This is a genomic window from Jiella mangrovi, assembly GCF_017815135.1.
Lineage (GTDB): Bacteria > Pseudomonadota > Alphaproteobacteria > Rhizobiales > Rhizobiaceae > Jiella > Jiella mangrovi.
In genome coordinates this window covers 1-55816 of record NZ_JAGJCF010000003.1, presented here as the reverse complement: position 1 = coordinate 55816, position 55816 = coordinate 1, and the positions used below count along the sequence as shown (strand labels likewise).

Here is a 55816-nt window from a genome sequence, read left to right as displayed (position 1 = left end):
TCGCAAGGCTGTCACCGGCCCTTGCGGTCCAGCGTTGAAATCAACGAAACTACCCGAAACGGAGGATCCAGACGGATCCGGCCCATCCCCCAAAGGAGTGAAGACATGACCCGCAAGCCTTCCCTCGTCCTCAATCGCCGCCAGGCGCTTCTCGCCGCCGGCGCCGGCGCCGCCACCCTCGCCATGCCCACCGTTCTCAGGGCCCAGGACAAGTCGCTGAAGGTCGGCGTCTATGGCGGTTACTTCAAGGACTCCTTCGACACCAACATCTTCCCGGAATTCACCAAGGCGACCGGCATAGCCGTCGAGAGCGTCGCCGAACCGACGGGCGAAGCCTGGCTCGTCCAGCTCGAACAGGCCGGCCGCGCCGGTGTCGCCCCGGCCGACGTCTCGATGATGAGCCAGGTCGCCATGCGCAAAGGGCTGCAGACCGAGCTCTGGCAGCCGCTCGATCCCGCAAAGATCGGAAATTTCGACGCCATCCTGCCGCCCTTCACGGTGAAATACGACGATGGCCGCGTCGCCGGCGTCGGCGCCGTCGCCTGGTACATCACCCTCGTCTCCAACACCGATGCCTTCCCTGAGGCGCCGGACAGCTGGGCGACGTTCTGGGACGCCGACAAGAAGGACAAGCTCGGCCTCCTTGCTCTGGTCTCCAACTCGTTCCTTTTGGAAGTGACGGCGAAGACCTTCTTCGGCGGGACCGACATCCTCTCCACCGATGACGGTATCCTGAAGGTGATGGACAAGCTCGCCGAGCTGAAGCCGAACGTCCAGCTCTGGTATCGCGACGAGGCGCAATTCGAACAGGCGCTGAAATCGGGCGAGATTCCGATGGGCCAGTATTACCACGACGTCACCGGACTGGCCGCCGCCGACGGTTTCCCGGTGCGCTCGACCTTCCCCAAGGAGGGTGGAATTTCCGATTCGGGCTGCTGGGCGGTGACGAAGGCTTCGCAGAAGCTCAATCTCGCGACGACCTTCATCGATTACATGACGCAGCCGGAGATCGCCGGGCTCCTCGCCCGCAAGGTCGGCACAGCGCCGGTGCTCAAACGCGACGTCCTCGACCTGACCGACAAGGAGTTCGCAGCGGTCTCCTCGGAAATCGAGCCGATCGTCCCGCGCTACGATCTCTATGTCGAGAAGTCCGACTGGCTGAACCAGAAATGGACCGAGCTGATCGTCGGCTGACGATGAAGGCTTCGCGGCGCCATTCCGCCCTCCCCGGGCTCGATGAGCCCTCACGGGGCGGCGCAGCCGAGACCCGCGATCGTTGAAGCCGCGGCGCCCGGCTGCATGAGCGCCCCTCACCTTGCTTCGTCCCGGGCCTGCCCGGGATGAGAACCATCCCGCTGCCCGAGGAACACTTTGCCCATGAGCACGCTCGACCTCGTCGCCGTGACCAAGCGCTATGGCGACATCGTCGCCGTCGACGACGCCACCCTGTCCGTGCCGCCAGGCAGCTTCGTCTGCCTGCTCGGACCCTCCGGCTGCGGCAAGACCACTTTGTTGCGGATCATCGCCGGGCTTGAATCGGCGAGCTCGGGCGAGGTGAAGTTCGAAGGCGAGCGGATCGACGCGACGCCCGTCCATCGCCGGGATTTCGGGATGGTTTTCCAGTCGCTCGCCCTGTTTCCGCATCTGAGCGTCCGCGAGAACATCGCCTATCCCTTGAAAATCCGCGGCAGGGGAAAGGCCGAGCGCGAGAAACGGGTCGCCGAGCTTCTCGATCTCGTGCGCCTGCCGGGCGTCGCGGATCGGCCGATCACCCAGCTTTCGGGTGGCCAGCGCCAGCGCGTGGCGATTGCAAGAGCCCTGTCCGTCTCGCCGAAGCTCTTCCTGCTCGACGAGCCGCTCTCGGCCCTCGACGCCAAACTGCGCGAGGCGATGCAGGTCGAGCTCAGGCAACTCCAGGAGCGGCTCGGCATCACCACGATCGTCGTCACCCATGATCAGCGCGAGGCGATGACCATGGCCGATGCGATCGTCGTCATGGAGGGCGGCCGGATCCTCCAGATGGACCGGCCGATCGATGTCTATCGCAAGCCGGCTTCGCCCTTCGTCGCCGATTTCCTCGGGCAGACGAACTGTCTCGTCGCAAAGCCGGGAAAAGGCGGCGCCGAGATCGCCGGCGGCACCATCCCCGGACTTCAACTGGGCGCCGGCCGGCGGGAAGCCGAAATCTCCGTGCGGCCGGAAGACGTCGTCATTCGCCCGGCCGGCGATGCCCCGATCCCGGCGACCGTCGAGTTCGTGCGGGACATGGGCTCCGCCGTCGAGATATACCTTTCGACAGAGGCCGGCCGGATGATTGCCCAGCGCGCGAGCGGCCACGACGCCCTTGCCGTCGGTGACGAGGTTTCGCTCTCGATCGCTCCGGACGCCGTCGTCGTCTTTTCCGAAGGTGTGGCGCGATGAGCGCTCCGGCGAGAACCAACGCCAGCGGTCAGGCGGCACTCGCCTTTCCGGCGGTGATGCTCGCGGCGTTCTTCGTCGTTCCCTTCGGCCTGATGATCGCGGTCTCGTTCTTTTCGCGCGAACAGGGCGGGTTCTACACGCCGGTCCTGACCACGGCGAACTACCAGCGCTTCCTGTCCTGGTTCTTCGCCGACATCCTTCTGTTTTCCGTCGGGCTTTCGGCGCTTGTCTCGGCCGTATGCCTGACGATCGGCGCGCCCTTCACCTATCTCCTGTCGCGGCTGCCCCGGCGCTCTCAGGTGCCCTGGCTGGTGGCGATGATGGCGGTGCTGTCGCTTTCCGAAGTCATCATCGGCTTTGCCTGGTCGACGCTCCTGTCGCGCACCGCCGGCCTTTCCAACCTCTTCGTCGCGATCGGCCTCATGGACGGGCCCGAGGCCTGGAGCCCGAGCTTCACCGCCGTCCTTTGCGGCATGGTCTACCAGGCCTTTCCCTATTCGATCCTCGTCCTTTATCCGGCTTTTTCCCGGCTCGACCCCTCGCTTTCGGAGGCCGCCCGCACGCTCGGCGCCTCGCCGGTCCGCGCGTTCTTCAACGTCATCGTGCCGAGCCTCAGAAACGCACTGGTCGCGACCTTCATCATCGTCTTCGTTTTCGCCCTCGGCGCCTATCTCTTGCCGCAGCTTCTCGGCCGGCCACAGCACTGGACGCTGTCGGTGCTGATCACCGATCAGGCGGTCTACCAGTCCAACATGCCGTTTGCTGCCGCGATGGCGGTGTTTTTGGTCGCCTCCAGCCTGATCCTCGTCCTCCTCTCCACGATGTTCGGTGGACGCAGGGAGGCGAAATGATGGAAAAGCTGTTCACCCGGCTGTTCTTCGGCCTCGTCGCCCTGTTTCTCGCGACCCCTCTCGTCGTCATCGCCGGCGTCTCGATCAACGAGAAGCAGAGCCTGACCTTTCCTCCCGAAGGATTTTCGCTCGGCTGGTATGCCCAGATCTTTACCGACGAGGGCTGGCGGAGCGCGCTGTTCACCTCGGTGCTGATCGCGCTCGGTGCGGCGAGCCTTGCCGTCCTCATCGCCCTGCCGATCGGCTATGCGCTGTGGCGAAAGACGACCGTCTTCGGCCGGATCGTCCAGCTTCTCGGTGTCTCGCCTTTCGTGCTGCCGCCGGTGATCACCGCGCTCGGAGCACTGAGCTTCTGGGCGACGATCGGCTCTTACGGCGCGTGGTATACGGTGGTGATCTCCCATGCGGTCTTCTTCACCAGCCTTCCCTTGGTGACGATCTCGCTGGGCTTTTCCACCATCGACCGCGAGGTGACGGAAGCTGCGAGCACCATGGGCGCCGACAACCGGCAGATCCTGACGACCATCGTTCTGCCGATGATCGCCCCCTACATCATCTCGGGCTTCGCCTTTGCCTTCGTCCTGTCGCTGAACGAATACATCGTCGCCTACATGACCGTCGGCTTCACCCAGGTGACCGTCCCGATCAAGATCTTCAATGCGCTGCGATACGGCTACACGCCGACCATGGCGTCGATCTCGGTTCTCTTCGTTGCGGTCGCCGTCGTCGTCTTCGGCCTCGTCGCACGGTTCGGCGACCTGCCCCGGCTGCTCGGCGCCTGGTCGGATGGAGGCCAGAAGTGAAAGTCGCCGCCATTCAGCTGGACGCCGCAATCGGCGACCTTGCGCAGCGCCGCGCAACCATTCTCGGCGAGATCGAGGCCGCGGCGGGCGCGGGCGCAGAGCTCGTCGTCCTGCCGGAGCTCGCCGTCACCGGCTACGGCGCCGAAGCGGCGATCCGCGACACTGCCGCCGAAGCACAGCCGGCGCTCGAAAAATGGCAGAAGACCGCGAACGACGTCGGCATCGCCGTCTGCCTTGGTCTGGCAGTGCGGACACCCACCGGCCTCGGCAATGCCGCAGCGTTCCTCGCGCCGGGCCTTGCGCCGGTCGTCTATGAAAAGCGCATGCTCTACGGCGACTACGAGAAGCAGCTATTCGTCCCCGGATCAGTGCCCTCGCCCATCGTCGAGATCGGCGGGCTGCGCTGCGGTCTGCTGATCTGTTTCGACGTCGAGTTTCCCGAACTCTGCCGCGACCTCGCCCGTCGGGGGGGCCAGGCGATCCTCGTGCCGACGGCCCTGCCGAAAAGCCAGGGGGCCCGCTTCATCGCCGAACAGCTGGTGCCGGTCCGCGCCTTCGAAAATCAGCTCTTCATCGTCTATGCCGATCACTGCGGCGCCGACGCAAGATTTGCCTATCAGGGACAGTCGGTGATCGCAGCTCCGGATGGAAGCGCCCTTGCGCGGGCCGGCGAAAGCGACCCCACCCTCATCTGCGCAACGCTCGATCCGGCGAACTACGCCGCGAGCCGGAACCAGAATCCCTATCTCGCCGAAGCAGCCGCCGCGGGACTGACCTTCTGATGACACCCTGCCCTGCGCCGACCGCGACGGGGTTCGCCCGACGCGAGACCGAGCGGAAGATCAAGGCGAGCCGGGCTTGACGCCGATAGCCGGAACCCCCTATGGCACAGGCAGGGGCGGTTAGCTCAGCTGGTAGAGCGCCTCGTTTACACCGAGGATGTCGGGAGTTCGAGCCTCTCACCGCCCACCATTCTTGCCTCACACCGAACATTGGCTAAGCCGCAGCCGTTCCGGCTCCGGGATCACGCGCGCGCCTTCGATGCCCGCTCTGGCCAATGCGAGGTGAAAGCAGCCTGTCCTCTTAGGGCGCCTTGCCGGACATGGCGCTGCGCATCGGGACGGTGTCGACGATCGTTTGGATGAAGAACGGTCCGTTGCGTCTCGCAATCGCGGGTCGGGTCGATATGTTCATGGCCAGGACGCGGGCGCGAACCCGCGTTGCCAATCTCAGTTTTTCGAACCAAAAGGCCGTTTTCCATGAGTGACGAGACCAAGTTCCCTCCCGAGAACAATCTGCCCGCCGGCTATGTGCCGCCCAAGGTCTGGACCTGGGAGCCCGGCAATGGCGGCGCTTTCGCCGCGATAAACCGGCCGACCGCAGGTGCGCGCGAGGACAAGGAGCTGCCGGTCGGCAAGCATCCGCTGCAGCTCTATTCGCTGGGCACGCCCAACGGCGTCAAGGTGACGATCATGCTGGAGGAGCTGCTCGCGGCGGGGCATTCGGAGGCCGAATACGACGCCTGGCTGATTCGCATCAACGAGGGCGCCCAGTTCGGCTCGGGCTTCGTTTCGGTTAATCCGAACTCGAAGATCCCGGCGATGATGGATCACAAGCCGAAGGACGGCGGCGCGCCGATCCGGCTGTTCGAATCCGGCTCGATCATGGTCTATCTCGCCGACAAGTTCGGGGCGTTTCTGCCGACAGATGCTCGTGCGCGGGCCGAGGCGATGAACTGGCTGTTCTGGCAGATGGGCTCGGCGCCCTTCCTCGGCGGCGGCTTCGGGCATTTCTATGCCTATGCGCCGATCAAGATCCAGTACGCGATCGACCGCTACGCCATGGAAGTGAAGCGCCAGCTCGACGTGCTCGACAAGCAGCTGAAGGACAACGAATATATCGCGGGCAGTGAATACACCCTCGCCGACATGGCGATCTGGCCCTGGTACGGCCGCATCGCGGCGGGCGAGGCCTATGGCGACGCCGGCACGTTCCTCGCCGTCGAGGAATACGAGAACGTCCAGCGCTGGCGCAAGATGATCGGCGAGCGCCCGGGCGCAAAGCGCGGCTCGATGGTCAACTCGGTGAGCGGCGATCCCTCGACGCAGCTGCGCGAGCGCCACGATGCGAGCGACTTCGAGACGAAGACCGAAGACAAGATCGAGGGCGGCAGCTGAGCCGTACCAGCCTCGGCTGCCAGCCGGTTCGAAGCCTCGGCGGTTCGGCGTCCTCGGGAGTCATCCCGGGGACGCAGAACCGCACGACGTCCGCCCGTTGCCAAAGGTTTGCAGATTGGATCAACGATGCGATCATAGGATCATCAAGACAAATACGTCGAATTCCCTGCAGATCGGCTGTTCGGCGAACGGGACGACATGAGGTCGATGAAGTGCCCACGGTGCTCCATTGGAAAGGCCACCGCTTTCTGTTCTATTCGAAGGAAATCGGAGAACCGCCGCATATCCATATCCTTAAGGATGGAAAGCAGCTGAAGGTGTGGTTGAAGGATATGCGTCTTGCTCGAAACGCGGGTTTCTCTGCTCGCGAAGTCAATGCGATCATGAAGATCGTCGCGAAAAATAATGACAGCTTCCTGGAGGCCTGGAATGACCATTTTGGAAATTGACGATCGCCACCTGGCGGTCGCAGACGTCGCTGTCACCGCTGATAGCATCGTCTTTACGATGGTCGATGGTCGGAAGATAGAAGCCCCGCTGTGGTGGTACCCGCGGCTCGATGCAGCGAGCATCGAGCAGCGGCAGGATTGGAAGATCCTGCCATTCGGTGATGCAGTTGGCTGGGAGGCCATTGACGAATATATCAGCGCTAAAGCTCTGATCGCCGGAGGCGCAGTTCCCGGAGCGACGCCCCCCAAGGAGGCCGCGGCCTGATGGCAAACCTGCCCGACATAACCAAGCATCGCGGGATACCGTCCGGCCTTCCGGGAACCGGATTCCAGTTCACCGTGCGGCGCGCCAATCCCAAGGGCGCGACGAAGATCATCGAGCGCAAGCGCTTCTCCGATCGCACCCCGACGGAAAAGCTCGCCGACGCGGCCTTTCTCCACGCGCTGTGGCATCGTTTCGGCGCCGAGCCCTTCGAGCGCGGGAATCTCGACGCGGGGCGCCTCTCCTGGCTGTTCAACCGGGAGATCGTGCCGGCCGAAAAGCCGTTCGACCCGGCCTCCTACGAGGCGATGCTGATGATCGACGAGGAGGTGGCCCGCAAGAGCTATCCGCAGGCCTTCGAGGATGTGCTGGAGGTCTGACGTTTAGGGGGCGTAAGAGGTGTACGGCGTTTTGGAGCGAGCACCGCGCAAGACCGTCGACGGCTTTGCTCCATGATCGATGCGAGCGCAGGAGCCGAACGGCTGAGGCGCGGATCGTCGACACGTCGTCATTCTCGGGCCCCGTCCCGAGAATCCACGGGCGGCTGATCTGACGCCGGCCGTCAGGGGTCTTCCAAATAGAAACTGAATGTACCCCACGATCTCTGGATTCTCGGGACGCGGCCGAGAATGACGAACGTCGCGAATCAATGGCGTCTCGAGCGAAGTCTCGGATCCCCAGCGTCTTGAAAACCTGCGCAGCACAATGCGAGGCTTTCAGTCACGGACAGAGCAATTTCCGGGCGCTCTGCCCGCCGCAATGCGGACGCCACGACGCCCGCATTGCCTGGTCTCTTGCACGGAAACCGCCTGGCCAGCCTCAGGCCGCGGCATCCGTGACTTCGCGCTTGCGCTTCAGATCCGGCGGCACCGCTTCGCTGGCGAGCGCCGCAACCGTCGCGTCGAGCGCTCCCGACGTCTGGTCGCGCGAGCCCAGCCGGCGGATGTTGACCGTCTTCTCTTCCGCCTCGCGTTTCCCACAGACGAGCATGACCGGCACCTTGGCCAGCGAATGCTCGCGGACCTTGTAGTTGATCTTTTCGTTCCTGAGATCGACGCTCGCCCTCAGTCCCGCCGCCTTCAGCGCCGCGACGACCTCCATGGCGTAGTCGTCCGCCTCCGAGGTGATGGTCGCGACGACCACCTGTTCGGGCGCGAACCACAGCGGCATGTGGCCGGCGAAGTTCTCGATCAGGATACCGAGGAAACGCTCCATCGAGCCGCAGATCGCCCGGTGGATCATCACCGGCTGCTTCTTCTCGGAGTTCTGATCGATATAGAAGGCGCCGAAGCGCTCCGGCAGGTTGAAGTCGACCTGCGTCGTGCCGCACTGCCATTCGCGGCCGATGGCATCGCGCAAGGTGTATTCGAACTTCGGCCCGTAGAAGGCGCCCTCGCCCGGCAGGATGCCCGTCTTGATCTTGCCGCCGGATTTTTCCGCGATCTCTTCCAGAACCCTGGTCATGATCGCCTCGGCGCGGTCCCAGCTTTCGTCCGAGCCGACGCGCTTTTCGGGCCGGGTGGAGAGCTTCACCACCACCTCGTCGAAGCCGAAATCCTCATAGACCGAGAGGATCAGATCGTTGATCCGGAGACACTCGGCCGCCATCTGCTCCTCGGTGCAGAAGACGTGGGCGTCGTCCTGGGTGAAGCCGCGCACGCGCAGCAGCCCATGCAGCGCGCCCGACGGCTCGTAGCGATGGACGTTGCCGAATTCGGCAAGCCGGATCGGCAGTTCGCGGTAGGACTTCAGGCCATGCTTGAAGATCTGCACGTGGCCCGGGCAGTTCATCGGCTTGATCGCGAAGACCCGGTGATCGGCCTCCTCGTCGTCGGGATGGGTGAAGGCGTGGGCCGACTTCACCGCGAACATGTTCTCCTGATACCAGCCCCAGTGGCCGGAGGTCTCCCAGAGCGACTTGTCGAGGATCTGCGGCGCGTTGACCTCGTCATAGACGCCGTCGAGCCGGCGGCGCATGTAGGCGACGAGGGTCTGGAACATCTTCCAGCCCTTGCCGTGCCAGAAGACGACGCCCGGCCCCTCCTCCTGAAAATGGAAGAGATCCATCTCGCGGCCGAGGCGGCGATGGTCACGCTTTTCGGCCTCCTCCAGCATGTGGAGGTAGTTGGCCAGCTGTTCCTTGGTCGCCCAGGCGGTGCCGTAGATGCGGCTCAGCATCGCGTTGTTGCTGTCCCCCCGCCAATAGGCGCCGGCAACCTTCATCAGCTTGAAGTTCTCGCCGATCTGGCCGGTCGAGGCCATGTGCGGCCCGCGGCACAGATCGAACCACTCACCCTGGGAGTAGATCTTCAGATCCTGCCCCTCGGGGATCGCGTCGACCAGCTCGACCTTGTAGCTCTCGCCCTTGTCGGCAAAGACCTGCCTGGCCTTTTCGCGCGACCAGACGTCCTTTTTGAAAGGCGCATTGCGGCGGATGATCTCGGCCATCTTCTTCTCGATGACCGGCAGGTCCTCGGGCGTGAAGGGCTCGTTCTTGGCAAAGTCGTAATAGAAGCCGTTCTCGATCACCGGGCCGATGGTCACCTGGGTGCCGGGCCAAAGCTCCTGCACCGCTTCCGCCATGACATGGGCCGCGTCGTGACGGATGAGTTCGAGCGCGCGCGGATCGTCGCGGGTGAGGATCTCCAGCTTGCCGGAGTTGGCAACGGGGTCGGCGAGATCGCGCACTTCGCCGTCGACGGCGTAGGCGATCGCCTTCTTGGCGAGCGACTTCGAAATGCCGGCAGCGATCTCCGCGCCGCTCACCGCAGCATCGAAAGAGCGTTCAGATCCGTCGGGAAAAATCAGGGAAACGGCATTGGCCATGGGAATCTCCTGTTCCAGTCCCGCCTACGAGCGCGGGTGGGTGTGACATCGGGTGACAGGAGCCGGCATATATTCGGGAATGCGCGGGCCGACAAGCGCCGACCGGCCGTCAATCCGGCACGTTGTCGATGCCCGACGTTCCGAACGGCCCGCATTTGGCGACGCGCTTCGCCGACAGCCAGCCGCCGCGCAGGAGCCCATGCCGGGCGATCGCCTCATAGGCATATTCGGAACATGTCGGCAGATGCCGGCAATGGCTGCCGACGAGCGGTGAGAATGTCAGCTGATAGAGCCGCACGACGCCGACGCCGATCAGTCTCCCGGGTGTCTTCGGCCAGGGGCCGGTGTAGTTACGCGAGATCTTCGCCGGCATCTGAAAGGATCTTCTCAACGGCGGCGCGAAGTTTCGGCACGTCATGCCTGGCGGCATTCAAGACGATTTCTACGATGGCATCTTCATAGCCGTGAGCCACTCGATTTCTCATCCCGTTGGCGGCCTCGAGCTCGAGCTCTGCGAGTGCGCGCGCGAAGCCAGGAGCCTGATCATGATCCTCCGGCTCACCTCGCCAACCTGTTCCATTGCCTTGGAAAGAGCGAGTTCGTAGACGCGATTCGCCAAGAATAGCGCATCCGGATTGCCCTCGACGAGAACCTCCGCCTCGCGACACCAGCGGCGAAGGGACAACAGATCATCGATCAGGCGCTCCGTCATCATAGCGCGACTGCGCGATTTCCAACACGTTTCAGGAACGACGACGAAAGACCATCCTGGAGGCTGACATGGACGGGAACACCGGCGGCCTCCCGGAGGGCTATCTCGAGGCGAGACAGATCCATCAGGGTCAGGCTGACGGCACCAAGCGCCCCACGCTCGACATCGACCAAAATATCGAGATCGCTCTCCTCGGTATCCTCGCCGCGGGCGACAGAGCCGAAGATGCGCGGGTTGCTCACCGGATAGCGCGACAGGATCTCCCGGATCGTCTCGCGGTGTTTCTCGAGGGCTTCGCTCGGCTTCATGGCTTGAGATCCCCTTTTCCGGCCGACCCCGGTTTATCGCCTGCCTCTTCCATCGCATGGCGAGGCCGCGATGCCCGACGTCGCTTGTTCAGGCCGCCTCGCCGCGCCTCTCAGCCTCGATCTTGTCGAGTGCCTCGACCACCGCGTCGAAAGTCAGCATCGTCGAGGCGTGCCGCGCCTTGTGATCGCGCACAGGTTCCAGATATTTCAGGTCCTCGAAGCGGCCCGCAGGTGGCTCACCGTTTTCCTTCAGCATCGCCCGCATCGTCTCGCGTATGGCGCGCAGCTCCTCCGTCGTCGAGCCCACGATGTGGCTGGCCATCACCGAGGACGAGGCCTGGCCGAGCGCACAGGCCTTCACCTCGTGGGCAAAGTCGGCGACCTTTCCGTCCTCCACCTTCAGGTCGACGGTCACGGTCGAACCGCAAAGCCGGGAATGCGCGGTCGCCGAGGCGTCCGGTTCGGCCAGTCGCCCGATTCGCGGGATGTTGCCGGCAAATCCCAGGATCTTTTCATTATAGACGTCGTCTATCACGGTATCGTTCCTCATACCGACTTTTCATCTCTCGGCCTGTCAATGGGCCGCCTTGCCAATTATATAGGTGCCCGGTCGCCGCTTCGATAGGCTGCCTGTAACCCGTTTGCCGAGCCGACACTCCCGATCGCTTCGGCCCGCCTTCATTCCGCAAGGAACGAGACGACGTGAAGAAGCCAGAGACAGCCGCAGGAGAGGGACGGTCGGGCCATGCCCCGGATCTCCATTCCCTCTGGGTGGCGGCTCGAATTCCGACATTTTCGGAGCGTGAGACTATGGAAGCAGTGGTCAAGAAATTTCCCGAGAAGCCGGAAGGCTCAGACGTTGTCCGCCCGAGCCGCGCGGAGGCCGAGGCGGCCGTCGAGACGCTTCTGCGCTGGATCGGCGAAGATCCTGATCGCGAGGGTCTGAAGGAGACACCCAAGCGCGTTGTCAAGGCCTACGAGGAGCTGTTCGGCGGCTATCGCAGCGAACCGGCCGAAGTGCTCGGCCGGGTGTTCGAGGAGGTCGCCGGCTATAACGACGTGGTGCTCGTCAAGGACATCAAATTCCACAGCCATTGCGAACATCACATGGTGCCGGTGATCGGCAAGGCGCATGTCGCCTATCTTCCCGACGGGCGTGTGCTCGGCCTGTCGAAGATCGCCCGGCTGGTCGATATCTTCGGCAGGCGCCTGCAGACCCAGGAAGCGATGACCGCACAGATCGCCGATGCGCTGATGAAGACGGTGAAACCCCGGGGGATCGCGGTGATCCTCGAGGCGGAGCATCTGTGCATGTCGATGCGCGGGATCCGCAGCCAGGGCTCGTCGACCTTCACCGGAACCTATCGTGGTGTCTTTGCCGACGATGCCGCGCAGCAGGATCGCATCCTGCGGCTTCTCGGGCTCTGAGGCGCAGCAAAACCAATGACCGACGACCCGTTCGATCCGCCCTCCTCCAGCGCGCCGGAGCAGGAAGAAGGGCAGACATTGCGTCCTCGTTTCGATGCGAACGGCCTTGTCACGGCCGTTGCGACCGATCATGCGAGCGGCGATTTGCTGATGGTCGCCCACATGAACGCCGAGGCGCTCGATCGCACGCTGGCGAGTGGCTACGCCCACTACTGGTCGCGGTCGCGCAAAGCGCTGTGGAAGAAGGGCGAATCTTCGGGCGCGTTGCAGCTCGTCAAGGAAATCCGGGTCGATTGCGATCAGGACGCCGTGTGGTTGAAGGTGGAATGCCAGAAGCGCGAGGACACCTGCCATACGGGCCGCACGACCTGCTTTTATCGAACGGTTCGCTCTGACGACCGATCGCTGGAAACGGTCGTTCCACGGCATCAAGCGTCTTGAGACGACCAAAGCCGGTTGCAATCGTAAGGCCTTCGATCTTTAACAGGATGGTCAAGAGTTCGGGCTAGGCTCATTGAACTGAACGACCGGAACCGGAGGGCAGCCATGCTCGAGCGTGTCTTCGGTTGGCGCGAAGAACCGAGCGGCCAACCGCAGCTGTCGCAGAGCCCCGCTCTGACGCAGCCGAAACCTTCGGCCGGCATCGCCTTGGCCCTCGGCGGCGGTGCAGCGCGGGGCTGGGCCCATATCGGCGTCCTCAGGGCGCTGGATGAAGGCCAGGTCCCGATTTCGATGATTGCCGGCACGTCCATCGGCGCGCTGGTCGGGGGCTGCTATCTGGCCGGCAAGCTTTCCGAGCTCGAGGATTTTGCGCGCTCGCTGACCCGGCGCGGCCTGATCCGCTATCTCGACTTCAGGATCGGCGGCTCCGGCCTGATCGGCGGGTTGAGGCTCTCCCGGCGACTGACGGAGGCCCTGTCGGATACGAAGATCGAAGATCTCAGTCGGCCGCTCATCTGCGTTGCGACGGATGCCCAGACCGGCCACGAAGTCTGGCTCGATTCCGGCTCGCTCGTCCTTGCCATGCGGGCATCCTATGCGCTGCCCGGCGTCTTCGAGCCGGTGATATGCGGCGGCCGCCGCCTGATGGACGGCGCGCTGGTCAATCCCGTACCGGCCAATGTCTGCCGCGTCTTCGAACAGCAGAACGTCATGGCCGTCAACCTGCACTACGACCTCTTCGGCCGCGCCGCCGTCCTCAGAATGCGGGCGAGCGACGACCAGGCGGATGGCGCCCAGGCCTTTCAGGGAGTCTCGCCGCCCGACGACGAGCGCGATTTCGCGGCCCAGCGGCGCAAGAAGCTCGGCCTGACCCGCACGATGGTCGACGCGTTCAACATCATCCAGGATCGCATCTCGCGGGCACGCCTTGCCGGAGATCCGCCGGATCTTTCGCTGCAGCCGCGCGTGCGCGACATCGGCCTATGGGAGTTCTTCCGCGCAGCCGAGGCGATCGAGATCGGCTACAGCGCCACCAAGAGCCGCATGTCGGAAATCCAGCGCATGGCGGAGAACCACCAGGCCGAGACGCTGCGAGCATAAACGCGGGCTATCGTGCCGGGCTGCGGGCGGCTGTCACGGCCGCCCTGAAGTTCGGCGACAGATCTCGTCTCGCCTGCAAGACATCTCAGCCGGCGGCAATATATTCACGCATCTGTTCGGCTTCGCGTTCGGCTTCCTCGATCTTGGCCTTCACGACGTCGCCGATCGAGATGATACCCGCGAGCCGATCATCCTCGTAGACGGGCAAATGGCGGAAGCGTCCGCGGGTCATCACCCCAAGCACATCCTCGATCGGGGTGGAGCTCGTGCAGGTCTGCACCTTGGCCGTCATCGCCTCGCCGATCGGCTTGTCCAGAATCTCCGCACCGGATTTCGCCAGCACCCGAACGACGTCGCGCTCGGAGACGATGCCGGCGACACGCCCGTCCTCGTCGAGGAGGACGATCGCGCCGATGCGCCGCTCGGCGAGCAGCCTGACCACCTCCGCCAGCGACACGTCCGGTCGCAGGGTAAAGACGTCCGAACCCTTGGCCTTCAGAATATGTCCGACATTCATGCTTGCCTCCCGTTTCTCCCAAATAAGGAAAGGTGAGACAATGCGAGCAAGACGGCAAGTCCCCGTCTGGCTCACGCGCAATTCTGCCGCGTCTTGCAGCGTGTCAACGGCGAGTTCGCAAGCCGTCGAACAGCGGCAGGCAGAAGAATCCGAAGACGAAGCCGCCGAGATGAGCTTCCCATGCGACCTCGCCGCCTCCGCCCAGGGCGCCACCGACACCGGAGCCGACGAAGAAGTTGGTGACGAAGAAGGCGATGACGAAGACGAGGACCGTCCGGTCTGCCAGCGCCTCGCGGACGGACATCACCGGGTGCCAGCGATTTGCGGAAAAGCCCCGGAAGGAGGAGGTCCTGACGAAGGCGAAGCGGCAGGCGCCGCCCATCAGCGCGGAGACCGTCCCCGAGGCACCGATGACCGGGGCGTCGAGACCGGCATTGACGAGATAGAAGGCGGCCGCGCCGGCGACCGTTCCAACGGCACAGAACGCCAGAAACCGCGATGTGCCGAGACGTCGCGCCACCGGCGTTCCGAACGCCAGAAGCCAGACCGTGTTGACGCCGAAATGGGTCCAGCTGCCATGCAGGAAACCGTAGGTCAGCGGTGACCAGAGATCGGCGCCCAGGGGCCGGACGAGACAAAGGTCGTCGGCGGAGCCGTAGCAGCTCGGAATGAAGGCGAAGTCGAACACGAAACGTGCCGAAGCGACATCCCCGAGGATCAGCGTGCGATAGGCGTGGACCGCGCCCATGATCGCGACGAGGACCAGGATGACACCGGGAACGTTGAAAGCGGGCGGGGGACGAACCGACGCTTCGGGTCGCGGTTCGTTCGGAACGTGCTGCTCGGACACGAAATCTCCATCACCGTTTGGGATGCCCGGTCGCCCGACACGGAAAGACGCCGCCAGCATCCGGTGCCTCGGCAGGGAGGCGGCCTTCAATTGGCATATCCGCCGGCGCGATGGAACGGCGCCGTCGATCATGGGCGAGATTGATCGGTGCAGGGATAGCCCGATCCGGCGATTTTCAGCCCGACCATTTACGTTAAAATATTCGCAAGGAGGGGCCGATCCCGGCAATCGGCCTAGCCGCAACGGCTGATATTGCGTCAAGAAAAAACCGCCTGTCCGGGGGACAGGCGGTTGAAAAGTTTGCCCGCTCCCGCCAGGAGCGAGAAAAAAGCTGCGCTACGAAGACCGGAAATGTCCTCGAAACGGTGGTAACGTCGCCGTGTTGGCCCCGCAATCAATTCTCTGAAATTTCGTTAACGTTTCAAAGTCTCGCTATTTTGCCGCACCCGTGGCCGTGGTCCGCCCCCCAACCCTGGCGTGTTTCCACGATTTCTTAACCCTCGCTGAGTAATGTTTTTGCGACTCACACCGGTGGCAGTTGGTCGCAGTTGATAGGGGCGAGCGGATCGCGATGAACATGATGGCTCAACCTTCTCGCCCCGAACCGACCGACCGTCGCCGCTTCAGCCGCGTGAAACTCGATCTGCTTGGCCGGTTCATGCTGGAAAGCTTCGACGAGTTCCCCTGCCGGGTGGAAAACATGTCGCCGGGCGGCATCTCCGTCGCAACGCCTGTCGAGCCACGCGCGGGCGAGCGCATTATTTTCTACATCGACCACATCGGACGGCTCGAAGGAAAGGTTGCCCGCCTTTATCCCGGCGGATTTGCCGTCGACCTCGTCAATACCGAGCGCAAACGCGAAAAACTGGCATCGCGGCTGACATGGTTCGCCAATCGCGGCGAACTCGACCTGCCCGAAGACCGTCGTCATCAGCGCCTGACGCCGACCGAACGTCGGGTCGAGATCGTTCTCGACGATGGCCGGCGCTACGAGGTCAAGATCATCGATCTGTCGCTGTCCGGCGCGGCGGTGAGCTGCCAGGTGCGCCCGGCCCTGAGTTCGAGGATCACCCTCGGCATGATGCAGGGCCGCGTCGTGCGTCATCTCGAAGACGGCTTCGCCATCGAGTTTTCCTCGGTCCAGACCGAGCAGTCGCTGGAAAAACTCCTGGTCTGATCGCTCACTTCATCAAAATGAATTGGCGCCGGCGCGCCTGATCATGGCACCGTCCCGGCAGACTGTCGCTGAGGACCAGCTCATGATCACCATCTACGGGATGCCTAGTTCCGGCAACTGCTACAAGCCGCGCCTGCTTGCCGCGCTGATTGGCCGCTCATTCAGACACATCGGGGTTTCGACTGAAGACGGCGGCACGGCACGGCCGGAGTATCTGACGAAAAACCCCGTCGGCAAGGTTCCGCTGCTCGAGACCGACGATGGGCGCTACCTGCCGGAATCGAACGCCATTCTATACTACCTCGGCGAAGGAACGGCGTTTGTTCCGACTGACCCGTTCGAGCGGGCCGAGATGCTGTCTTGGATGTTCTTCGAACAATACAGCCACGAGCCGTTCGTGGCCGTCCGTCGATCCCTGATCATCTATCCACGCTTGAGTGCCTTCGCGACAGACGACCGCCTTGCGGAAACCCTCGCAGGCGGGATCAAGGCGCTCGGCGTCATGGAGCGGCGGCTCGCAGAGCATGACTGGCTCGCCGGGCGATCAGCCAGCCTCGCCGACATCACGCTCTATGCCTATACCCATGTCGCGGACGAAGGCGGCTTCGATCTCAACGCCTTTCCCGCCATCTCCGCATGGCTGCGCCGCATCGAGGCACTGCCTGGCTACCAGCCGATTACCTGGCTGCCCTGACATCAGGTGCCCGTCCGAAGGCAGCGTCCGGTCGCGTTGAAAGAAGCCTTTGGGCGCGCTGGGGCGGTCAATTTTTCGCTCGCTCACCGTCTCCAGTATCGCTGCGGACAAGCCGCGCAGGTCGCGGCGGTTCGCCGGATGCCGGCTTCGGCCAGCCCTCGCGCTGCTTTCCGCGCCGTCCGTCGGTCTCCTCGCTCTGGTCATGGAAAAGCAGGACCTGCGTCTCGAACGGCATGTCGACACCGGCTGCTTCGAGCGCGGCCTTGATCCGTTCGAGCGCCTCCGCCTGGGTATGGACGACGTCTGTGCGCACGGAATTGGTCCACCAGCGGACCCTGAGCGTCACCCAGGATGCGGCGAGATCCCAGACGAGAACCTCGTAGTTCGGCTCCTTCTCCACGCCCGGCGTCTCGGCCAGCGCGGCGAGGATCGCATCGCGCGCGACATCGATCCGGTCGCCATAGCCGATGCCGACGTCATATTGCGAGCGGCGCAGCTCGTGGGCCGTGTTGACCGTCACGGCACTCGAATAGACGTCGGAATTGGGAATGATCACCCGGCGCTTGTCATAGGTGGTGATGATCGTCGCCCGGGTCTCGATCCATTCGACCGTCCCCTCATAGCCATTGACGATGATCTGATCGCCGACATGGAAGGGCTGGCGCAGGAGCAGAAGCAATCCGGCCAGCCAATTCTGCAGAATGTCCTTGAAGGCAAAACCGATCGCAACGGAACCGACGCCGAGGCCGGCGAGAAGATCGGCCGGATTGAGCGAGGGGATGACGATCGTCAGCGCGATCAGGACGCCGAAGACGATGATCGCCCATTTCAGGAAGGAGCCGAGCACCTCGCCGAGATTGTCGCGGCTGCGCCGTTTGGCCCAGCGCACGAATAGGCGCCCGACCAGCCAGCCGAAGAAACAGAAGATCGCAAAGACGACGAGCGCGACGACGATGTTGGGCAGGAGCTTCTGGAAACCGATGACCCAGCTCTCGACCTTGCCGAGCGCGAAGGCGGGATCGAGCTTCATTGCCGCATCGACGCTCTCGGGCGGATTTCCGCCCTGCCCCGACGGCGCGGCCGTCTGTGCGAATGCTATTCCCATCGTGTGATCTTACCGCCCGTCCTGTGCCCGTTCCGTCATGCGAGGACGGCGGCCCGGACCGGTTGCCGCTCCCTCGATGGCAAAGTAGGGACGATCACCTGGCCGGGAATATCACCCCACAGGCGATGCGGCTTCCCGCATCCCCGGAAGGCTGCGAGGCATAGTCGTCGGCGCCGGAGTGGATCAACAGGGCAGAGCCGTCCTCATCGTCGAGCGGCGCCTCGCCCCCGGTCAAGCTGACGCCCCCATTGAAGACGGTGACCTTCACGGCCCCGTCGATGGCGGTCACGTTGGGCATGTCGCCGGCATGCGGCCCCGCCTCCATGAGATAGCCGTGATCGGCGCCGGACGGATTGTAATGGCCGCCGGCCGAGGTGAAGTCGCCGTCGCAGGCGCCGGTCTCGTGAATATGGAAGCCGTGGACGCCATCGGGCAGATTCTGAAGATCGGTCTCGATGATGACGCCGTGGGCCGTCGGCACGACCGAGGCCGTGCCCATGGATGTCCCGTCAGTGCCCTTGAGCTCGACTTTCTTGGCGTCGCCCATGTCGGGCGTCGTCTGCGCCAGAGCGGGACCTGCCGCGAGCAGCATGGGGATCACGGCGGCGGCCAAAAATTTCTGCATGGACGGTCTTCCTTACGAGATCGGTGAACAGTGATTCAGACTGATCGGCTCAGTGAGGAAGTAGCTTCGGGTTCGGCCGCACCAACCGGCAGGCATCTGTCACAAAGCCGTGACCGCTCTCAGTCGCCCTTCGGCTTCAGACTGGCGACAAGATCGGCGAAGCGCTCTCCCTGAACGGTGATGTGAGCCTTCAGCTCGGCCTCCGCCCGCTCCCCGTCGCTCGCTTCGATGGCCGCGACGATCCGGCGGTGCTCCGCCAGCGATTGCCGCATACGCTGAGGGACGCGCAATTGGAGGCGCCGGAACGCCTTCAGCCGCTGATGCAGGCGCCTCGCCTCGCCGGCAAGAAACCTGTTGCCGCAAGCGTCGTAGATCGCCTCGTGAAACCGCTCGTTCTCGTAATAATAGGCGTCCGACGCGTCGTCCGCGTCACGCGCCGCGGCGCTTTCACAGGCGAGGAGCGCCACCTGAAGCTTTGCCCGCCCGGCCGCGTCGATGCGACGCGCGGCGAGCCGGCCGGCCATGGCTTCCATTTCGGCCATCACCTCGAACATCTCGACGAGGTCGGCAAGGCCGGTTTCGCGCACGAAGGCGCCGCGATTGGGAATCAGCTCGACCAGACCGGCGGAAGCGAGCTGGTTGATCGCCTCCCGCACGGGCGTTCGCGACACGCCGAAACGGCCGGCGACGGCCTGCTCGTCGAGCCGCTCCCCTGCCGATCGCTCCCCGGTGACGATCTCCTGCTCGAGGATCTCGCGTATCTCGCCGGATTTGACGCGACCGGCCTTTGATTGCCGGCGGCCGGCACGACGGGCGTCGAGCTTTTCAACCAGCATATCGGCGGGGATGGCGTATCTGGCGGTATCGTTCATGACCGTGCCGAGGACGTTTTCGGCTCAATCGTATACAATTACCTTGACACCGTGTGCAACCCGATGTTGGTTTCACACAAGGCTTGGAGGAGCCTCGCGGACGCAGACTTTGCGCGACCCTTTGTTTTCACTCGGGAGGAATGACCATGAAGAAATTGCTTTTATCCGCCGTCTGCGGCCTCGCCCTTTGCGGCTCGGCCGTCGCTGCCGACATGACCCTGCGGGCTTCCCATCAGTGGCCCGGCGGCAAGGGCGATGTGCGCGACGAGATGGTGCAACTGATCGGCAAGGAGCTGCAGAAGGCCGATGTCGGGCTGACGCTGCAGGTGTTCCCCGGGGAATCGCTTTTCAAGGCGAAAGACCAGTGGGGCGCCGTCACCAAGGGCCAGATCGACATCACCGCCTTTCCGCTCGACTATGCGTCCGGCCGCCATCCGTCCTTTTCGGCGACCCTGATGCCCGGCCTCGTCGGCAGCCACGAGCGCGCCGCGCGGCTGAACGATTCGCCCTTCATGAAGGACATCAAGGCCGAGATCGAGAAGGCCGGCGCCATCGTCCTGTCGGACGCCTGGCTCGCCGGCGGCTTCGTTTCTTCGAAGGAGTGCATCACCTCGCCCGAGACCGCCAAGGGCCAGGTGCTGCGGGCCGCCGGCCCGGCATTCGAGGAAATGCTGGTCGGCGCCGGCGCGTCGATCTCCTCGATGCCTTCGTCGGAAATCTACACCGGCATGCAGCAGAACGTTCTGACCGGCGCCAACACCTCTTCGGGATCGCTGGTCTCCTACCGCATCTATGAAGTGGCCAAGTGCCTGACCGCCCCGGGCGAAAACGCCCTGTGGTTCATGTATGAGCCGATCCTGATGTCGAAGCGCTCCTTCGAGCGCCTGGACGACAAGCAGAAAGAGGCCGTGATGGCCGCGGGCAAGGTCGCGCAGGACTATTTCGCCGGCGAGGCCAAGGACCTCGATCAGAAACTCGTCGACGTCTACAAGGAGAACGGCGTCGAGGTCACGACGATGTCCAAGGAAAACTATGACGCCTGGCTGAAGATCGCCAAGGAGACCTCCTACAAGGAGTTCGCCAAGAAGGTGCCGAACGGCCAGAAGCTGATCGACGAGGCGCTTGCCGTCGAATAGGCGCCATCTGCGAAGCACCAGGAGCCGCGGCGCACCGACGCCGCGCTCCGCTCTCGGGGTGATGTGACGGCGGGTTTCAGGCCTCGCCGCCTCGATCACCCGCCTTTATTCAGGGACCTTCAATGCGCCTCTACATTTCGGCGGTTTCGGCGATCTCGCGCGGTCTCGGCGTTCTCGCCGCAGTCCTGCTTCTGTCCGCCGTCCTGTCCGTCAGCCACATGGTCTTCGTGCGCTATGCGCTCGGATGGTCGACGGTCTGGCAGACCGAATACACCGCCTATGCCATCGTCGCGGCGACCTTCATCGGGGCGCCCTGGGTGCTGATCGTGCGCGGCCACGTCAATGTGGACATCCTGCAGATCGCGGCGCCCTTGCGTGTGCGGCTCGTGATGCAGCTGCTCGCGGCTGTGTTCTCCCTCCTCTTCGTCGCGATGTTGGCCTATGCCGGCTGGATCCACTTCGAGGAGGCGTGGAGCGGCGGCTGGACCAGCGACACCGTCTGGGCCGTGCCCTTGTGGATGCCGCTCCTGCCGATGCCGGTCGGCACGCTGATGCTGGCTCTGCAATATGTCGCGGAGATCATGCGGCTCGTCCTCGATGGTCCCTACCAGGTCACCCATCAGACCGAGCTCTTCGACGAGACCACCAAAGAGGCCCGCTCGTGACGCCGCTTGTCTCCGGCCTGGTGATGCTGGGCGCCCTGCTCGGCCTTCTCGCCATCGGCACACCCATCGCCTTCTCCCTCGGCCTCGTCGCCATGGGCGCGCTCTACACCGTCTATGGCGGCTTCTTCCTGGAGACCATCGGCGAGCAGTTCTTCGGCTATCTCTCGCCCTTCAGCCTCGTCGCCGTGCCGATGTTCATCCTGATGGGCGCGGCCGTCGCCTCCTCGCCGGCCGGCAGGGATCTCTATGAGGCGCTCGACCGCTGGCTGAACCGCGTTCCAGGCGGCCTCGTCCTGTCCAATCTCGGCGCCTGTTCGATCTTCGCGGCCCTGTCCGGCTCCTCGCCCGCCACCTGTGCGGCGATCGGCAAGATGGGCATTCCGGAGATGCGCCAGCGCGGCTATCCGGCCGAGATCGCCGCAGGCTCCATCGCCGCCGGCGGCACGCTCGGCATCCTGATCCCGCCCTCGGTGACGATGATCGTCTACGGCATCGCGACGGAGACCTCGATCGGCCGGCTGTTCCTCGCCGGCCTGCTGCCTGGCCTGATGCTGACGATCTTCTTCATGGCCTGGACGATCATCGCCTGCAAACGCCGGGGCCTCGGCCTGTCGGAGCTGACCCAGAACTTCTCCATGCGCGAGCGCTTTTCCGCGCTGCCGCGGGTTCTGCCGTTCCTCGCGATCATCGTTGGCGTTCTCTGGGTGCTCTATGGCGGCGTCGCCACGCCGTCGGAAGCGGCCGGCGTCGGCGCGCTGTTCTGTCTGATCCTCGTCGCGGTGGTCTACGGTATCTTCTCGAAGGCCTGGAAGTTCTCCTCGATGAACGTGATCTTCCGCGACACGCTCAAGGAGAGCGTGATGATCATGCTGATCATCGGTGCGGCCGATCTCTTCGCCTTCGCCCTCTCCTCGATGTTCATCACCCAGTCGATCGCCCAGGCCATCGCCGACATGGAGGTGAACCGCTGGGTGCTGATGGCGGTGATCAACGTCTTCCTCCTCGTCGCCGGCTTCTTCCTGCCGCCGGTGGGCGTCATCCTGATGACCGCGCCGATCCTTCTGCCGATCATCACCAATGCCGGCTTCGACCCCTACTGGTTCGCCGTCATCCTGACGATCAACATGGAGATCGGCCTGATCACCCCGCCGGTCGGCCTCAACCTTTACGTCATCAACGGGATTGCGCCGGACATCTCGCTCGGCCAAATTCTGCGCGGATCCCTGCCCTATGTCCTGTGCATGGTGCTGGGAATCGTCACGCTCTGCGTCTTTCCGCAGATCGCGCTGTTCTTGCCAGACTACGTGATGGGAGCTGCCAGATGAGCCGCGTTTCCCTTCTGTCCGACCTTTTGAGTTCGATCGGCGCGAGGTCCTGGTTCTCCGGGGACGAGGCGCCGCCGAGCGTCGAGGTGCCGGAGATCGCCGCGCTCTGTCATCGCCTCGTCTCCTCGCGCGGCGAGGCGACGGGCGTTCGCATGGCCGCCGACATCATCAACGGCGTGCGGGCGCTCAGCGACAAGGGCATCAAGCGTTTCTGCCACATGCTGGCAGAAGAGTTCTCGCCGGACCCGGCCGACCTCGCCGAAGCCGCAAGCGCCTATGCCGCAGATCCGAGCCTGATAAATCTGAGCCGTCTGCAGGAGATTGCCGAGCCGCCCCGCCAGGAGCTGTTTCGGCGGTTGAACCTTGCCCCCGGCGGCACCGCCGAACTCGTCAAACTGCGCGAGCGTTTCCTGCCGGTCGTGCGCGCCGATCCCGAAAGGCTCGGCCCCGTCGACAGCGATCTGAAACACCTCTTCCAGTCCTGGTTCAATCGCGGCTTCCTGATGCTGAGGCCGATCGACTGGAACACGCCGGCCTCGATCCTGGAAAAGATCATCCAGTACGAAGCGGTCCACGCCATCGGCAACTGGGACGAATTGCGCCAGCGTCTCGCCCCTACGGACCGGCGCTGCTTCGCCTTCTTCCACCCCTCGATCCCCGACGACCCGCTGATCTTCGTCGAGGTCGCGCTGACCGACGAGATTCCGACGTCGATCGCCTCGGTGCTCGACCCGGAGCGGCCGACCATCACCGCCGAAGCGGCACAGACGGCCGTGTTCTATTCGATCTCCAACTGCCACAAGGGCCTTGCCAGCGTCTCCTTCGGCTCGTTCCTGATCAAGCAGGTGGCCGAGGATCTGAAGGAACACTTTCCGAACCTGAAGACCTTCGTCACGCTGTCGCCCGTGCCGGGCTTCGCGGCGTGGGTCGAGGCGCTGCCGAAAGACTTCCGTGAGCGGCTGGCGCCGGCCGAAAAGCGGGCGATCGAGATCGTCGGGGTCAGGGACTGGCAGGCTGACCCGTCGGCCGTCGATGAAATCCGGGCCGGGATTCTGTCGCTCGCCGCGCGCTATTTCCTGAGGGCCAAGCGCGGCGATGGCCAGCCGCAGGACCCGGTGGCGCGGTTTCATCTCGGCAACGGCGCGATGCTGAACCGTATCATGCATCTCGGCGATCCGTCAGCGCGCGGCCTGAAGCAGGCCCATGGCCTGATGGTCAACTATCTCTACGATCTGCCGAGGGTCGAGCAGCGGCACGAGGCCTATGCCGCGGACGGTGAAGTCGCCGCCAGCCGCGCGGTGACGAGCCTCCTGCCCGGCCGCAGCGGACACACATTGAAGGACGTCGCATGACCAACACGCTTTTCGACGCGCTCCTGAAGAAGGGCCGCGAAAATCCCGGCCGCCGTTTCGCGCTCCTGCCGGACGGCCGAAAGTTTTCCTACGGCGATGTCGAGACGGTTTCGGCGCGCTTCGCCAACGTCCTGACGGATCTGGGGCTTCGTCCAGGCGACCGGGTGGCCGTGCAGGTCGAAAAGTCGATCGAAGCCTTGATGCTCTATCTCGCAACGGTCCGGGCCGGCGGCGTCTTCCTGCCGCTCAACACCGCCTACACGCCGGCCGAGATCGAATACTTCCTCACCGATGCCGGGCCCAGAATCTTCGTCTGCGATCCGAAGAAGCGCGAGCAGCTGGCGCCGATCGCCGAAAAGGCCGGGGCAGCGATCGAGACGCTCGGCTTCCGGAGTTCGACGGACGGGAGCGCCAGCTCCCTGAGCGAAAAGGTTCTGTCGGCCGACGAGACCTTCGCCACCGTTGCCCGCGACCCGGAAGACCTCGCCGCGATCCTTTACACCTCCGGCACGACCGGCCGCTCCAAGGGCGCGATGCTGAGCCATGCGAATCTTCTGTCCAACGCGAAGGTGCTGCAGGAGACATGGGGCTTCACGGAGAAGGACGAGCTTCTCCACGCCCTGCCGATCTTCCACACCCACGGCCTCTTCGTCGCCTCGAACACGGTGACGATCGCCGGTGGCGGCCTGATCTTCCTGCCGAAATTCGACCCTGACGCGGTGTTCGAATATCTCCCGCAGGCGACCTCGATGATGGGCGTTCCGACCTTCTATACCCGGCTCCTCGCCGACGAGCGCCTGAACCGGGAATTGACCGCCCATATGCGGCTGTTCACCTCGGGCTCGGCGCCGCTTCTGGCCGAAACCCACCGGGCCTTCGAGACCGCGACCGGCCAGCGCATTCTCGAGCGCTACGGCATGACCGAAACCAACATGAATACCTCGAACCCCTATGAGGGCGAGCGCCGCGCCGGCACCGTCGGCTTCCCGCTCGAGGGCACGGAGCTGCGCATCGCCGACCCCGAGAGCGGCAAGATCCTGCCCCGAGGCGAAATCGGCGTCATCGAGGTGAAGGGACCGAACGTCTTCGCCGGCTACTGGCAGATGCCGGAAAAGACCGCCTCGGAGTTTCGTGACGACGGCTTCTTCATCACCGGCGATCTCGGCTTCGTCGACGCGGACGGCTACGTCACCATCGTCGGGCGCGGCAAGGACCTGGTCATCACCGGCGGCTACAACGTCTATCCGAAGGAAGTCGAACTCGTCATCGACGAGCTTCCCGGCGTCGTCGAAAGCGCGGTGATCGGCGTACCCCACAAGGATTTCGGCGAGGGCGTCGTCGGCTGCGTCGTGGCGAAGGAGCCGCTGGAGGAAGAGGCGGTGATCGCCGCCCTCAAGGACAAGCTCGCCCGCTTCAAGCAGCCCAAGCGCATCGTCTTCGTCGACGAGCTTCCCCGCAACACCATGGGCAAGGTGCAGAAGAACGTCCTGCGCGAGGAATACAAGGACCTACTCGGCGGGGCGTGAGGGGCAGGGCGGCGCGCTGCATTGGAGCCCCTCTCCCGGCCTGTCCACCTGACGGTCGCGATTTTGCGCCATTGGGATGCCAAGTGACGAATTCCACGGCGAAGCTCTGGTCGCCGGAAGTCGCCGAAGACTTGAGAGACGCGCCTGCCACAGCGTTCGCAGGACGGGTGCCATCCCCTCAACCTCGTCATCCCGGGCTTGACCCGGGATCCACTCCAAGCCGTTGACGCTGCCGCTCCGGTCGAGCATTGGCATTCTGCATCGTCGATGCCGCTTCGGCGCGGAGGAATGGATCCCGGGTCAAGCCCGGGATGACGGAGCGTCGGGAGCCTAGGCCCAACTCCCGTCGACGGTCACGCCCCTCGCCAGCCCCCCATCACCCCCCGTCCTTCGTCAGCGACCGCAACGCCTCGGGCTTGACGAACCACAGTACCAGCGCCCCGATCGCCGCCAGCACCCCGGTCATCAGCGCCGCAAGGCCCATGGTCGCGAGGCGTTCGAAGGCCAGCGTGTCGATGGGCGTCGCGATGTTGAGGAAGGCGAGGACCGTGATCGTCAGGCAGGTGATGAAGCCGGTGTAGCTCTGCGGCAGGATGCGGAAGCCGAGCGGCAGGGCGACGACGCCGAGCGGCGCGATCCACCAGGGATCGGTGGTGACGAGACCGGCGAGAAACACGACCAGCGTTCCGACGATCGTGCCGATCGCACGCTGCCAGGTCCGCGAGAAGAGCTGGCCATGGGGCGGCAGGCAGAGCGCCACGAAGGTCAGCGGGAACCAGAAACCGTGGGCGCCCAGATGCCGCTGGCCGACATAGACCGAGATCGCCAGCCCGACCGCCAGAACGGCGGCGAATATCGCCGAATACTGGCTCGACGCCGGCTCCTCGGGTGCAATGGTCGCGGCAAGTCCGGCGAGATGCGTCACCCGCAGGCTCCACAGCATCGACAGGCAGTAGACGAGGAACATCGCCTCGGGCTGATCGGTGGGAATGAGCTGGCTGGTGAAGATCGTCCAGAAGATCAGCCCGCGGATCACCGGCTTGGCAAAGCCGTAATGGCCGGCCGTCGCCGCCGCGATGCCGACCATCGGCGCGACGAGCAGCGTCATCTCCGGCCGGCCGAGACAGACGAAGCCGGCCAGCCCGGTCGAGAACACGATCAGCCCGGCGCTGCCCGTGCGCACGTCCTTGGCGGCGAGATGCGCCGACATCGAGGCGATCAGCGCGGCGATGGCGAGCTTGCCGAAGAAGACGCCGCAGATGACCGGGGGCAATGCGGCGGCGAGCAGCGTCGCACCGACGGCCTTCCACGGCATCGGATCGCCGGAGACGCGCACGAGGTCTTTGACATACCGCTCGGCTTTGGCCGCGAATGACAGGTCACGCCCTCCCATTCGCGCCGAAAGACGCGGCAAGGCCGCGAGCTCGTCTCAAGATCGGCAATCCGTTCAAGCCGGATAGATCCACTGCTCCGGAACATGCGCCTCGAAGCGCTCGCCGGCCGCGATCGTTCCCGGTTTCTCGACCCAGGCGACGAGCCCGCGCCGTTTTTTGGCGGCAGGAACGAAGCCGAGCTCGACATCCGTTCCCCCGCCGACCTTCTCGGCGACGGCGCGACCGGCGAAACGGCAGGGACCGTTGTCCCCGTCGACCTTCAGCGTGACGCCGCCCTCGAAGAACAGAAGCGTGCGCGGCGGCAGCCATGTCAGCTGCTGAATTCCTTCGACGAGGAGATTGCCGCCGATCCATTCGGGCCGCAGCTCCGCGATCCCCATCGTCTCGGCAATCAGGGCAAGCTCGTCGGGCGACAGGATCGAGATCTGCCGTTCGTTTCGCATCTCGGTGCCGCGCTCGTACCACGGCTCGCGTCCGCCGCTCTTGCGCGTGATGCCGCCGTGGCGGTCACCGGCGATCCCCTCATAGCCAAGCTCCAGCCGCTCTACCGGGCTCGTCACGAACCCCTCGCTCTTCGTGCGAAAGAGGCCAGCGACGCGGCCGGAAAGACGCCTCGCCCGAGTGACGTCAGGAAGCTGGAAGACGGGTAACGCAGTCTGGCTCATGGGTCTCACCTTTGATGCGGCGGCATGTCTTGTCGCCCATCGCGGTGATTGGAACAAGTCGAGACTTTAAGAGTGCGTCAGCCACCGCGCTCTTCATTCGCCGGCCCGGTGTCGCGCTGCGGCCCCGGATCGAAGGTGATCACCCTGTAAATGTAGAAGACGACGATCGCGACGATGATGACGTTCGAAACCGGGCCGACATAACCTTCGACAAGCGCATATTGCTGGCCGAGCAGAAAGCCGAGCAGCGCCAGAAACGCCGTCCACACGGCTCCGCCGATGGCCGAATAGACGACGAAGGTCGGCATGGGCATGTGGGCGATGCCTGCCGGCACCGATATCAGCGTCCGCACGGTCGGCACGAGCCGCCCGAAGAGCACGGCGCGGGCGCCTTTTTCGCGGAACCATTGATTGGCGTTGTCGACATCCTGGGGCGACAGCGTCAGCCAGCGGCCATGGCGCGCCGCAAGCCGCTTCATCCGCCGCTCGCCCATATAATGGCCGGCATAGTACCAGGGGATGACCCCGAGCAGCGATCCGATCGTGCCCGAGGCGATGACCGCAAGGAGCGACATCTCCCCCTTGGCCGACTGGTAGCCTGCAAGCGGCATGATCAGCTCGGACGGGATCGGCGGAAAGACGTTTTCGAGGAACATCAAAAGGCCGATGCCGAAGACCCCGAGGGTCTCCATGATGGAGCGGACAAATTCGTCCATGCGGTCGCTTTCCTGTCTGTCAGTCGCGATGGGTCGTTGCGTCAAGAAAACGGAAGGCCGCGCATCGGCGAAACGTTCCCTCGGCCGAGGCCATCGGCCCCCCGTCGCCGGATGTGAGATTTGCAGACGTTGCGGCGGCGATCCCCCCCTCTGCCTGCCGGCATCTCCCCCACAAGGGGGGAGATCGAATCGTCACCTGCGCCACGCCACTCTTCGATAGGTAAGGCCGCTCAAACATTGACGAAAAGGCGCCGAACCCCAATACCGCCGATCTCCCCCCTTGTGGGGGAGATGTCCGGCAGGACAGAGGGGGGTGCCTCGCCGCGACGTTCCCCGAAGGGCCCTCACGCCGCCATGCGCGGGCGCCTCACCCCGCCACGAACCGTCCCCCTGCAGCCGCCAGCGCCTTGGGCGTATCGACGTCTACACTCGCGGCCTCGCCGATCTCGACCTCGACCAGCGCTTCGGAATGGCGCGCGATCAACCGGGCCGCGCCGACGTCGCCGGCGAGCGCCTCGATCTCTTCCGCAAAGCCGCGAGCCAATATCACCGGGTTGCGCCGCGTGCCGCGATCGCTGGCCGCAACGATGGCGCCCCGCCCCCGCCCGGTGAAGGCGGCGATCAGCCGGTCGAGATCGGTCGCCGTCAACAGCGGCTGGTCGGCCAGCATGACGAGAACGCCGTCCGCCTCCCGCGACGCTGCGAAACCGGCCTTGAGCGAGGTGGAAAGCCCGTCGGCAAAGTCTGGATTTTCGACGATCTCGACATCGAGCCCGTCAAGCGCCGCGACGATCTCGCTCTGCATGTGGCCCGTCACGACGCGCACGGTTTCGGCGTTCCTCGCGCCCAGCGCCGTCTCGACGCTGCGGCGGATCAAGCTCTTGCCGCCGAAGTCCGCGAGGAGCTTGTTCGGCCCGCCCATGCGGCTCGAGCGGCCGGCGGCGAGCACCACGATGTCGACGGCGGGATCGCTGTCCTCCTGTGCGGTGTCGGCATCGTCCCGCTCGCCCTCGCGCGGCCTGGGCCGGGAGGCGATCTCCATCAACAATCCGCCGACACCCATCTTGCGGATGTCTTCACCCGTCACCGGAAGATCGGCCAGCAAGCGATTGATCACCCAGTCGAAACCATTCTCCTTCGGGCTCCGCGCACAACCCGGCGCGCCGAGTACGGGCCGGCCGCCGAGTTCGCCGAGCAGCAGGAGGTTGCCCGGATCGACCGGCATGCCGAGGTACTCGACCGTCCCGCCGGCCGAGCGGATCGCGGCCGGAATGACGTCGTCGGCGTCGATCACGGCCGAGGCGCCGAAGACGAGGACGAGATCGGCGTCGCCGGCCCGCCGCAGGCTTTCGGCCAGGGGCTCGGCCTGGTGAGGACAGCGCCATTCGGCGATGACGCTCGAGCCGGAGGGCGCCAGCCGCGCCTCCGTCACCCGCCGCGTCTTGTCGAGCATCTTCGGCCTCGTGCCGGCAAGTTCGGTCTGGATCAGCGCGATCCTCTTCGGCTCGTAGGGCGAGAGGCGAAAGGCCGGCTTTTCGGCAAGGATCGCCAGCACCCGCTCGACCGACGCGCCCGAGACCGCAAGGGGAATGATCTTCACCGTGGCGACCATCCGGCCGTCGGCGACCGGCTCGAACTCATCGAGCGTTGCGAGCGTGATCGAAGGATCGACGGCGTTGACCCTGTCGACGCTCTCCCGATCGGGGACGAACAGCCCCGAGGCCGCGGCATGGACGTTGACCCGGCCGGTCGCAGCGTCCGCCACCGCCAGATGCGAGCCGCCCAGCCCAGCCCCGATACGGGCCGCGGCCTCGTCCTCGGTGAGATCGCCGGCGTCGAGGCGGGCGACGACGACGCTCTCGATCCCGGCGCCCAAAAGCGTCGCGACATCGTCCGCCGTCAGCCGGGTGCCCTTGGCGATCCTGCCCGCCTCGACGCTGCGCGAATGGGCAAGCAGCGCGCCCTCGGCCTGTGCGACGGGAACCGGCCCGAACCTCATGCCGCCTCGGTCTCGCCGCGCCTGTCGGCGAACATCTTGCGTTTGCGGAAAGCCTCGATCACCGAGGCGAGGATCGCGACCGCGATCTCGCCGGGGTTGGCCGCGCCGATATCGGCGCCGATCGGCGCCTCGATGCGATCGATGGAGGATTGCGGGATGCCGGCCGCGATCAGCCGCTCCACGCGCTTGGCATGGGTCTTCCGGCTGCCGAGCGCGCCGATGTAGAAGCAGCCCGTCTTTAAGGCAGAGATCAGCGGAAAATCGTCGATCTTCGGATCGTGGGTGATGACGCAGACCGCCGTATAGGCATCGAAGGGCCGCTGTTTCAAAACGTCCTCCGGCCATTCGGCGTGGAGCGTCACGCCGGGAAAGCGATCGGCGCTGGCAAATGCCGTGCGTGGATCGACGATCTCAATGTCGAAGCCGGCGATCTTGGCCATCGGCGCCAGCGCCTGGCTGATATGGACCGCGCCGATGGCGACGATGCGGGCCGGCGGCAGATGGGCGTTGAGAAACACCTCGCCGTCGGGCGTCTCGGCGATGCCCGACTTGCCCGACCGGATCGTCTTCTCGATCTCGGCGGACAGCGGATCGGAAGTGACCTCCGCCTCGCGCACCAGCCGCTGACGACCGCTCGCAAGCTCGGTCACCACCACCGCGGCACGGCGCGCTGCGCGCTCTTCGTTGAGGGCGGAAAGAAGGGCGCGGTCCATCAGGCCACCTTCTCGACATAGACCCGGATGCGCCCGCCGCAGGAAAGCCCCACCCGCCACGCGGTCTCGTCGGCAACGCCGAATTCCAAGATGCGCGGCTCGCCCGCCCCGATGACGTCGAGCGCTTCCGAGACGACCGCGCCCTCGACGCAGCCGCCGGAGACCGAGCCCTCGAAATTACCCTCCTCGTCGATGACGAGATGGCTGCCCGTCGGGCGCGGCGCCGAGCCCCAGGTCTCGACGACGGTGGCCAGCGCCAGCTTGCGGCCCTCGCCGGCCCAGCGCTCGGTGGTCTTCAGGACGTCGAGTTCGGTTGGTGTTTCGGACATGGTGATCCTCGCAATCGCGTGGTGGCGTCGTTTTCGGCGGGGACAGTGCCGAGTTTGCCCCCCTCTGTCCTGCCGGACATCTCCCCCACCAGGGGGGAGATTGGCACTCGTTCGACCTGTTCGCCCGTTCGTCTGAATACCGGCCGACAAAGCTGGCGCAAACCGCCGCGACGATCGATCTCCCCCCTTGTGGGGGAGATGCCGGCAGGCAGAGGGGGGTGGCAGCGTCACCGCCATTTCCATTGTATGTCGACCCTCAAGCCCGACTCGGCAAGGGTCAGGCGGCGTCGACGATGCGTTCGTCGCGTAGCCACAGTCGCGGATCGGTCTCGGCCGCCGGGCGCGCGCTCGACAGCGCCTCGCAGAGCGCCCGCATGGCATCGAGTGAGTGCACGGAGCGGAACTCGTCGACATGCGGCAGCATCGCGCGGACGCCTCGCGCCTTGGCCGAAAAACCATCGTAGCGCAGAAGCGGATTGAGCCAGACGAGGCGCCGGCAGGATTTGTGCAGCCGCTCCATCTGCTTTTCAAGGTCCTCGACGCTGTCCCGCTCGAGCCCGTCAGTGATCAGGATGCAGATCGCCCCCTGCCCCAGCACCCGGCGCGACCAGTCGCGGTTGAAGGCGCCCAGCGCCTCGCCGATCCGGGTGCCGCCGGACCAGTCCTTGACTGCGCCGGCGCATTCCTCCAGCGCCTCGTCCGGATCCTTGCGGCGCATCTGGCGGGTGACGTTGGTCAGCCTTGTGCCGAACAGAAAGGTATGCACCCGCCGCCGCTCGTCGGTGAGAGCATGGAGAAAGTGCAGGAAGACGCGCGTATACTGGCTCATGGAGCCGGAAATGTCGGCGATCACCACGACGGGCGGATGCCGGGTGCGCTCGGAGGAAAATTTCGGCAACAGGAGATCGCCGCCCGTCTTCATCGAGGCGCGCATGGTCGCCCTTGCGTCGATCCTGCGCCCCTTGGCGTCCGGCCGGAAACGCCGCGTCTTCATCTCGTCGTCGGGCAATCGGAGGGCTGCGATGGCGCGCTTGGCCTCGGCGAGTTCTGCGACGGTCATCTGGGCGAAGTCCTTCTTGCGCAAGACCTCGCTGCCGGAAACGGTGAGGCTCGCATCGATCTCGACGATCGGCCGGTCCTGCTTGGTCACGCGTTTTTCGGCGCCTTCGAACAGGCCTTCGGCCGCCCTGTCCTCGCCGGCGCGCTTCTTCTCGGGCGCCGTCTCGCGCGGCGGCGCGGTCGGCGAGAACATGGCGATCATCTTCTCGATCAGCTCGCGAGAGCGCCAGAACAGCCGGAACGCCTCGGCGAACACCGCCTCGTCCTCGCGCCGCGAGACGAGGGTGGCGTGGAGCGTCCAGTAGAAGTCGTCGCGCGAGGAGAGCCCCGCCGTCCTGACGGCTTCGATCGCGTCAAGCGTCGCGGCCGGCCCGAGCTTCAGTCCGGCCCGGCGGAGGGCCCTCGCAAAATAGGCGATGTTGTCGGCCAGCCGGCCGTTCGGATCGGCCTCTGCCACGATCTCGTCGTCGCCGGCCATCAAGTCAGGACGCCGCCTGAAGGTCGCGCTTGACCTCGTCGAGGATCTTTTTGCTCTCGCCGGTCTCCAGCCGCTGGATGTCGTCCTGATATTTCAGGAGGACGCCGAGGGTGTCTGAGATGTGGGCGGGGTCGAGCGCGACGGCGTTGAGCTCGGTCAGGGCATTCGCCCAGTCGATGGTCTCGGCGACGCCCGGTGCCTTGAAGAGATCGATGGAGCGGAGCTTCTGCACGAAAGCCACGAGTTCGCCGGCAAGAGCGGCGTTGGCGCCGGGCGCCTTGCGGCGAACGATCTGGAGTTCGCGCTCGGCCTTCGGATAGTCGACCCAGTGATAGAGGCAGCGCCGTTTCAGGGCGTCGTGGATCTCGCGGGTGCGATTGGTGGTGATGATGACGATCGGCGGTTCCTCTGCCCTGATCGTGCCGAGTTCGGGGATCGTCACCTGATTGTCCGAGAGGATTTCAAGCAGGAAGGCCTCGAAGGCTTCGTCGGTCCGGTCGAGTTCGTCGATGAGGAGCACCGGCGCACGGCCGGGCGCGGCTTCGAGGGCCTGGAGGATCGGTCGGCGGATCAGGAAGCGTTCGGAAAAGATCTCCGAGCGCATTGCATCCCGCGCCGTATCGCCGCTCGCCTCGGCAAGGCGGATCTCGATCATCTGGGCGGCATAGTTCCACTCGTAGAGCGCCGAGGAGACGTCGAGCCCCTCGTAACACTGCAGACGGATCAGCGGCCGGTCGAGCGCCGACGCCAGAACCTTGGCGATCTCGGTCTTGCCGACGCCGGCCTCGCCTTCGAGAAACAGCGGCCGGCCCATCTTCAGCGCCAGGAACAGCACCGTCGCCAGGGGACGGTCGGCCAGATAGTCGGCCTTGTCGAGCAGCGCGGCCGTCTCGTCGATCGAGGCAGGAAGGTTCGTCACGGTCGTCCTTTCGATGCTGCCAGGGGTGCTTCGTTCTGCCTCAGCGGCCAATGTCGAGGGTATGGAAGCCTCGCTCGAGATAGACCAGCGAAGGGGCCGCCGCGCCGGTGCGAAGCCCCACGACCTCGCCGATCAGCACCGTGTGGGTGGCGATCACCTTGGCGTCGATCAGCCGGCAGTCGAAACTCGCCAGGGCCGTGTCGAGCATCGGCGCGCCGGTCGCGCCGGTCGACCAGCTGCCCCGTGAAAACCGCTCCGGCTGGGGCAGCTTGCCCTCGCCGGCAAAGCCCCGCGCGATCGCCTCGTCGCGGGCCGACATGACGTTGACGGCAAAGACGCCGTTTTCCTCGAACCAGGCGTTGTCGGCGCTCGAAAGATTGAGGCAGACGAGCAGCGTCGCTGGATCGTCGGAGACCGAACAGGCCGAGGAAACCGTCACGCCCCGGCGTCCGGACGCGCCATCGGTCGTCACCACGCTGACCGCCGCGGCGAACCGCGTCATCGCTTCGCGAAATTCCAACGGATCGGCTCGCATCGACTTCAGCAACCGTTCTTCCTCGTTCATCAGATCGGCAGATATGGAATCCATCTTCGTGACATAGGGTGACGATCGATGGAGCGCACCCTTTCGACCGGCCGACATGCGGATCGCATCCACCGGAAACTCGCACGGCCGCCGGGCGATTTCCAAGCGGCGACGAAAGCGCTATGACGCTTTCATGCGCGCTCTCGCAACCCTGACCGCATTTTTTCTCGTCGCCTCGCCTGCGCTCGCGCAGGAGAGCGGCCCTATCGTGATCGGCGTCGCGGCGCCCTTGTCGGATGCCCAGGATATTCTCGGGCGTCAGGTGACGGACGGCGTGGCCGCCGCACTTGCCGCCGACAAAGGCAAGACCGAGACCGTCATCGCCGATACTTCCTGTTCGGCGAAGGGCGGCGAAGACGCGGCGAAAACATTCGTGGAAAAAAAGGCCGCGATCGTCGTCGGCTTTCTCTGCGTCGAGGCGATCGAGGCGGCCCTGCCGATCTTGAAGAAGGCCGGGATTGCGACCATCGACGTCGGCGTCCGGGCCAACCGGCTGACCGACGACAACGAGCGCAACGGCTATCTGATCAAACGACTGGCGCCGCGCTCCGACGACGAAGCGGCGGCCCTGACGCGCTACATCACCGCGCGCTGGGGCGACAAGCCGTTCGGGCTGATCGACGACGGCTCGATCGCAGCGCGCGGCCTCGTCGATGCCGTTCGCCGCCTGCTCGCCGACGAGGGGCTGCAGCCGCAGACCGTCGACAATTATCGACCGGCGGAAGAAAAGCAGTTCGGGCTGGCGAGACGCCTCCAACGCACGGGCGTCACGCGGTTCTTCATCGCCGGAGACCGGCCGGACATCGCGATTATCGCCCGCGACGCCAAGGAGACCGGCCTCGATCTCGACATTCTCGGCGCCGAAGGCCTGTTCGACGAAGCCAGCGTCGATACGCCGCTGCCGGCCGGGATCATCGCGATCGGCCCGAAGACGAGCTTTCCCGAACTCGCCCCGCAGCCCGAAGATGCCGCGAGCGACCCCGGCTACCTGCCGCCGCAGGGCTATTTCGGCACCGCCTATGCCGCGGCCGAGATCGCCACGCAAGCGGCCGCGGAAAGCCGCAGCTCGGGTGACCCGCTGGCGAAGATCCTGTCGACGAAGACATTCGACACCGGCCTCGGCCCCGTCCGTTTCGACGCCAAGGGCGACGGCAATCTCGATCTCTTCCGCGTCTACGAATGGCGAGGCGACGAATTCGTCGAAGAGACCGGCGGCTGAGATGGCGGCTTTCTGGCGGCCCGGTCCGCGCAATCTCATTACCGACGTCGGCGGCGTCAGAGTCGGCCATGCCGGCGACGCCGGTTTGAAGAGCGGCTCGACCGTCGCGCTCTTCGATGCCGCCTCCACCGCCTCCGTCGCCATCCTCGGCGGCGCGCCGGGAACGCGCGAGACCGATCTGCTTTCGCCAGAAAACACCGTTGGCGGGATAGACGCGCTGGTTCTGTCGGGAGGCTCGGCCTTCGGCCTCGATGCCGCGAGCGGCGTTCAGTCGTTTCTGCGCCAGCAGGGCCGAGGCTTTGCGGTGGCCGGGTTCAACGTGCCGATCGTGCCGGCGGCGATCCTCTTCGACCTCGCCAATGGCGGCGACAAGGATTGGGGGCTGCATCCCCCCTATCGCGAATTCGGGGCCGAGGCGGCGAGTGCCGCGTCTCTCGATTTCGCGATCGGCAGCGTCGGGGCCGGCATCGGCTGCACGACAGCGACGTTCAAGGGCGGGATCGGCTCGGCCTCCATCAGACTCGACAGCGGCGTGACGATCGGCGCGCTGGTGGCGGTCAACGCGCTCGGCTCGACGACGATCGGCGCCACGCGGCACTTCTGGGCAGCGCCCTTTGAGATCGGCGAGGAATTCGGCGGCCTCGGCCTGCCCTCGCCGCTGCCGACCGATGCCAGCCGGCCGCGCACCAAATTCGCCCCCAAACCCGGCACGAATACGACGATCGGCATGATCGCCACCGACGCCATCCTCGACAAGCCGGCGGCCAAGCGCCTGGCCATTGCCGCCCATGACGGCTTTGCCAGAGCGATCTTTCCCTCCCACACCGATTTCGACGGCGATCTCGTCTTTGCCGTGGCGACCGGACGCTCGGGCCTATCCCTCGACATTCGGGGCGCCGGATCGGTGGAGCTCGGGGCGGCGGCCACGGTGGTCATGGCCCGCGCCATCGCCAGAGGGGTTCATGCCGCCGAGCCCGCGCCGGGCGATCTCCTGCCGGCCTGGCGGCAGGGCTGAGGCTCCGGCCGGGCGCACGGCATTAGACCACCTGCTTCGAGCAAACAGCCGGCGGTTGGAGGCGCCACTGTGATGCCGAAGTCGCGAGCACGAGAACCCGCAGTCCGATCGCGCCCGCCTCTAAGCCGCTGCGCAACGAGCGCGGGAGACCTATACGGCCGGGCGACCCGACCATAGGGTAGCAGCCTTGTGTTTTGGCAAGGGTGCCTGCAAATCAGCTGACCCTTTTCTCGCGTGTAGTCCGTCATGTCGATCACCACCGTCGTCGCCCTCGTCGCCGTCGTCGTCGCCCTCGGATCGCTGGCCCGACCGGTGGCCCGCTGGCTGCGGCTGCCTGTGTCGATCGTCCTCGCCGCCGGCGGCACGGCGCTCGGCGGCCTGTGCATCTATTCCCTCGCCAATCCCGGCTCGTTGCTGCCGGCGGAGTTCTCGGCGCAGGTGCTCGATCTTCCGGTCGGATCGCAGCTGTTTCTCTATGTCTTCCTGCCGACGCTGATCTTCCAGGGCGCGCTCGGCGTCGACATGCATCGCCTGCGCGAGGATTTCCTGCCGATCGTCATCCTCGCCCTCGTCGCCGTGGTGGTGACGACCTTCGGTGCCGGGCTGGCGCTGTGGCCGCTTGCCGGCATGCCGCTCCTCGCCTGCCTCCTCGTCGCCGCCCTGATCGCGACCACCGACCCCGTCGCCGTCATCGCGATCTTTCGTGAGGTCGGCGCCCCGGAACGTCTGACGCGGCTCGTCGAGGGCGAAAGCCTGTTCAACGACGCCGCGGCGATCTCGCTCTTCCTGATCTTTTCGACAGCGCTCACAGCGCCCGGTTCGCTTTCGGCTCTCGGCGTCGCCTCCAGCCTCGTTCTTCTGCCCCTCGGTGGCGCCGTTCTCGGCTGGGCGGTGGCGCAGGCCTTCCTCGTCCTGTCGCGCTCGCTCGCCGACGACAAGATCGCCTTCGTCTCGCTCAGCCTTGCCGTGCCCTACCTGTCTTACTGGATCGGCGAGGAGGTGTTCGAGGTGTCCGGCGTCATCGCCGTCGTCTCGGCCGGCGTCACCCTCGCCACCTATGCGCCCGGCCGCATCGCCGGCGATACCTGGCAGCATCTGTGCGACAGCTGGGAACAGCTCGCGTCGTGGTCGGCGATCCTCATCTTCGTGATGACATCGCTGCTCGTTCCGCGCCTCGTCAGCGGGGCGACGACCTACGATCTCTTCCTGCTCGCCGTCGTTTTTCTGGCGACGATCGGTGCGCGGGCCATGGTGATCTTCGGCTGCTTTCCGCTGCTCGCGCGCTTCGGATTCTATGACGGCGTGTCGCGCTCCTATGCCATCGTGATGATCTGGGGCGGCCTGCGCGGCTCGATGACGCTGGCGCTCGCCCTCGCCGTCACCGAGAACCCGGCGATCCCCCGGCCCGTCGCCGCCTTCGTCGCGACCGTCGCGACGGGCTACACGCTGATGACGCTATTCTTCCAGGGCACGACGCTGCGCCTTCTGATCCAGCGCCTGCGGCTCGACGTTCTGTCACGGGTCGACCAGGCGATCCGCGATCTGGCCCTTGCCGCGACCGGCGAAAAGGTCGCGGCCCTTTCGCGCTCCATGGCCCGCCGGTTCGCTTCGTCCGATGCGCCCGGAGATTTTGCCGACAGCACCGAAAGCGACGGCCTCGCCGGTTTCGGCGATCCGGTGGTCTCGACCGCCGGGCTTTCTCAGGAAGAGCGGCTGCGCCTCGCCCTGATCACCCTGTCGGACCGCCAGCGGGAGATCGTCCTGCGCCATTTCAACGAGGGCAAGATCGCTCCGGCGATCGCGCGCGAACTCGCCGCCGAGGCGCGGCGCCGGCTCGACCTCATCCGCGCGTCGGGACTTGCGGGCTATGGCGCCGCCAACGAAGCGGAAGCCGGCTTCGACAGGCTGGATCGCCTGGCCTTTCTGCTGCAGCGGCGGCTGAGCTACAGCAGTCTTCTGTCGAGACGCCTCGCCGATCGTTTCGAGCGCCTGGCGGAGGTCTCGCTGGTGATCGACCGGCTGATCCCCTTTGCCGAGGCCGAACTGCGCCCGGTGCTCGGCTTGCAGCCGACGCAGGAGGCGGTGGCCGCGCTGAAGGAGCGCCAGAGCATCGTCGAGCGGGAGATCGCGGCGATCCGGCTGCAATATCCGGCCTATGTGGCAAAGCTCGAGAACCTGATCGTCGCCCGCTCGGTCAACGCCTTCAAGGCGGTGGAGATCGAACGGCTTCGCCAGTCGGGCGTCATCAATGCGGAGGTCGAGCGAAACGTTCTGGGCGGGCTCGGTCGCCGCAGAGCGGACCATGCCGAGCGCCCAGCTCTCGACCTTGGCCTCGATACGCTCCGGCTGATCGAGCGATGCGACCTCTTTGCCGATCTCTCGGCAGCCGACAAGGCCGAGCTCGCACGCCATCTGCGCCCGTATTTCGTGGTGCCGGGAATGCTGGTGATCCGCACCGGCGATATCGGCGACGCGGCCTATTTCATCGCCTCCGGAGCCGTGGAAGTGGAACGGCCGGACGATGTCCGGGTCCGGCTCGGCAGTGGCGAGGTCTTTGGCGAAATGGCCGTCATCTTCGACATCCGGCGTCAGGCAAACGTGCGAGCGATCGCCTATTCGTCTCTCCTGCGGCTGTCGGCCCAGGATTTCGCCCGCTTCCTGCAGCGACACCCGAATGTGCGGACCGAGATCGAACGGGTCGCGAAATCACGCATGGAGCAGAACCAGGCGGGTACGATCCTCAGTTCGCGCGCCGAAGAGGCCGTCACCTAGCGCGCCATGCGTCCGGTAGGACGCCTGAGTGCGCGACACGATGCTCGGGGGCCGGCCACGACTTGATCGACAAGGCGCGCCGTTCGACGCTTCGTCATTCTCGGGCCCCGTCCCGAGAATCCATAAACGTTCGATGAAACAGAAGCTTCATCGTCGCACTGGATGCTCGGGACGGGGCCCGAGCATGACGAGCGCGATAAAAGCGGACGCCTAGTCTGATCTCAGACTGTCAGGCCCTCGATATGCGCCGTTCGACGAGACGGTCGTGCACACTGGTAGGACGCGCAAAGGACGCCCTACCTCTTTGATTCTACACATCGTGCTTTGCGAAAATCGATTCCGATTTTCGGGCCGCTGCCGGAGACTTTCATCAGGCAAAACGACAAACGGCCCCGCCGGGTGAGCGAGGCCGTTTGCTGGGAGAATTTTGGAGAGAGTGTCGCGACGCCAAACCCGTCGCCGTCGTTCGACAGACGCCGCCAAGGTCGGCGTTGCGCTCCGCGGCGTTTTGGTCAGCGACGGACGGCCCGCGCGATGAGGATCAACAAGCAGGCGCCGACGAAACCTGTGATGAGATAAGCGAAGGAGAACGAGGCCGAAGCACCGGCGCCGATGCCCGTCAGGCGCAGGATGAAGGACAGGATGATGGCGCCGACGACGCCGAGAATGATGTTCATCATCACTCCCATGTCGCTCTTCATGACCTTCTCGGCGAGCCAGCCGGCAATACCGCCGACGATGATTGCCGCAAGAAAACTACCGATCATTTCAATTTATCCCGAAGTTCGATTGGGTGATTGTGTGTCGATAGTTAGAGGCGGCGACCTTCAGGCAAGAGGCAGACCGAGACTTTCTGCCACATTACTGCCATTGAGCCGGCGAGCGACGTCGGTTTTCCCCGGCTCACATGTGGATGACGCGGCCATAAGCGTCGAGAACGCTTTCATGCATCATTTCCGACAGGGTCGGATGCGGGAAGACCGAATGCATCAGCTCTTCCTCGGTGGTCTCGAGGCCCATGGCGATGACGAAGCCCTGGATCAGCTCGGTCACCTCGGCGCCGACCATGTGGGCGCCGAGAAGTTCGCCGGTCTTGGCGTCGAAGATCGTCTTGACCATGCCGTCCGGCTCACCCAGCGCGATCGCCTTGCCGTTGCCGTTGAAGGTGAAGCGGCCGACCTTGATCTCGCGGCCGGCTTCCTTGGCCTTGGCTTCGGTGAGGCCGACCGAGGCGACCTGCGGCTGGCAATAGGTGCAGCCGGGGATCTCGGTCTTCGTCATCGGATGGACGTCCATCCCCTTGATCTTTTCGACGCAGATCGTGCCCTCGTGCTCGGCCTTGTGGGCGAGCATCGGCGGGCCTGCGACGTCGCCGATGGCATAGATGCCCTCGACATTGGTCTTGCCGTAGCCGTCGATCTTGATGCAGCCGCGCTCGGTCTCGACACCGAGCTCCTCGAGGCCGAGACCCTCGATGTTGCCCTGGACGCCGACGGCCGAGATCAGCCGCTCGGCCTTCAGCGTCTCGGTCTTGCCGCCCTTGGTCTCGACCGTGACGGTGACGCCGTCCTTGCCCTTTTCGACCTTGCCGATCTTGGCGTCGGTGAGGATCTTCAGCCCGCGCTTCTCCAGCTGCTTGCGGGCGAGCTTGGCGATCTCGGCGTCTTCCACCGGCATGATCTGCGGCAGAAGTTCGACGACGGTGACGTCGGCGCCCATGGTCTGGAAGAAGGAGGCGAATTCGATGCCGATGGCGCCCGAGCCCATGACAACGAGGCTTTTTGGCATCGCCTTCGGCTTCATCGCCTCGAAATAGGTCCAGATCCGGTCGCCGTCCGGCTCGATGCCGGGGAGCACGCGAGGCCGCGCGCCGGTGGCGACGATGACGTTCTTGGCCTTGTAGGTCCCCTCGCCCAGCGTACCCTTCGGCACCGGGTTCTGCGGCTCGACGATCGGCTTCTTCATCTTGCCGACGGCGACCTCGACCGGCCCGCCCTTGCCGGCCTTGGTGATCTTCGCCTCGCCCCAGATGACGTCGATCTTGTTCTTCTTCATCAGATAGCCGACGCCGCCGGCGAGCTGTCCCGAGACCTGACGCGAGCGCTTGACCACCGCCTCCATCTCGAAGCTCGGCTTCTCGATTTTCAGACCATAGTTCTGGGCGTGCTCGGCATAGTGGAAAATCTCGGCCGAGCGCAGGAGCGCCTTGGTCGGGATGCAGCCCCAGTTGAGGCAGATGCCGCCGAGATGCTCGCGCTCGACGACGGCCGTCTTGAAGCCGAGCTGCGCGGCTCGGATCGCCGCCACATAGCCGCCCGGCCCGCCGCCGATGACCAGAATGTCGTAGGTGTCAGCCATGGGTCGTTTCTCCGCGGATCATCAGATTGAGCGATCTTGCGTCGCCATCGGTTCGGATAGGAATGGTCTTCGTTAGCCGAGCAGGGCCTTGATCGGCTCCACCAGCGCCTCGCCAAGAGCGCGCGTATGCTCGGCCGTCAAATGGACACCATCGGCCGACGACGCTTCGCAAACTTCGGCGGCATCGAACATGGCGCATTTGTATTCGTCCGCGACCTTGGTCACGGCCGAGCGAAAATGCTGGGATTCCTCCACGGCATGACCGAACAGCAGCGAGAAGTCGGGCTCCATCGTCTGACAAAAATGCGGTGGTGCGACAAGCAGCAGCTTCGGCGGCTCGTAGCCGCGCTGATAGGGGAAGGTCTGGACGATCTCGACCAGCCGCTCCAGCCCCTGCCGGCTCTCGAACACCCGCCCCCCGCCGGTGTGACGCTTCAGATCGTTGGTGCCGAGCATGATGACGACGACGTCCAGCGGCTGGTGGCTCGCAAGGAGCGTCGGAAGGATCTTGGCGCCGTTGCGTTCTGCCGGCACCATCTCGTCGTTGAACACCGTCGTGCGCCCGTTCAGCCCCTCGGAAATCACACGGACATTGTGGCCCAGCGCCTTGGCGACGACGTTCGGCCAGCGATCGAAGAACTCGTGACGCAGGCCGGTCTCGGGATTGTAGCCCCAAGTGAGCGAGTCGCCATAGGCAAGGACGGTCTTCATCGCCTGTCCGCCCTCAAACCAGCATCGACATCGGGTTTTCGATCAGGGACTTGAATGCGCTGACGAGCTCGGCACCGAGCGCTCCGTCCACCGCCCGGTGGTCGGTGGAGAGCGTCACGGTCATCACCGTCGCGACCGTAACCGCGCCATCCTTCACCACGGCGCGCTGTTCGCCCGCGCCGACCGCGAGGATGGTCGCATGGGGCGGGTTGATGACGGCGGAAAAGTCCTTGATGCCGAACATTCCCAGATTGGAGACCGCCGAGGTTCCGCCCTGATATTCCTCGGGCTTCAGCTTGCGCGTGCGGGCGCGCTTGGCAAGGTCCTTCATCTCGTTGGAGATAGCCGACAGGGTCTTTTCCTCGGCGCGGCGAATGATCGGCGTGATCAGCCCGCCGTCGATCGACACCGCAACGCCGACATCGGCGTGCTTGTGGATCAGCATCGCACCTTCGGTCCAGGAGGCGTTGGCCATCGGAACGGCTTTCAGCGCCAGGGCATGGGCCTTGATGATCATGTCGTTGACGGACAGCTTGTAGGCAGGCCGATCGCCCTGATCGCTCTTCGTCACCGGTGCAGCGTCGTTGAGCTGCTTGCGCAGGGCCAACAGCGCGTCGATCTCGCAGTCGAGCGTCAGATAGAAATGCGGCACCGTCTGCTTGGCTTCGACGAGGCGCTTGGCGATGGTCTTGCGCATTCCGTCATGCGGAATCTTCTCGTAGGAGCCCTCCGGGAAGAGCTTCATGATCTGTTCGTCGCTCTGGCCCTTGGCGACCGGTGCCGGCGTCGCGCCGCCCGCGGGAGCAGCTTCCGGCGCCTTGTCCCCGGCACCCTTGGCCGTCGCGGACGTCTTCGCCCCGCCATCCTTCTTGGCCGCCTCGACGTCAGCCTTGACCACGCGGCCATGGGGCCCGGAGCCATCGACCGCGGCAAGCTCGATGCCGGCTTCCTTAGCAAGACGGCGCGCGAGCGGCGACGCGAAGACGCGCACGCCTTTGTCGTCGGTCGGCGCCGGGCCGGCCTTCGACGAACCGGTGGAAGCTGCCCGGCTGTCGCCGCGCATCTCCGGGTCCTTGGCCGCTTCCTGTGATCCGGTCGTCGCAGCGTCGGCTTTCGGGTCGGGCGCCATCGCACCCCCCTTGTCGTCGCCGGCCTTGTCGTCGCCGGCCTTCGAGCCGCCGCCATCGCCGCCACCCGAGCTTGCGGCCTCGGAGACGTCTTCCCCGTCGGCGGCGAGAATGGCGATCACCTCGTTGACCTTGACGCCTTCGGTTCCCGCCGGAACGACGATCTTGGCAAGCTTGCCCTCGTCGACCGCCTCGACCTCCATCGTCGCCTTATCGGTCTCGATCTCGGCGATGATATCGCCGGCGGAGACCTCGTCGCCCTCCTTGATCAGCCATTTGGCGAGATTGCCTTCCTCCATCGTCGGGGACAGGGCGGGCATGGTGACGTTGATCGGCATTTGGGCGTCTCCGAAAGCGTCTTACTGCGCGTTTTGAGTGTCGGTGTCAGCGGCCGGATTGAGCGGCCACAAAATGGTCAGCGGAAACGAGATCGCCTCGAAGGGCTCTGCCGAAACTGCCGTGTCGTTGTCGAAGGTTGGGCCGACGCGCCATTGGCCATCGGCAAGAATGAAGGTTTCGATGAATTCCGCGCGGGGATCGAGGAGCCACATATACTTGACGCCGGCCTCGGCATAGATGCGACGCTTGGCGCCCCTGTCGTAGCGCTCGGTCGAGGGCGAAAGGATCTCGCAGACCCAATCGGGGGCAGTTTCGATGAAAGCCTTGTCGAAGGACGGCAAGCGCTCCTTACGCCAACCGGCGAGATCGGGAACGACGACGTCGGAACCCAAATGAAGCTCGGGCTCATCCAGAAAAATCCATCCCCCCGGCCCCGAACGACCGCGCTGGAATGCATCGCCGATTTCCATTCCCAGCGCAGAGGCCGCCGCTGAATGCCTCGGCACCGGCCGTGGATGTGTCACCAACTCGCCGTCGATGATCTCCGCGACGAGATGCGGATGCACTGCTTCCAGATCCGCATAGGTCGCTGGTTCTGCCCGCGTCGAAGAGAGCTGCTCAGCCGTCGACATGTGCACCTCCGCTCAATGCAGGCCCCCGCGGCCGGACGAAACTGCATCGTCGGCCGCGAGATCTTCGGCGAAGGCCGTCAGGTTGCCAAGGTGTTTTTGCCAACCGGCGTGATGGTCGAGAAGATAGGTCGCGCGATCGGGTTCGCCGACCTTCTCCCACCCCTGGTGCTCGATCATGACCCGGGTGCCGTTATCGATCGCGGTCAAGGAGACCGACACCACCGTATCGAACTCCCAGTCCTCGTCGGCCCAGACCATGACGAAGCCCTCGGGCGGCTGAAATGCCGTCACCTCGGCCCGCGTCACACGCTCGCGCCCGGACGGATCCACCCATGGCTCGACGAACCGGCCGCCGGGCCTCGCCTCGAATTCGAGGTTGTCGCGCCACCAGACCTTGAAGCACTCCGGCTGCGTCAGACAGCGCCAGACGAGCTCGCGCGGCCGCCGCACATCGCGCGTCAGGACGAGCGTCGATGCCTGCGTCATCTCTGGCGAGCCGTCCGGCGTCATCGTGGCAAGGGTCCTTTCCCGGTCTGGTTCGGTGTTGGCCTCAATCGCGATAGGTCACGGCCTTTACCGCATCGATCACTTCCTTGACCGAGGGCAGCGCCAGCTTTTCGAGATTGGCGGCGTAGGGCATCGGCACGTCCTTGCCGGCGACCTTGAGAACCGGAGCATCGAGATAGTCGAAGGCGCGGACCATGATCTCCGAAGCGATATGGGCGCCGACCGAACTCTGCGGATAGCCTTCCTCGACGGTGACGCAGCGATTGGTCTTCTTCACCGAGCGGATGACGGTATCCATGTCCATCGGCCGGATGGTGCGAAGATCGACGATCTCCGCTTCGATCCCTTCCTTGGCGAGCTCTTCCGCGGCTTTCACCGCATAGGTCATGCCGATGCCGAAGGAGACGATGGTGACGTCCGTACCCTTGCGATGAATACGGGCCTTACCGATCGGCACGGTCCAGTCGTCGATCTTCGGAATCTCGAAGCTGTGTCCGTAGAGGATCTCGTTTTCGAGAAAGACCACCGGATTCGGATCGCGGATCGCGGATTTCAGGAGCCCCTTGGCGTCGGCCGCCGAATAGGGCTGGACGACCTTCAGACCCGGAACGTGGCTGTACCAGGCCGCATAATCCTGGCTGTGCTGTGCGGCGACGCGGGCGGCAGCGCCGTTCGGCCCGCGGAACACGATCGGACAGCCCATCTGGCCGCCCGCCATGTAGAGCGTCTTGGCGGCCGAGTTTATGATCTGGTCGATCGCCTGCATGGCGAAGTTGAAGGTCATGAATTCAACGATCGGCTTCAGCCCGCCAAAGGCAGCGCCCACGCCAAGACCGGCAAAACCGTGCTCGGTGATCGGCGTATCGACGACGCGGCGCGCGCCGAACTCGTCGAGCAGCCCCTGGGTGATCTTGTAGGCGCCCTGATACTCGGCGACCTCCTCGCCCATGACGAAGACCTTCTCGTCGCGGCGCATCTCTTCGGCCATGGCATCACGCAACGCCTCGCGGACCGTCACCGAGACCATCTCCGTGCCCTCGGGGATCTCCTGGGCGAGCTCACCTTCCGGATCGTCGAGATCGGGATGCGTCTTGCCCTCGGCGGGAACGCGGCGCGCTTCCATGCTTTCGACGGGAGAAGCGGCGGGCTTTTCGGCCTCCGCTTCGGCGTCGCTGGAACCGCCGGCGCTTTCGGCGGAACCGTTCGCCATGGACTTGCCGAAGCCGGAGGCACCGTTTTCCAGCGCGCTCTCGTCCTCGCCCTCTTCGAGCAGGAGGGCGATCGGCGTGTTGACCTTGACGCCCTCGGCACCCTCGTCGATCAGGATCTTGCCGAGCGTGCCCTCATCGACGGCCTCGACTTCCATCGTGGCCTTGTCGGTCTCGATCTCGGCGATGACGTCGCCGGGGGCGACGCTGTCGCCGACCTTCTTGACCCATTTGGCGAGTGTCCCCTCTTCCATGGTGGGGGACAACGCCGGCATCAGGATTTCAGTCGGCATGAAGGTGTTTCCTCCTGACAGTCGGGTCTTGCGGGCGGGGCTTCTCGCCAAACCGCACGGTGGCCCGCTGATATTTGATCATCGCGTCGCCCGGCATCGGCGCGCCGCAGTGGTTATTCGGCCGCCTGCGGAATGTCGTCGGCGTAGATGTCGGTCCAAAGCTCGGACGGATCCGGCTCCGGGTCGCTCTGGGCGAAGTCCGCCGCATCGGCGACGACGTCGCGGACTTCCTTGTCGATCGCCTTGACGTCGTCCTCGGACATGCCGTGGTCGGAGACCAGCCGCTTCTTGACCTGCTCGATCGGATCGGACTCGGAGCGCATCTTCTGCACCTCGTCGCGGGTCCGGTACTTGGCGGGATCGGACATCGAATGGCCGCGATAGCGGTAGGTCATCATTTCGAGGATGATCGGCCCCTCGCCCGAGCGACAGTGCTCGGCCGCCAGATCACCCGCCGCCTTCACCGCTCGCACATCCATGCCATCGACCTGGAAGCCGGGAATCTTGAAGGACAGGCCGCGATGGGAAAAATCCGTCTCGGCCGACGCCCGGTTGACCGAGGTACCCATGGCGTAGCGATTGTTCTCGACGACATAGACCACCGGCAGCTTCCACAGCGAGGCCATGTTGAAGCTCTCGTAGACCTGGCCCTGATTGGCCGCGCCGTCGCCGAAATAGGTGATCGCGATAGCGTCGGTGCCCTCGTACTTGTTCGAGAAGGCAAGGCCCGTTCCGATCGGCACCTGCGCGCCGACGATGCCATGGCCGCCGTAGAACTTCTTCTCCTTGGAGAACATGTGCATCGAGCCGCCCTTGCCCCGCGAATAGCCGGAGCGGCGGCCGGTGAGCTCGGCCATGACGCCGCGCGCTTCCATGCCTGTTGCGAGCATGTGGCCGTGGTCGCGATAGCCGGTGACGACCTGATCGCCATCCTTCATCGCCATCTGCATACCGACGACGACGGCCTCCTGGCCGATATAGAGATGGCAGAAGCCGCCGATGAAGCCCATGCCGTAGAGCTGGCCGGCCTTTTCCTCGAACCGGCGGATCAGCAGCATGTCACGATAGGAGCGGATCTCGTCGTCCTTGGAGAACTTGGCCGGCGCCGGCGCATCGAAATGCTCGAGCGTCTTGACGATCTGCTCGGCCGAACTCTCGCTCACCGATTTCGCCGCCTTGCCGGCGGATGCGTTCGAGGCTGACTTGCGAGGCCTTGCCGCCATGACGACTCCCTTCTTGACCCGTGGTATCCGAGTTCCACGTTTGTTTGGAAGCCAGTATATTGGAGCGCACCCTCTCTTCAAGTTCAGCCACGCTCTTTAACATTAATCTGGTTAAATTTGCTCGGATACCCCGCTTTAACAAAGCGGGGGTTAAATCTGGTGGGTTTCGCTCGCTTTATCTCCACGCACCTGCGGCGGCAGCGGCTCGGAACGGCTTGGGATACGCCGTGAGAGCCCATCAGCCCGCGCGGTCGAGTCTCGGCTCTCGTCCACCGCACCGATCGCATGCAAAATTGCGCCGGAAAGCCCGGCGAAATCGCAAGGTGTGAAACATCAGGTCAAGCGTTGCAGGCGGCAGGCCGAGGGCCGCGATCGCCGTGGCAGCTGAGAGATCGGCGGTCCGAAGACAAGGCCGTTTTCAGCGCGGGAATATAAGTCGCGGGATCAGCGCAGAATGACGATTTCGTCGTCGCGGGCGACGTTGAGGGCGCGCCGGGCATTCTCGTCGATCATGTCCTTTTCGAGCGTGCCGTCCTTCATCGCCCGAACCCGGCGCTCCAGCGCTTCGCGGGTGGCGACAAGCTCGGAATACTCGGCATTGTGCTCCGCGAGTTGCCGCGCGAAGGCGACCTTGGCCTCGCTGCCATACTGTCCGGTCTCGGCGTGCAGCACGAAATAGGCGAGGACAGCCGACGTCATCGCGGGAACGATGAGCTTTGCCAGAAACGACGTTCTTTTTTGGATCGTGTGCATCGGGGCCTCCGAAGCGGGAGAGAACCATGCCTGTGGTTAAGACCCGGTGAACGCGCATTGCGGGTCGATCGATGAAATTACGCGTGACTGCAAATTCCACGTATTCTTTCAGCGCTTTGCTACCCTATCCTTTGAAATGCCGGCGATTGTTCACGGAAAGGGTTCGTGGCGCCAGGCTCGGAAGGCATCCATGGCGCGTGACGCGAATCTTGCATATGACGATCCTGGCAAGGATGAGGACGAGGCGGAAAAGGAGCGCAAGGCTCCGGAGGAATCTCTCGATAACGCACCGTCCGAAGGCTCGACGATTCGCGATTTCTTCTCCTTCGAGGAGATTTTCGCGCGCGTCCTCTCGGTGGCCGATCACGAACTCGAGGCGTCCAATCGCTATCTGTTCTGGAGCGGCCTGGGTGCCGGCGGCGCGATCGGCCTGACGTTTCTGGCGCGTGTCGTCTTTGCCGACAGCGCCCATGAAGAAACCCCGGGCCTTCTCGGCAACCTGCTTTATCCGGTCGGCTTTCTGATCATCGTTCTCGGCCGCTACCAGCTCTTCACCGAGAACACCCTCACCCCCGTGGTGCTCGTTCTGACGAAGCTTGCCAGTGTCGCCAATCTCGCACGGCTCTGGCTGGTCGTGCTGGTCGCCAACATGGTCGGCGCAGTCGCGGTGGCGGCGCTGCTCGCCTATTTCGACGTGTTCAATCCGCCCCGACTCAAACTGGCCATCGACATCGGACGGCACGCCTACGAAACCGCCTGGTTCGACATTTTCTCCAAGGCGATCATCGCCGGCTGGATCGTTGCCGCCATGGTCTGGCTGATCCACGCCTGCAAGGACACGATGTCGCGAATCGCGATCGTCTGGTTCCTGATGTATCTGGTGGGTGTCGGCGGCTTCTTTCACGTCATCACCTCGTCGGTGGAAGTCTTCTTCCTCGCCTTCCGCGAAGCCGACGTCGATCTCCTGCCGCTGCTTCCGCAGTTCGTCCTGCCGGTTCTGCTCGGCAACACGATCGGCGGCGTGACCTTCGTTGCGGTGCTCAATTACGCGCTGTTTGCCGAACACAAGGATTCCAAGCTGTTCGAGCGCTATGGCGATCGACTGGACTGGCGCGACTGGCTGTTCGGCATCGACAAGACGAGCCGCCATCCGCGCTGACGGGGCCGCCGCCCGCGGCCGCAGAACAGCTTCGAGCCGCGGCCGCGCGGGGCCCGCGATCATCAGACGAGGACGTTCGGGCTCTGCCCGGACATGTCCCTGTCAGTGCGAGATGTTGCGCCCGACGCTTGAGGTCTGCCGGGCCGCCGCGTGCACGACATTATGATCGAGCGCCGGCCACGCGGTAATCGATGAGGCGCACCATTCGACGCGTCATCATTCTCGGGATCCGTGCGGAGAATTCCGAAATTTGCGAAGAAACAGACGCTTGATCGGCCCACTGGATGCTCCGGGACGGTGCCCGAGCATGACGAGCTGTGAAGGCAAACGCCTGACATCCAAGTATCGTGCACTCGACATGCGCCGTTCGACGAGAACATGAGTCAGCATGGGTACGGCAACAAATATCGTCTGGAACGCTCTTCAGAACAATCGACATATACAATTTGTTTCTAAGTTTCTTATTTAACTATCGGGCGAATTTTAGAAAGTACAATTGCGGAATTCATTTTAGAACGGCGCTATAATCATATCCAAATCCAGCTCACTGCATGACCATTTGAAGTGACCATACCGAAGCGGAAGGACGAGTGCGTGACCGGCAGACTCATCATATCCCTCCTGACAGCCGCCAGTTCTGTTGCCGTTGCGGTCACCCCCGCAAGCGCTGGAGGACGCAGCACCGCCTGCTATGAGCCCGTCGCCCAGCCCGCCGAATACGCCACCCGCGAGGAAACGGTCGTTCTTCGCCCCGCTGAAACCGTCTACGATACGATCCCCCCTCGCTATGGCTGGTCGACGCATGAGGTGCTGGTGGAGCCGAGCCGGATCGCCGAAAAGATCGTGCCGGCTCAATACAGCCTGGTGGAAAAGCAGGTCGTTCTGGAGCCTCAAAGAGTGGTTCGACATGCAACGCCGCCGACCTACCGGACGGTCCACGAAAACGTCGTGGTCCATCCGGGTGGCGAACGCTGGGAATGGCGGTGGATCGACGGCAAGCGAGTCTATTGCCGGGTCGTCGTTCCGCCGCGCTATGCCAAACGACCGCGCACCGTCGTGGTCGATCCGGGCCGCGAGTGGACGAGTGTCGTCCCGGCCAGATACGGCGTGACACACGAGCGCGTCCTCATCCGCCCGGAATCGGTCGAGCGCTATGTGATCCCGCCGCGCTACGAGACGGTGCGCGAATGGGTGATGATCGTGCCCGAGCGCCGCGTGGCGCGCGTCATCCCAGCCAAATACGGCACCCGCACCGTGACCGTGAAGGTTCGCGAGGCGCATGACGGCTGGCGCCAGGTGCATCTGCGCGGCTCCTGCTGAACACCCCGCCTTCAGGGCGCCGTCACACGCGCGCCTGTGCCGGGCTGGGATCTGCCGGCGTTTATTTCTGCGCATAACGTCCCGGGCGACGGCCACAGGCGCGCTTTTTTCGTCGACCGGCCAAAGATGACCCGTTGCAACCGTCTTGCGGGCGCGGGATGAAGCGGCATGACCCGTTCGACCGTCCCCGCCGCCCTGCCCGCAAGTTTTCGCCTCCGCGACGGGCGACTTAGGCTCGACCCGCGTGACCCGACATTCTTCCGCGACCCTTATCCCGCCTATGCGGCCCTGATCGAAGCAGGCGGCATGGCCCGATGGGACGAGATTGGCGCTCTTGCCATCTCGAGGCACGACCTCGTCTCGTCCGTCCTCAAGGATCGCCGCTTCGGCCGCATCGTTCCCGGCAATCGTGAAGGACGCCCCGATTTTTCGGGCAAGCCCGAACACCTCGCCGCCTTTCTACGGGCTTGAAGCCGGTTCCCTTCTGGAACTCGAGCCACCGACCCACACGCGGCTGCGCGCGCTGTTGACCAAGGCCTTCGTGTCCCGCCGGATCGAACGGCTCGCCCCGTCGATCGGGCAGATTGCCGACACGCTCATCGACCGCTTCGACGGCCGGAGCGCGATCGACCTGATCGAGGCCTTCGCTTCGCCCCTGGCAGTTCGGGTGATTGCCGAGTTGATCGGTGTTCCGGTCTCCGCCTCGCAGCAGTTGCTCGACTGGTCGCATCGCATGGTGGCGATGTACACGCCCGGCCGCACGCGGGCGATCGAGGACGCCGCCAACACCGCCTCGCAAGGCTTCGCCGCGTTTTTGCGCGAGGTGATCGCCGATAAGCGCGCTGCCCCGGCTGACGATCTCATCTCGGGCCTGATCACCGCCGAGGTCGAGGATGGCAGGCTCGACCGCGACGAGCTGATCTCGCTCGTCGTGCTCCTCTTAAACGCCGGGCACGAGGCCACGGTCCATCAGATCGGCAATGCGGCAAAGGCGATCTTGGAATCAGGCGAGGATCCGACGCGGCTTTTTGCCGACGAGGTAACGGCCATCGCGACGGTCGAGGAGGCGCTGCGATTCGATCCGCCGCTGCATCTTTTCGAGCGCTACGCCCTCGAACCGGTCGAACTTTTGGACGGAAGCGTGCTCGGCCGCGGCGACAAGGTCGCGCTCCTTCTTGGCGCCGCCAACCGTGATCCTGCGGCCTATGACGAGCCGGATCGCTTCGTGCCGACCCGCTTCCTGCAACGCACGGCAAAAGCCGTCACCTCCTTTGGCGGCGGCATCCATTTCTGCATCGGCGCGCCGCTCGCGCCGCTCGAAATGACGATCGCGCTGTCGCGGTTGTTCGCGCGATATCCGGGACTGCGCCTGAATGCCCGCGCCGAATACAGGAACGCCTGGCATTTCCACGGCGTCGAGCGGCTGGAGCTTGCCGTATCGGACGGTTTCTGATGCAGGAGGGCGGGCGCCGCGGTTCCGCAGCTTTTCGGGATCGAAGCCTCACATCTTGACGACGTAATGCTTCTTCGTCGGCTCCACGACGCGCCAGCGTCCCTTGAAGCCGGGCCGGATGACGAAGCTGTCACCGGCCGTCAGCTTCACCGGTTCGCCACCTTCCTCGGTCAAGACCGAGACACCTTCCAGAATGTGGAAGAACTCCCACTCGGTGTAGTCGACGTCCCATTCGCCCGCTGTCGATTCCCAGATGCCGGCATAAAGACCGTTGCCGTCGTCCTCGAAATTCCAGGTCTTGTTGGAGGGACGGCCGCTTCTGACCTTCTCCTTGTCCGGCGCGGCGGTTTCGGCCTCGACGGCCTCCTTGTCGAAACGGATGAGGCGTTCGGTCATGTTCATTCCCCTTGCGTCTGTCGGCCGATAAGGAGCGCCGGGACGGATGTCCCGGCGCGTGACAGACGGCGGGAATGCGCAATCGCCGCACCAGTTCCCGCAAGGCCGCCTTGCGAGCATGGCAGAGCTGCCGCGCTCGGGCCTTTTCGCTCTATTCGGATTGCTCGCTCAGGCCTTCGCCAGCGCCTGGTCGAGATCGGCGATGATGTCCGAGACATCCTCGATCCCGATCGAGAGCCGCACGACGTCCGGGCCGGCGCCAGCCGAGATCTTCTGCTCGTCGGCGAGCTGCTTGTGGGTCGTCGAGGCCGGATGGATCACCAGCGACCGGGTGTCGCCGATATTGGCGAGATGGGAAAACAGCTCCAGCGCCTCGACGAATTTGACGCCTGCGTCATAACCGCCCTTGAGGCCGAATGTGAAGACGGCCCCCGCCCCCTTCGGCGTGTAGGTCTGCATGCGCTGGTGACCAGGATCGTCGGCAAGCCCGGCATAGGAAACCCAGGAGACCTTGTCGTGGCCCTGAAGGTGCTTGGCCACGGCAAGCGCATTGTCGCAATGGCGCTGCATCCTGAGGGGCAGCGTCTCGATGCCGGTGAGGATCATGAAGGCGTTGAAGGGCGAGATGGCCGGCCCGAGATCGCGCAGGCCGAGAACCCGGCAGGCGATCGCAAAGGCGAAATTGCCGAAGGTCTCGTGCAGGACGATGCCGTTATATTCCGGCCGCGGCTCCGACAGCATCGGATAGCGATCGTCGGCCGACCAGTCGAAACTGCCGCCGTCGACGATCACACCGCCCATGGAATTGCCGTGGCCGCCCATGAACTTCGTCAGCGAGTGGACGACGATGTCGGCGCCATGTTCGAGAGGACGGCACAGATACGGCGTCGCCATGGTGTTGTCGACGATCAACGGCAGCTTGTGGCGCTGGGCGACCTCGGCAATGGCCGCGATGTCCATGACGACACCGCCCGGGTTGGCGATGGATTCGATGAAGATCGCCTTGGTCTTCTCGGTGATCGCCGCCTCGAAACTGCCCGGGTCGAAGGGATCGGCCCATTTCACCCGCCAGTCGAAGGACTTGAAGGCATGGCCGAACTGGTTGATCGAGCCGCCATAAAGCTTCGTCGAGGCGACGAACTCGTCGCCCGGCCGCATCAAGGCCTGGAACACCAGAAGCTGGGCCGCGTGGCCGGAGGCGCAGGCGAGCGCCGCCGTGCCGCCTTCGAGCGCCGCGACGCGTTCTTCGAGCACGGCCTGAGTCGGGTTCATGATCCGTGTATAGATGTTGCCGAACTGCTGGAGGCCGAACAGCGAAGCGGCGTGATCGACGCCGTCGAAGACGAAGGACGTGGTCTGGTAGATCGGCGTCGCCCGCGCGCCCGTCGAGGGATCGGGCTGAGCGCCGGCATGGATCGCCAGGGTTTCGAATTTCGGATCGGTCATGTCATGCCTCCCTTGGCCGCCGGCTGCCGATTTCTTTCTCGCTCGCCGGCTTTTCGCATTTCGGCTCCGCCTTATCATGGGAGCCGACGAGCCGGCGAGTGGGCTTTGATCCGTTTTCGGCCGCAAAAGAGCAAATCCGACCAACTGACACGCCTCACCCAGACAGGAGCCAAGCCATGCCGAGCCTCGAAGGAAAAATTCGCTACGCCGTCGTCGGCGGCGGCTGGATCTCCCAGGCCGCCTTCATGCCGGGGGTCGGCCAGACCTCGAACTCGCTGATGACCGCCATCGTCACCGGCGACAAGGCCAAGGGCGCCGAACTTGGAAGACAATACGGGCTCGAAGTCTATGGCTACGACGCATACGGCGCGATGCTGAAGAGCGGCAAGGTCGACGCGGTCTATGTCGCCACACCGAATTTCCGCCACCGGGAATTCGCCGAGCCGGCGCTTGAAGCCGGCATTCACGTCCTCCTGGAAAAACCGATGGAAGCCAGCCTCGAAGACGCCGAGGCGATCGAGGCGGCGGCCAAGGTGTCCGGTGCCAAGCTGATGATCGCCTATCGGCTGCACTGCGAACCCGGCACCATCGCCATGGTCGAAGCCGTCCGCAAAGGCGAGATCGGCAAGCCACGCCTCTTCACCTCGACCTTCTGCCAGCGCGTCAAGGCGACCAACCATCGGGCGACGTCCGGCTATTGGGCCGGGCCGGTGCCGGACATGGGCACCTATCCGATCAACGCCGTGCGCAATCTTTTCGAGGCCGAGCCCATCGAAGTCATGGCCTTCGCCTCGAAGACCGAACGCGATCTCGGCTGCGACGACACCGTCAGCGTCATTCTGAAATTCACCGAGGCAAGGCAGGCGAGTTTCACGCTCTCCTATTCGTCGGACGGCGTCGACCAGTTCTATCTCGTCGGCACCGAGGGCTCGATCGAGGCAACGCCCGCCTTCGGATTCGGTGACGGCACGGCCATCACCTATGATCTGACCAAGGACGGCGAGACCAGCCATCACGAAGCCCCGGTGGTCGACCAGTTCGCTGGCGAGACGGCGTATTTCTCCGACTGCATCCTTCAGGACCGAGAGCCGGAGCCAGACGGCGAAGAAGGCGTTCTCGACATGATCGTGCTTGCCGCGATCGAACGGGCGATCGAGACCGGCGAGGTCCAGAAACTCCAACCCCGCTCGCGCCAGCGCCGCATCGCGGCCAACCAGAGACGCGAGTTCGAGCTGGCAGACAGCCCCGAACTCGTCGGCATCGAGCTGCCGATGGACTAGAGCACGTCTCACGATCGCTGAATCGGATGTGATGTGACGATTTCGTCTTGGTCTGATTCAAAGTCCACCTCGATGGAGGTGGATGATGGCCAGAGCGTTGAGCGAGGATTTGCGATCGAGGGTT

The 55816-nt window shown here is 64.6% G+C and carries 58 protein-coding genes and 1 tRNA gene (1 of these 59 cut by a window edge); 29 read left to right on the top strand and 30 right to left on the bottom strand.

Going from position 1 to position 55816, the window contains the following annotated elements:
* From speB to J6595_RS05415, 11 genes are all read left to right on the top strand, one after another.
* On the top strand, positions 1–38 hold the final stretch of the coding sequence (speB, locus tag J6595_RS05465; RefSeq protein ID WP_209593457.1) for an agmatinase. It extends 1015 nt beyond the left edge of the window; the window shows 38 of its 1053 coding nt (coding positions 1016–1053); its start codon lies off the left edge, out of view; its stop codon occupies positions 36–38.
* Positions 39–105: 67 nt separating this feature from the next.
* Complete coding sequence (locus tag J6595_RS05460) at positions 106–1194, top strand: ABC transporter substrate-binding protein (protein ID WP_209593456.1); 1089 nt, start codon at positions 106–108, stop codon at positions 1192–1194.
* Positions 1195–1377: 183 nt separating this feature from the next.
* Positions 1378–2421, top strand: a complete 1044-nt coding sequence (locus J6595_RS05455; protein WP_209593455.1) for an ABC transporter ATP-binding protein — start codon at positions 1378–1380, stop codon at positions 2419–2421.
* The gene (locus J6595_RS05450) at positions 2418–3272 is read left to right on the top strand and encodes an ABC transporter permease (RefSeq protein ID WP_209593454.1); all 855 of its coding nucleotides are present in this window, start codon (positions 2418–2420) and stop codon (positions 3270–3272) included. The genes J6595_RS05455 and J6595_RS05450 overlap by 4 nt, the downstream gene beginning before the upstream one ends.
* The gene (locus J6595_RS05445; protein ID WP_209593815.1) at positions 3272–4075 is read left to right on the top strand and encodes an ABC transporter permease; all 804 of its coding nucleotides are present in this window, start codon (positions 3272–3274) and stop codon (positions 4073–4075) included. Before J6595_RS05450 ends, J6595_RS05445 begins: the two co-directional genes overlap by 1 nt.
* The gene (locus J6595_RS05440; protein ID WP_209593453.1) at positions 4072–4857 is read left to right on the top strand and encodes a nitrilase-related carbon-nitrogen hydrolase; all 786 of its coding nucleotides are present in this window, start codon (positions 4072–4074) and stop codon (positions 4855–4857) included. Before J6595_RS05445 ends, J6595_RS05440 begins: the two co-directional genes overlap by 4 nt.
* A 114-nt stretch (positions 4858–4971) precedes the next feature.
* Positions 4972–5047, top strand: a tRNA-Val gene (locus tag J6595_RS05435).
* Positions 5048–5334: 287 nt separating this feature from the next.
* Positions 5335–6252, top strand: coding sequence for a glutathione-dependent disulfide-bond oxidoreductase (gene yghU / locus J6595_RS05430; RefSeq protein ID WP_209593452.1), 918 nt, complete (start codon positions 5335–5337; stop codon positions 6250–6252).
* 212 nt (positions 6253–6464) lie between these two features.
* Positions 6465–6701, top strand: coding sequence for a DUF4160 domain-containing protein (locus J6595_RS05425; protein WP_209593451.1), 237 nt, complete (start codon positions 6465–6467; stop codon positions 6699–6701).
* Positions 6682–6966: a DUF2442 domain-containing protein gene (locus tag J6595_RS05420; protein ID WP_209593450.1), complete on the top strand. Its 285-nt coding sequence runs from the start codon at positions 6682–6684 to the stop codon at positions 6964–6966. Before J6595_RS05425 ends, J6595_RS05420 begins: the two co-directional genes overlap by 20 nt.
* Positions 6966–7343 (top strand): hypothetical protein, encoded by a 378-nt coding sequence (locus tag J6595_RS05415; protein WP_209593449.1) that lies wholly within the window; start codon positions 6966–6968, stop codon positions 7341–7343. Before J6595_RS05420 ends, J6595_RS05415 begins: the two co-directional genes overlap by 1 nt.
* A gap of 439 nt (positions 7344–7782) precedes the next feature.
* Here J6595_RS05415 and thrS read toward each other — a convergent pair whose 3' ends face one another.
* From thrS to J6595_RS05390, 5 genes are all read right to left on the bottom strand, one after another.
* Positions 7783–9789, bottom strand: coding sequence for a threonine--tRNA ligase (gene thrS / locus J6595_RS05410; RefSeq protein ID WP_209593448.1), 2007 nt, complete (start codon positions 9787–9789; stop codon positions 7783–7785).
* Positions 9790–9898: 109 nt separating this feature from the next.
* The gene (gene yidD, locus J6595_RS05405; RefSeq protein ID WP_209593447.1) at positions 9899–10162 is read right to left on the bottom strand and encodes a membrane protein insertion efficiency factor YidD; all 264 of its coding nucleotides are present in this window, start codon (positions 10160–10162) and stop codon (positions 9899–9901) included.
* A complete protein-coding gene (locus J6595_RS22935; RefSeq protein WP_425342126.1) occupies positions 10140–10457 on the bottom strand; it encodes a HepT-like ribonuclease domain-containing protein in 318 nt (105 codons plus the stop codon). Before J6595_RS22935 ends, yidD begins: the two co-directional genes overlap by 23 nt.
* A gap of 43 nt (positions 10458–10500) precedes the next feature.
* Positions 10501–10809, bottom strand: coding sequence for a nucleotidyltransferase family protein (locus J6595_RS05395; protein ID WP_209593445.1), 309 nt, complete (start codon positions 10807–10809; stop codon positions 10501–10503).
* 88 nt (positions 10810–10897) lie between these two features.
* Positions 10898–11344, bottom strand: coding sequence for an iron-sulfur cluster assembly scaffold protein (locus tag J6595_RS05390; protein WP_209593814.1), 447 nt, complete (start codon positions 11342–11344; stop codon positions 10898–10900).
* A gap of 275 nt (positions 11345–11619) precedes the next feature.
* On the opposite strand from J6595_RS05390, the gene folE reads away from it, so the two are divergent.
* The 3 genes from folE to J6595_RS05375 all read left to right on the top strand — a co-directional run bounded on the left by folE (position 11620) and on the right by J6595_RS05375 (position 13779).
* Positions 11620–12237, top strand: a complete 618-nt coding sequence (gene folE, locus J6595_RS05385; protein ID WP_209593444.1) for a GTP cyclohydrolase I FolE — start codon at positions 11620–11622, stop codon at positions 12235–12237.
* Positions 12238–12252: 15 nt separating this feature from the next.
* Positions 12253–12678: a phosphoribosyl-AMP cyclohydrolase gene (gene hisI, locus J6595_RS05380; RefSeq protein WP_209593443.1), complete on the top strand. Its 426-nt coding sequence runs from the start codon at positions 12253–12255 to the stop codon at positions 12676–12678.
* Positions 12679–12783: 105 nt separating this feature from the next.
* Positions 12784–13779, top strand: coding sequence for a patatin-like phospholipase family protein (locus tag J6595_RS05375; protein ID WP_209593442.1), 996 nt, complete (start codon positions 12784–12786; stop codon positions 13777–13779).
* A gap of 85 nt (positions 13780–13864) precedes the next feature.
* Here the strand turns inward: J6595_RS05375 and J6595_RS05370 are convergent, their stop codons facing one another.
* Complete coding sequence (locus tag J6595_RS05370; protein ID WP_209593441.1) at positions 13865–14296, bottom strand: CBS domain-containing protein; 432 nt, start codon at positions 14294–14296, stop codon at positions 13865–13867.
* 103 nt (positions 14297–14399) lie between these two features.
* Complete coding sequence (locus J6595_RS05365) at positions 14400–15146, bottom strand: rhomboid family intramembrane serine protease (RefSeq protein ID WP_342453100.1); 747 nt, start codon at positions 15144–15146, stop codon at positions 14400–14402.
* Positions 15147–15723: 577 nt separating this feature from the next.
* Between J6595_RS05365 and J6595_RS05360 the strand changes: the two genes are divergently transcribed.
* Both J6595_RS05360 and J6595_RS05355 read left to right on the top strand, forming a co-directional pair.
* Complete coding sequence (locus tag J6595_RS05360) at positions 15724–16323, top strand: PilZ domain-containing protein (protein ID WP_245197649.1); 600 nt, start codon at positions 15724–15726, stop codon at positions 16321–16323.
* Between the two features lie 82 nt (positions 16324–16405).
* Positions 16406–17017 carry a glutathione S-transferase family protein gene (locus tag J6595_RS05355; RefSeq protein ID WP_209593439.1) on the top strand — a complete coding sequence of 204 codons (612 nt, stop codon included), beginning with the start codon at positions 16406–16408 and terminating at the stop codon, positions 17015–17017.
* A gap of 67 nt (positions 17018–17084) precedes the next feature.
* Here the strand turns inward: J6595_RS05355 and J6595_RS05350 are convergent, their stop codons facing one another.
* The 3 genes from J6595_RS05350 to J6595_RS05340 all read right to left on the bottom strand — a co-directional run bounded on the left by J6595_RS05350 (position 17085) and on the right by J6595_RS05340 (position 19619).
* Complete coding sequence (locus J6595_RS05350; RefSeq protein ID WP_209593438.1) at positions 17085–18122, bottom strand: mechanosensitive ion channel family protein; 1038 nt, start codon at positions 18120–18122, stop codon at positions 17085–17087.
* Between the two features lie 94 nt (positions 18123–18216).
* Complete coding sequence (locus J6595_RS05345) at positions 18217–18747, bottom strand: superoxide dismutase family protein (protein WP_209593437.1); 531 nt, start codon at positions 18745–18747, stop codon at positions 18217–18219.
* 119 nt (positions 18748–18866) lie between these two features.
* A complete protein-coding gene (locus J6595_RS05340) occupies positions 18867–19619 on the bottom strand; it encodes a GntR family transcriptional regulator (RefSeq protein ID WP_245197648.1) in 753 nt (250 codons plus the stop codon).
* Between the two features lie 146 nt (positions 19620–19765).
* Here J6595_RS05340 and dctP point away from each other — a divergent pair, with 146 nt between their 5' ends.
* From dctP to J6595_RS05315, 5 genes are all read left to right on the top strand, one after another.
* Positions 19766–20755: a TRAP transporter substrate-binding protein DctP gene (gene dctP, locus J6595_RS05335; RefSeq protein WP_209593436.1), complete on the top strand. Its 990-nt coding sequence runs from the start codon at positions 19766–19768 to the stop codon at positions 20753–20755.
* A 122-nt stretch (positions 20756–20877) separates the two neighbouring features.
* The gene (locus J6595_RS05330; RefSeq protein ID WP_209593435.1) at positions 20878–21420 is read left to right on the top strand and encodes a TRAP transporter small permease subunit; all 543 of its coding nucleotides are present in this window, start codon (positions 20878–20880) and stop codon (positions 21418–21420) included.
* A complete protein-coding gene (locus tag J6595_RS05325) occupies positions 21417–22745 on the top strand; it encodes a TRAP transporter large permease (RefSeq protein WP_209593434.1) in 1329 nt (442 codons plus the stop codon). The genes J6595_RS05330 and J6595_RS05325 overlap by 4 nt, the downstream gene beginning before the upstream one ends.
* A complete protein-coding gene (locus tag J6595_RS05320) occupies positions 22742–24097 on the top strand; it encodes a malonyl-CoA decarboxylase (protein ID WP_209593433.1) in 1356 nt (451 codons plus the stop codon). Before J6595_RS05325 ends, J6595_RS05320 begins: the two co-directional genes overlap by 4 nt.
* Positions 24094–25623, top strand: coding sequence for a malonate--CoA ligase (locus J6595_RS05315; protein ID WP_209593432.1), 1530 nt, complete (start codon positions 24094–24096; stop codon positions 25621–25623). Before J6595_RS05320 ends, J6595_RS05315 begins: the two co-directional genes overlap by 4 nt.
* Positions 25624–25999: 376 nt before the next feature.
* Here the strand turns inward: J6595_RS05315 and J6595_RS05310 are convergent, their stop codons facing one another.
* From J6595_RS05310 to J6595_RS05270, 9 genes are all read right to left on the bottom strand, one after another.
* A complete protein-coding gene (locus J6595_RS05310) occupies positions 26000–27037 on the bottom strand; it encodes an FUSC family protein (protein ID WP_209593431.1) in 1038 nt (345 codons plus the stop codon).
* 33 nt (positions 27038–27070) lie between these two features.
* On the bottom strand, positions 27071–27682 hold the full coding sequence (locus J6595_RS05305; protein WP_209593430.1) for an MOSC domain-containing protein: 612 nt from the start codon (positions 27680–27682) through the stop codon (positions 27071–27073).
* 77 nt (positions 27683–27759) lie between these two features.
* Positions 27760–28398: a DedA family protein gene (locus J6595_RS05300; RefSeq protein WP_209593429.1), complete on the bottom strand. Its 639-nt coding sequence runs from the start codon at positions 28396–28398 to the stop codon at positions 27760–27762.
* Between the two features lie 367 nt (positions 28399–28765).
* A complete protein-coding gene (locus tag J6595_RS05295) occupies positions 28766–30397 on the bottom strand; it encodes an NTP transferase domain-containing protein (RefSeq protein ID WP_209593428.1) in 1632 nt (543 codons plus the stop codon).
* A complete protein-coding gene (locus tag J6595_RS05290; protein WP_209593427.1) occupies positions 30394–31110 on the bottom strand; it encodes an XdhC family protein in 717 nt (238 codons plus the stop codon). The genes J6595_RS05295 and J6595_RS05290 overlap by 4 nt, the downstream gene beginning before the upstream one ends.
* Positions 31110–31439 (bottom strand): XdhC family protein, encoded by a 330-nt coding sequence (locus J6595_RS05285; protein ID WP_209593426.1) that lies wholly within the window; start codon positions 31437–31439, stop codon positions 31110–31112. The genes J6595_RS05290 and J6595_RS05285 overlap by 1 nt, the downstream gene beginning before the upstream one ends.
* Before the next feature lie 277 nt (positions 31440–31716).
* Entirely contained in the window at positions 31717–32976 is a 1260-nt protein-coding gene (locus J6595_RS05280) for a vWA domain-containing protein (RefSeq protein WP_209593425.1), read from the bottom strand.
* 4 nt (positions 32977–32980) lie between these two features.
* On the bottom strand, positions 32981–33895 hold the full coding sequence (locus J6595_RS05275; protein ID WP_342453098.1) for an AAA family ATPase: 915 nt from the start codon (positions 33893–33895) through the stop codon (positions 32981–32983).
* A gap of 40 nt (positions 33896–33935) precedes the next feature.
* Complete coding sequence (locus tag J6595_RS05270; RefSeq protein WP_342453097.1) at positions 33936–34484, bottom strand: flavin reductase; 549 nt, start codon at positions 34482–34484, stop codon at positions 33936–33938.
* A gap of 130 nt (positions 34485–34614) precedes the next feature.
* Between J6595_RS05270 and J6595_RS05265 the strand changes: the two genes are divergently transcribed.
* The 3 genes from J6595_RS05265 to J6595_RS05255 all read left to right on the top strand — a co-directional run bounded on the left by J6595_RS05265 (position 34615) and on the right by J6595_RS05255 (position 39487).
* On the top strand, positions 34615–35700 hold the full coding sequence (locus J6595_RS05265) for an ABC transporter substrate-binding protein (protein ID WP_209593424.1): 1086 nt from the start codon (positions 34615–34617) through the stop codon (positions 35698–35700).
* 1 nt (position 35701) lies between these two features.
* A complete protein-coding gene (locus J6595_RS05260; protein WP_209593423.1) occupies positions 35702–36715 on the top strand; it encodes a P1 family peptidase in 1014 nt (337 codons plus the stop codon).
* A 246-nt stretch (positions 36716–36961) separates the two neighbouring features.
* Positions 36962–39487 (top strand): cation:proton antiporter, encoded by a 2526-nt coding sequence (locus J6595_RS05255; protein ID WP_209593422.1) that lies wholly within the window; start codon positions 36962–36964, stop codon positions 39485–39487.
* Between the two features lie 512 nt (positions 39488–39999).
* Here J6595_RS05255 and J6595_RS05250 read toward each other — a convergent pair.
* The 9 genes from J6595_RS05250 to J6595_RS05210 form a co-directional block, all read right to left on the bottom strand.
* Positions 40000–40254 (bottom strand): GlsB/YeaQ/YmgE family stress response membrane protein, encoded by a 255-nt coding sequence (locus tag J6595_RS05250; protein WP_209593421.1) that lies wholly within the window; start codon positions 40252–40254, stop codon positions 40000–40002.
* A 136-nt stretch (positions 40255–40390) separates the two neighbouring features.
* A complete protein-coding gene (gene lpdA, locus J6595_RS05245; RefSeq protein WP_209593420.1) occupies positions 40391–41845 on the bottom strand; it encodes a dihydrolipoyl dehydrogenase in 1455 nt (484 codons plus the stop codon).
* 72 nt (positions 41846–41917) lie between these two features.
* Positions 41918–42556: an SGNH/GDSL hydrolase family protein gene (locus J6595_RS05240; protein WP_209593419.1), complete on the bottom strand. Its 639-nt coding sequence runs from the start codon at positions 42554–42556 to the stop codon at positions 41918–41920.
* A gap of 13 nt (positions 42557–42569) precedes the next feature.
* On the bottom strand, positions 42570–44021 hold the full coding sequence (locus tag J6595_RS05235; RefSeq protein WP_209593418.1) for a pyruvate dehydrogenase complex dihydrolipoamide acetyltransferase: 1452 nt from the start codon (positions 44019–44021) through the stop codon (positions 42570–42572).
* A 21-nt stretch (positions 44022–44042) separates the two neighbouring features.
* Positions 44043–44654, bottom strand: coding sequence for a Uma2 family endonuclease (locus tag J6595_RS05230; protein WP_209593417.1), 612 nt, complete (start codon positions 44652–44654; stop codon positions 44043–44045).
* A 12-nt stretch (positions 44655–44666) separates the two neighbouring features.
* Positions 44667–45164, bottom strand: coding sequence for an SRPBCC family protein (locus J6595_RS05225; protein ID WP_209593416.1), 498 nt, complete (start codon positions 45162–45164; stop codon positions 44667–44669).
* A 40-nt stretch (positions 45165–45204) separates the two neighbouring features.
* Positions 45205–46662 (bottom strand): pyruvate dehydrogenase complex E1 component subunit beta, encoded by a 1458-nt coding sequence (locus J6595_RS05220; RefSeq protein ID WP_209593415.1) that lies wholly within the window; start codon positions 46660–46662, stop codon positions 45205–45207.
* 113 nt (positions 46663–46775) lie between these two features.
* Positions 46776–47885: a pyruvate dehydrogenase (acetyl-transferring) E1 component subunit alpha gene (gene pdhA / locus J6595_RS05215; protein WP_209593414.1), complete on the bottom strand. Its 1110-nt coding sequence runs from the start codon at positions 47883–47885 to the stop codon at positions 46776–46778.
* 444 nt (positions 47886–48329) lie between these two features.
* The gene (locus J6595_RS05210; RefSeq protein ID WP_209593413.1) at positions 48330–48638 is read right to left on the bottom strand and encodes an FtsB family cell division protein; all 309 of its coding nucleotides are present in this window, start codon (positions 48636–48638) and stop codon (positions 48330–48332) included.
* Positions 48639–48828: 190 nt separating this feature from the next.
* Here J6595_RS05210 and J6595_RS05205 point away from each other — a divergent pair, with 190 nt between their 5' ends.
* The 4 genes from J6595_RS05205 (at position 48829) to J6595_RS05195 (ending at position 52570) form a co-directional block, all read left to right on the top strand.
* Positions 48829–49797, top strand: coding sequence for a formate/nitrite transporter family protein (locus tag J6595_RS05205; RefSeq protein WP_209593412.1), 969 nt, complete (start codon positions 48829–48831; stop codon positions 49795–49797).
* Positions 49798–50391: 594 nt separating this feature from the next.
* Positions 50392–51117: a hypothetical protein gene (locus tag J6595_RS05200; RefSeq protein ID WP_209593411.1), complete on the top strand. Its 726-nt coding sequence runs from the start codon at positions 50392–50394 to the stop codon at positions 51115–51117.
* 168 nt (positions 51118–51285) lie between these two features.
* Entirely contained in the window at positions 51286–51588 is a 303-nt protein-coding gene (locus tag J6595_RS22830; RefSeq protein WP_342453096.1) for a hypothetical protein, read from the top strand.
* Entirely contained in the window at positions 51527–52570 is a 1044-nt protein-coding gene (locus J6595_RS05195) for a cytochrome P450 (RefSeq protein ID WP_342453095.1), read from the top strand. The genes J6595_RS22830 and J6595_RS05195 overlap by 62 nt, the downstream gene beginning before the upstream one ends.
* Before the next feature lie 48 nt (positions 52571–52618).
* On the opposite strand, the gene J6595_RS05190 is transcribed toward J6595_RS05195, so the two are convergent.
* The gene (locus J6595_RS05190) at positions 52619–52966 is read right to left on the bottom strand and encodes a cupin domain-containing protein (RefSeq protein WP_209593410.1); all 348 of its coding nucleotides are present in this window, start codon (positions 52964–52966) and stop codon (positions 52619–52621) included.
* A 168-nt stretch (positions 52967–53134) separates the two neighbouring features.
* The gene (locus J6595_RS05185) at positions 53135–54412 is read right to left on the bottom strand and encodes an O-acetylhomoserine aminocarboxypropyltransferase (RefSeq protein ID WP_209593409.1); all 1278 of its coding nucleotides are present in this window, start codon (positions 54410–54412) and stop codon (positions 53135–53137) included.
* Positions 54413–54588: 176 nt separating this feature from the next.
* Between J6595_RS05185 and J6595_RS05180 the strand changes: the two genes are divergently transcribed.
* A complete protein-coding gene (locus J6595_RS05180; RefSeq protein WP_209593408.1) occupies positions 54589–55692 on the top strand; it encodes a Gfo/Idh/MocA family protein in 1104 nt (367 codons plus the stop codon).
* Positions 55693–55816 lie beyond the last annotated feature (124 nt).

Excerpts from the sequence above, each read along its gene's own strand:
- J6595_RS05460 (WP_209593456.1), top strand. The coding sequence starts at position 106 with ATGACCCGCAAGCCTTCCCTCGTCCTCAATCGCCGCCAGGCGCTTCTC.
- J6595_RS05455 (WP_209593455.1), top strand. The coding sequence starts at position 1,378 with ATGAGCACGCTCGACCTCGTCGCCGTGACCAAGCGCTATGGCGACATC.
- J6595_RS05450 (WP_209593454.1), top strand. The coding sequence starts at position 2,418 with ATGAGCGCTCCGGCGAGAACCAACGCCAGCGGTCAGGCGGCACTCGCC.
- J6595_RS05445 (WP_209593815.1), top strand. The coding sequence starts at position 3,272 with ATGGAAAAGCTGTTCACCCGGCTGTTCTTCGGCCTCGTCGCCCTGTTT.
- yghU (WP_209593452.1), top strand. The coding sequence starts at position 5,335 with ATGAGTGACGAGACCAAGTTCCCTCCCGAGAACAATCTGCCCGCCGGC.
- J6595_RS05420 (WP_209593450.1), top strand. The coding sequence starts at position 6,682 with ATGACCATTTTGGAAATTGACGATCGCCACCTGGCGGTCGCAGACGTC.
- J6595_RS05415 (WP_209593449.1), top strand. The coding sequence starts at position 6,966 with ATGGCAAACCTGCCCGACATAACCAAGCATCGCGGGATACCGTCCGGC.
- thrS (WP_209593448.1), bottom strand. The coding sequence starts at position 9,789 with ATGGCCAATGCCGTTTCCCTGATTTTTCCCGACGGATCTGAACGCTCT.
- yidD (WP_209593447.1), bottom strand. The coding sequence starts at position 10,162 with ATGCCGGCGAAGATCTCGCGTAACTACACCGGCCCCTGGCCGAAGACA.
- J6595_RS05395 (WP_209593445.1), bottom strand. The coding sequence starts at position 10,809 with ATGAAGCCGAGCGAAGCCCTCGAGAAACACCGCGAGACGATCCGGGAG.
- folE (WP_209593444.1), top strand. The coding sequence starts at position 11,620 with ATGGAAGCAGTGGTCAAGAAATTTCCCGAGAAGCCGGAAGGCTCAGAC.
- hisI (WP_209593443.1), top strand. The coding sequence starts at position 12,253 with ATGACCGACGACCCGTTCGATCCGCCCTCCTCCAGCGCGCCGGAGCAG.
- J6595_RS05375 (WP_209593442.1), top strand. The coding sequence starts at position 12,784 with ATGCTCGAGCGTGTCTTCGGTTGGCGCGAAGAACCGAGCGGCCAACCG.
- J6595_RS05370 (WP_209593441.1), bottom strand. The coding sequence starts at position 14,296 with ATGAATGTCGGACATATTCTGAAGGCCAAGGGTTCGGACGTCTTTACC.
- J6595_RS05360 (WP_245197649.1), top strand. The coding sequence starts at position 15,724 with ATGATGGCTCAACCTTCTCGCCCCGAACCGACCGACCGTCGCCGCTTC.
- J6595_RS05355 (WP_209593439.1), top strand. The coding sequence starts at position 16,406 with ATGATCACCATCTACGGGATGCCTAGTTCCGGCAACTGCTACAAGCCG.
- J6595_RS05350 (WP_209593438.1), bottom strand. The coding sequence starts at position 18,122 with ATGGGAATAGCATTCGCACAGACGGCCGCGCCGTCGGGGCAGGGCGGA.
- J6595_RS05345 (WP_209593437.1), bottom strand. The coding sequence starts at position 18,747 with ATGCAGAAATTTTTGGCCGCCGCCGTGATCCCCATGCTGCTCGCGGCA.
- J6595_RS05340 (WP_245197648.1), bottom strand. The coding sequence starts at position 19,619 with ATGAACGATACCGCCAGATACGCCATCCCCGCCGATATGCTGGTTGAA.
- dctP (WP_209593436.1), top strand. The coding sequence starts at position 19,766 with ATGAAGAAATTGCTTTTATCCGCCGTCTGCGGCCTCGCCCTTTGCGGC.
- J6595_RS05330 (WP_209593435.1), top strand. The coding sequence starts at position 20,878 with ATGCGCCTCTACATTTCGGCGGTTTCGGCGATCTCGCGCGGTCTCGGC.
- J6595_RS05320 (WP_209593433.1), top strand. The coding sequence starts at position 22,742 with ATGAGCCGCGTTTCCCTTCTGTCCGACCTTTTGAGTTCGATCGGCGCG.
- J6595_RS05315 (WP_209593432.1), top strand. The coding sequence starts at position 24,094 with ATGACCAACACGCTTTTCGACGCGCTCCTGAAGAAGGGCCGCGAAAAT.
- J6595_RS05305 (WP_209593430.1), bottom strand. The coding sequence starts at position 27,682 with ATGAGCCAGACTGCGTTACCCGTCTTCCAGCTTCCTGACGTCACTCGG.
- J6595_RS05300 (WP_209593429.1), bottom strand. The coding sequence starts at position 28,398 with ATGGACGAATTTGTCCGCTCCATCATGGAGACCCTCGGGGTCTTCGGC.
- J6595_RS05295 (WP_209593428.1), bottom strand. The coding sequence starts at position 30,397 with ATGAGGTTCGGGCCGGTTCCCGTCGCACAGGCCGAGGGCGCGCTGCTT.
- J6595_RS05290 (WP_209593427.1), bottom strand. The coding sequence starts at position 31,110 with ATGGACCGCGCCCTTCTTTCCGCCCTCAACGAAGAGCGCGCAGCGCGC.
- J6595_RS05285 (WP_209593426.1), bottom strand. The coding sequence starts at position 31,439 with ATGTCCGAAACACCAACCGAACTCGACGTCCTGAAGACCACCGAGCGC.
- J6595_RS05280 (WP_209593425.1), bottom strand. The coding sequence starts at position 32,976 with ATGGCCGGCGACGACGAGATCGTGGCAGAGGCCGATCCGAACGGCCGG.
- J6595_RS05270 (WP_342453097.1), bottom strand. The coding sequence starts at position 34,484 with ATGGATTCCATATCTGCCGATCTGATGAACGAGGAAGAACGGTTGCTG.
- J6595_RS05265 (WP_209593424.1), top strand. The coding sequence starts at position 34,615 with ATGCGCGCTCTCGCAACCCTGACCGCATTTTTTCTCGTCGCCTCGCCT.
- J6595_RS05260 (WP_209593423.1), top strand. The coding sequence starts at position 35,702 with ATGGCGGCTTTCTGGCGGCCCGGTCCGCGCAATCTCATTACCGACGTC.
- J6595_RS05255 (WP_209593422.1), top strand. The coding sequence starts at position 36,962 with ATGTCGATCACCACCGTCGTCGCCCTCGTCGCCGTCGTCGTCGCCCTC.
- J6595_RS05250 (WP_209593421.1), bottom strand. The coding sequence starts at position 40,254 with ATGATCGGTAGTTTTCTTGCGGCAATCATCGTCGGCGGTATTGCCGGC.
- lpdA (WP_209593420.1), bottom strand. The coding sequence starts at position 41,845 with ATGGCTGACACCTACGACATTCTGGTCATCGGCGGCGGGCCGGGCGGC.
- J6595_RS05240 (WP_209593419.1), bottom strand. The coding sequence starts at position 42,556 with ATGAAGACCGTCCTTGCCTATGGCGACTCGCTCACTTGGGGCTACAAT.
- J6595_RS05235 (WP_209593418.1), bottom strand. The coding sequence starts at position 44,021 with ATGCCGATCAACGTCACCATGCCCGCCCTGTCCCCGACGATGGAGGAA.
- J6595_RS05230 (WP_209593417.1), bottom strand. The coding sequence starts at position 44,654 with ATGTCGACGGCTGAGCAGCTCTCTTCGACGCGGGCAGAACCAGCGACC.
- J6595_RS05225 (WP_209593416.1), bottom strand. The coding sequence starts at position 45,164 with ATGACGCCGGACGGCTCGCCAGAGATGACGCAGGCATCGACGCTCGTC.
- J6595_RS05220 (WP_209593415.1), bottom strand. The coding sequence starts at position 46,662 with ATGCCGACTGAAATCCTGATGCCGGCGTTGTCCCCCACCATGGAAGAG.
- pdhA (WP_209593414.1), bottom strand. The coding sequence starts at position 47,885 with ATGGCGGCAAGGCCTCGCAAGTCAGCCTCGAACGCATCCGCCGGCAAG.
- J6595_RS05210 (WP_209593413.1), bottom strand. The coding sequence starts at position 48,638 with ATGCACACGATCCAAAAAAGAACGTCGTTTCTGGCAAAGCTCATCGTT.
- J6595_RS05205 (WP_209593412.1), top strand. The coding sequence starts at position 48,829 with ATGGCGCGTGACGCGAATCTTGCATATGACGATCCTGGCAAGGATGAG.
- J6595_RS22830 (WP_342453096.1), top strand. The coding sequence starts at position 51,286 with ATGACCCGTTCGACCGTCCCCGCCGCCCTGCCCGCAAGTTTTCGCCTC.
- J6595_RS05190 (WP_209593410.1), bottom strand. The coding sequence starts at position 52,966 with ATGACCGAACGCCTCATCCGTTTCGACAAGGAGGCCGTCGAGGCCGAA.
- J6595_RS05185 (WP_209593409.1), bottom strand. The coding sequence starts at position 54,412 with ATGACCGATCCGAAATTCGAAACCCTGGCGATCCATGCCGGCGCTCAG.
- J6595_RS05180 (WP_209593408.1), top strand. The coding sequence starts at position 54,589 with ATGCCGAGCCTCGAAGGAAAAATTCGCTACGCCGTCGTCGGCGGCGGC.